Origin of the sequence: Borrelia hispanica CRI (assembly GCF_000500065.1) — a bacterium.
Lineage (GTDB): Bacteria > Spirochaetota > Spirochaetia > Borreliales > Borreliaceae > Borrelia > Borrelia hispanica.
Genome location: NZ_AYOU01000163.1, coordinates 1 through 57671, shown reverse-complemented (window position 1 = coordinate 57671; position 57671 = coordinate 1). Strand labels below are relative to the sequence as shown.

Annotated in this window: 68 protein-coding genes, 4 tRNA genes and 1 other RNA gene (1 of these 73 running past the window's edge); 61 read left to right on the top strand and 12 right to left on the bottom strand. The window is 28.7% G+C overall.

The features are described from left to right. The 3 genes from U880_RS0107225 to U880_RS0107215 all read left to right on the top strand — a co-directional run. Positions 1-216, top strand: partial view of a GDP-mannose 4,6-dehydratase gene (locus tag U880_RS0107225; RefSeq protein ID WP_024655376.1) — the 3' portion only. Its footprint begins 843 nt before the window's first position; the window shows 216 of its 1059 coding nt (coding positions 844-1059); the start codon falls outside the window, past its left edge; the stop codon is at positions 214-216. Positions 217-340: 124 nt separating this feature from the next. Next, a complete protein-coding gene (gene fbaA / locus U880_RS0107220; protein WP_024655375.1) occupies positions 341-1420 on the top strand; it encodes a class II fructose-bisphosphate aldolase in 1080 nt (359 codons plus the stop codon). Positions 1421-1678: 258 nt separating this feature from the next. Then, the gene (locus U880_RS0107215) at positions 1679-2089 is read left to right on the top strand and encodes an Hsp20/alpha crystallin family protein (RefSeq protein WP_024655374.1); all 411 of its coding nucleotides are present in this window, start codon (positions 1679-1681) and stop codon (positions 2087-2089) included. 37 nt (positions 2090-2126) lie between these two features. Here U880_RS0107215 and aspS read toward each other — a convergent pair whose 3' ends face one another. The 7 genes from aspS to U880_RS0107180 are packed head-to-tail and all read right to left on the bottom strand — an operon-like array spanning position 2127 to position 8957. Then, positions 2127-3884 (bottom strand): aspartate--tRNA ligase, encoded by a 1758-nt coding sequence (aspS, locus tag U880_RS0107210; RefSeq protein WP_024655373.1) that lies wholly within the window; start codon positions 3882-3884, stop codon positions 2127-2129. Positions 3885-3887: 3 nt separating this feature from the next. Beyond that, positions 3888-5948, bottom strand: coding sequence for a cation:proton antiporter domain-containing protein (locus U880_RS0107205; protein WP_235048051.1), 2061 nt, complete (start codon positions 5946-5948; stop codon positions 3888-3890). Positions 5949-6004: 56 nt separating this feature from the next. After that, a complete protein-coding gene (locus U880_RS0107200; RefSeq protein WP_024655371.1) occupies positions 6005-6283 on the bottom strand; it encodes an HPr family phosphocarrier protein in 279 nt (92 codons plus the stop codon). Positions 6284-6297: 14 nt separating this feature from the next. Then, positions 6298-6594 (bottom strand): HPF/RaiA family ribosome-associated protein, encoded by a 297-nt coding sequence (locus U880_RS0107195; protein ID WP_024655370.1) that lies wholly within the window; start codon positions 6592-6594, stop codon positions 6298-6300. Beyond that, positions 6584-7840 (bottom strand): RNA polymerase factor sigma-54, encoded by a 1257-nt coding sequence (gene rpoN, locus U880_RS0107190; protein ID WP_024655369.1) that lies wholly within the window; start codon positions 7838-7840, stop codon positions 6584-6586. Before rpoN ends, U880_RS0107195 begins: the two co-directional genes overlap by 11 nt. Positions 7841-7842: 2 nt before the next feature. Then, the gene (locus U880_RS0107185; RefSeq protein ID WP_024655368.1) at positions 7843-8376 is read right to left on the bottom strand and encodes a chromate transporter; all 534 of its coding nucleotides are present in this window, start codon (positions 8374-8376) and stop codon (positions 7843-7845) included. 2 nt (positions 8377-8378) lie between these two features. Then, positions 8379-8957: a chromate transporter gene (locus tag U880_RS0107180; RefSeq protein WP_024655367.1), complete on the bottom strand. Its 579-nt coding sequence runs from the start codon at positions 8955-8957 to the stop codon at positions 8379-8381. 198 nt (positions 8958-9155) lie between these two features. On the opposite strand from U880_RS0107180, the gene U880_RS0107175 reads away from it, so the two are divergent. Beyond that, positions 9156-10022 (top strand): mechanosensitive ion channel family protein, encoded by an 867-nt coding sequence (locus U880_RS0107175; RefSeq protein WP_024655366.1) that lies wholly within the window; start codon positions 9156-9158, stop codon positions 10020-10022. On the opposite strand, the gene U880_RS0107170 is transcribed toward U880_RS0107175, so the two are convergent. Next, on the bottom strand, positions 10006-11172 hold the full coding sequence (locus U880_RS0107170; protein ID WP_024655365.1) for a glycosyltransferase: 1167 nt from the start codon (positions 11170-11172) through the stop codon (positions 10006-10008). The two genes, U880_RS0107175 and U880_RS0107170, sit on opposite strands and share 17 nt — an antisense overlap. A gap of 67 nt (positions 11173-11239) precedes the next feature. Between U880_RS0107170 and holA the strand changes: the two genes are divergently transcribed. Beyond that, entirely contained in the window at positions 11240-12223 is a 984-nt protein-coding gene (gene holA / locus U880_RS0107165; protein ID WP_024655364.1) for a DNA polymerase III subunit delta, read from the top strand. 3 nt (positions 12224-12226) lie between these two features. Here the strand turns inward: holA and uvrC are convergent, their stop codons facing one another. Further along, entirely contained in the window at positions 12227-14035 is a 1809-nt protein-coding gene (gene uvrC, locus U880_RS0107160; RefSeq protein WP_024655363.1) for an excinuclease ABC subunit UvrC, read from the bottom strand. Between the two features lie 111 nt (positions 14036-14146). On the opposite strand from uvrC, the gene U880_RS0107155 reads away from it, so the two are divergent. The 4 genes from U880_RS0107155 to U880_RS0107140 all read left to right on the top strand — a co-directional run bounded on the left by U880_RS0107155 (position 14147) and on the right by U880_RS0107140 (position 17270). After that, positions 14147-15664 (top strand): LamG-like jellyroll fold domain-containing protein, encoded by a 1518-nt coding sequence (locus U880_RS0107155; protein ID WP_024655362.1) that lies wholly within the window; start codon positions 14147-14149, stop codon positions 15662-15664. After that, positions 15657-16964 (top strand): tetratricopeptide repeat protein, encoded by a 1308-nt coding sequence (locus U880_RS0107150; RefSeq protein ID WP_024655361.1) that lies wholly within the window; start codon positions 15657-15659, stop codon positions 16962-16964. The genes U880_RS0107155 and U880_RS0107150 overlap by 8 nt, the downstream gene beginning before the upstream one ends. A 65-nt stretch (positions 16965-17029) precedes the next feature. Beyond that, positions 17030-17119, top strand: a tRNA-Ser gene (locus U880_RS0107145). 65 nt (positions 17120-17184) lie between these two features. After that, positions 17185-17270 (top strand) — tRNA-Ser (locus tag U880_RS0107140). Positions 17271-17282: 12 nt separating this feature from the next. Here U880_RS0107140 and U880_RS0107135 read toward each other — a convergent pair. Then, on the bottom strand, positions 17283-18014 hold the full coding sequence (locus U880_RS0107135; RefSeq protein ID WP_024655360.1) for an RsiV family protein: 732 nt from the start codon (positions 18012-18014) through the stop codon (positions 17283-17285). Positions 18015-18140: 126 nt separating this feature from the next. On the opposite strand from U880_RS0107135, the gene U880_RS0107130 reads away from it, so the two are divergent. The 17 genes from U880_RS0107130 (at position 18141) to U880_RS0107050 (ending at position 30936) form a co-directional block, all read left to right on the top strand. Continuing rightward, positions 18141-18214 (top strand) — tRNA-Arg (locus U880_RS0107130). 14 nt (positions 18215-18228) lie between these two features. Beyond that, positions 18229-18315, top strand: a tRNA-Ser gene (locus U880_RS0107125). A gap of 2 nt (positions 18316-18317) precedes the next feature. Then, positions 18318-18416, top strand: an RNA gene (ffs, locus tag U880_RS10950) — signal recognition particle sRNA small type. A gap of 167 nt (positions 18417-18583) precedes the next feature. Next, positions 18584-20230, top strand: a complete 1647-nt coding sequence (dnaX, locus tag U880_RS0107120) for a DNA polymerase III subunit gamma/tau (protein WP_024655359.1) — start codon at positions 18584-18586, stop codon at positions 20228-20230. Positions 20231-20232: 2 nt separating this feature from the next. Then, positions 20233-20532 (top strand): YbaB/EbfC family nucleoid-associated protein, encoded by a 300-nt coding sequence (locus U880_RS0107115; protein ID WP_024655358.1) that lies wholly within the window; start codon positions 20233-20235, stop codon positions 20530-20532. A gap of 3 nt (positions 20533-20535) precedes the next feature. Beyond that, positions 20536-21120, top strand: coding sequence for a recombination mediator RecR (gene recR / locus U880_RS0107110; protein ID WP_024655357.1), 585 nt, complete (start codon positions 20536-20538; stop codon positions 21118-21120). Positions 21121-21444: 324 nt separating this feature from the next. Continuing rightward, positions 21445-21954 (top strand): nucleoside-diphosphate kinase, encoded by a 510-nt coding sequence (locus U880_RS0107105; RefSeq protein ID WP_024655356.1) that lies wholly within the window; start codon positions 21445-21447, stop codon positions 21952-21954. 9 nt (positions 21955-21963) lie between these two features. Beyond that, a complete protein-coding gene (locus U880_RS0107100; protein WP_024655355.1) occupies positions 21964-22782 on the top strand; it encodes a DNA adenine methylase in 819 nt (272 codons plus the stop codon). Positions 22783-22996: 214 nt separating this feature from the next. Beyond that, a complete protein-coding gene (locus tag U880_RS0107095) occupies positions 22997-23533 on the top strand; it encodes a hypothetical protein (RefSeq protein ID WP_024655354.1) in 537 nt (178 codons plus the stop codon). 62 nt (positions 23534-23595) lie between these two features. Beyond that, positions 23596-24225: an LptA/OstA family protein gene (locus U880_RS0107090; RefSeq protein WP_407637753.1), complete on the top strand. Its 630-nt coding sequence runs from the start codon at positions 23596-23598 to the stop codon at positions 24223-24225. Then, a complete protein-coding gene (lptB, locus tag U880_RS0107085) occupies positions 24203-24994 on the top strand; it encodes an LPS export ABC transporter ATP-binding protein (protein ID WP_024655352.1) in 792 nt (263 codons plus the stop codon). The genes U880_RS0107090 and lptB overlap by 23 nt, the downstream gene beginning before the upstream one ends. Next, positions 24991-25680: a peptidoglycan editing factor PgeF gene (gene pgeF, locus U880_RS0107080; RefSeq protein ID WP_024655351.1), complete on the top strand. Its 690-nt coding sequence runs from the start codon at positions 24991-24993 to the stop codon at positions 25678-25680. The genes lptB and pgeF overlap by 4 nt, the downstream gene beginning before the upstream one ends. Position 25681: 1 nt before the next feature. Beyond that, positions 25682-26428 (top strand): Nif3-like dinuclear metal center hexameric protein, encoded by a 747-nt coding sequence (locus tag U880_RS0107075; protein ID WP_024655350.1) that lies wholly within the window; start codon positions 25682-25684, stop codon positions 26426-26428. A 9-nt stretch (positions 26429-26437) separates the two neighbouring features. Further along, complete coding sequence (gene lspA / locus U880_RS0107070) at positions 26438-26950, top strand: signal peptidase II (RefSeq protein ID WP_024655349.1); 513 nt, start codon at positions 26438-26440, stop codon at positions 26948-26950. Between the two features lie 236 nt (positions 26951-27186). After that, on the top strand, positions 27187-28005 hold the full coding sequence (locus tag U880_RS0107060) for a YmdB family metallophosphoesterase (RefSeq protein ID WP_024655347.1): 819 nt from the start codon (positions 27187-27189) through the stop codon (positions 28003-28005). A gap of 56 nt (positions 28006-28061) precedes the next feature. Further along, positions 28062-29342, top strand: coding sequence for a UDP-N-acetylglucosamine 1-carboxyvinyltransferase (murA, locus tag U880_RS0107055; RefSeq protein ID WP_024655346.1), 1281 nt, complete (start codon positions 28062-28064; stop codon positions 29340-29342). 235 nt (positions 29343-29577) lie between these two features. Continuing rightward, on the top strand, positions 29578-30936 hold the full coding sequence (locus tag U880_RS0107050; protein ID WP_024655345.1) for an MATE family efflux transporter: 1359 nt from the start codon (positions 29578-29580) through the stop codon (positions 30934-30936). A gap of 41 nt (positions 30937-30977) precedes the next feature. Here the strand turns inward: U880_RS0107050 and U880_RS0107045 are convergent, their stop codons facing one another. After that, entirely contained in the window at positions 30978-31367 is a 390-nt protein-coding gene (locus U880_RS0107045) for a hypothetical protein (protein WP_024655344.1), read from the bottom strand. A 340-nt stretch (positions 31368-31707) separates the two neighbouring features. Here U880_RS0107045 and tuf point away from each other — a divergent pair, with 340 nt between their 5' ends. The 31 genes from tuf (at position 31708) to U880_RS0106890 (ending at position 49045) form a co-directional block, all read left to right on the top strand. Further along, the gene (tuf, locus tag U880_RS0107040; protein ID WP_024655343.1) at positions 31708-32892 is read left to right on the top strand and encodes an elongation factor Tu; all 1185 of its coding nucleotides are present in this window, start codon (positions 31708-31710) and stop codon (positions 32890-32892) included. Positions 32893-32939: 47 nt separating this feature from the next. Beyond that, complete coding sequence (gene rpsJ / locus U880_RS0107035) at positions 32940-33251, top strand: 30S ribosomal protein S10 (protein ID WP_011772424.1); 312 nt, start codon at positions 32940-32942, stop codon at positions 33249-33251. A gap of 33 nt (positions 33252-33284) precedes the next feature. Beyond that, the gene (gene rplC, locus U880_RS0107030; protein WP_024655342.1) at positions 33285-33914 is read left to right on the top strand and encodes a 50S ribosomal protein L3; all 630 of its coding nucleotides are present in this window, start codon (positions 33285-33287) and stop codon (positions 33912-33914) included. Between the two features lies 1 nt (position 33915). Then, on the top strand, positions 33916-34545 hold the full coding sequence (gene rplD, locus U880_RS0107025; protein ID WP_024655341.1) for a 50S ribosomal protein L4: 630 nt from the start codon (positions 33916-33918) through the stop codon (positions 34543-34545). Between the two features lie 21 nt (positions 34546-34566). Continuing rightward, entirely contained in the window at positions 34567-34863 is a 297-nt protein-coding gene (gene rplW / locus U880_RS0107020) for a 50S ribosomal protein L23 (protein WP_024655340.1), read from the top strand. Between the two features lie 18 nt (positions 34864-34881). Beyond that, complete coding sequence (gene rplB / locus U880_RS0107015) at positions 34882-35715, top strand: 50S ribosomal protein L2 (RefSeq protein WP_014696332.1); 834 nt, start codon at positions 34882-34884, stop codon at positions 35713-35715. Positions 35716-35724: 9 nt separating this feature from the next. After that, complete coding sequence (gene rpsS, locus U880_RS0107010) at positions 35725-36003, top strand: 30S ribosomal protein S19 (RefSeq protein ID WP_012538934.1); 279 nt, start codon at positions 35725-35727, stop codon at positions 36001-36003. Between the two features lie 6 nt (positions 36004-36009). Next, positions 36010-36372, top strand: a complete 363-nt coding sequence (gene rplV / locus U880_RS0107005; protein ID WP_024655339.1) for a 50S ribosomal protein L22 — start codon at positions 36010-36012, stop codon at positions 36370-36372. A gap of 3 nt (positions 36373-36375) precedes the next feature. Further along, positions 36376-37206, top strand: coding sequence for a 30S ribosomal protein S3 (gene rpsC / locus U880_RS0107000; RefSeq protein WP_024655338.1), 831 nt, complete (start codon positions 36376-36378; stop codon positions 37204-37206). A gap of 18 nt (positions 37207-37224) precedes the next feature. Beyond that, positions 37225-37641 carry a 50S ribosomal protein L16 gene (gene rplP, locus U880_RS0106995; protein WP_024655337.1) on the top strand — a complete coding sequence of 139 codons (417 nt, stop codon included), beginning with the start codon at positions 37225-37227 and terminating at the stop codon, positions 37639-37641. 3 nt (positions 37642-37644) lie between these two features. Continuing rightward, positions 37645-37845: a 50S ribosomal protein L29 gene (gene rpmC / locus U880_RS0106990; protein WP_024655336.1), complete on the top strand. Its 201-nt coding sequence runs from the start codon at positions 37645-37647 to the stop codon at positions 37843-37845. Between the two features lie 5 nt (positions 37846-37850). Further along, positions 37851-38105 (top strand): 30S ribosomal protein S17, encoded by a 255-nt coding sequence (gene rpsQ, locus U880_RS0106985; protein WP_012538241.1) that lies wholly within the window; start codon positions 37851-37853, stop codon positions 38103-38105. A gap of 47 nt (positions 38106-38152) precedes the next feature. Further along, on the top strand, positions 38153-38521 hold the full coding sequence (rplN, locus tag U880_RS0106980; RefSeq protein ID WP_024655335.1) for a 50S ribosomal protein L14: 369 nt from the start codon (positions 38153-38155) through the stop codon (positions 38519-38521). 10 nt (positions 38522-38531) lie between these two features. After that, complete coding sequence (gene rplX / locus U880_RS0106975) at positions 38532-38837, top strand: 50S ribosomal protein L24 (protein WP_024655334.1); 306 nt, start codon at positions 38532-38534, stop codon at positions 38835-38837. A 3-nt stretch (positions 38838-38840) separates the two neighbouring features. Beyond that, positions 38841-39389 carry a 50S ribosomal protein L5 gene (rplE, locus tag U880_RS0106970; protein WP_024655333.1) on the top strand — a complete coding sequence of 183 codons (549 nt, stop codon included), beginning with the start codon at positions 38841-38843 and terminating at the stop codon, positions 39387-39389. Between the two features lie 14 nt (positions 39390-39403). Then, the gene (locus U880_RS0106965; protein ID WP_012538245.1) at positions 39404-39589 is read left to right on the top strand and encodes a type Z 30S ribosomal protein S14; all 186 of its coding nucleotides are present in this window, start codon (positions 39404-39406) and stop codon (positions 39587-39589) included. Between the two features lie 9 nt (positions 39590-39598). Next, positions 39599-39997 carry a 30S ribosomal protein S8 gene (gene rpsH / locus U880_RS0106960; RefSeq protein ID WP_024655332.1) on the top strand — a complete coding sequence of 133 codons (399 nt, stop codon included), beginning with the start codon at positions 39599-39601 and terminating at the stop codon, positions 39995-39997. A gap of 19 nt (positions 39998-40016) precedes the next feature. Then, positions 40017-40559, top strand: coding sequence for a 50S ribosomal protein L6 (rplF, locus tag U880_RS0106955; RefSeq protein WP_024655331.1), 543 nt, complete (start codon positions 40017-40019; stop codon positions 40557-40559). A gap of 17 nt (positions 40560-40576) precedes the next feature. Next, complete coding sequence (gene rplR / locus U880_RS0106950; RefSeq protein WP_024655330.1) at positions 40577-40936, top strand: 50S ribosomal protein L18; 360 nt, start codon at positions 40577-40579, stop codon at positions 40934-40936. Positions 40937-40947: 11 nt separating this feature from the next. Continuing rightward, a complete protein-coding gene (gene rpsE / locus U880_RS0106945; RefSeq protein ID WP_152520419.1) occupies positions 40948-41442 on the top strand; it encodes a 30S ribosomal protein S5 in 495 nt (164 codons plus the stop codon). A gap of 3 nt (positions 41443-41445) precedes the next feature. Continuing rightward, entirely contained in the window at positions 41446-41757 is a 312-nt protein-coding gene (gene rpmD / locus U880_RS0106940) for a 50S ribosomal protein L30 (protein WP_024655328.1), read from the top strand. Then, positions 41750-42187, top strand: a complete 438-nt coding sequence (rplO, locus tag U880_RS0106935) for a 50S ribosomal protein L15 (RefSeq protein WP_024655327.1) — start codon at positions 41750-41752, stop codon at positions 42185-42187. Before rpmD ends, rplO begins: the two co-directional genes overlap by 8 nt. A 12-nt stretch (positions 42188-42199) precedes the next feature. Next, positions 42200-43504: a preprotein translocase subunit SecY gene (secY, locus tag U880_RS0106930; RefSeq protein ID WP_024655326.1), complete on the top strand. Its 1305-nt coding sequence runs from the start codon at positions 42200-42202 to the stop codon at positions 43502-43504. A gap of 9 nt (positions 43505-43513) precedes the next feature. Further along, complete coding sequence (gene rpmJ, locus U880_RS0106925) at positions 43514-43627, top strand: 50S ribosomal protein L36 (RefSeq protein ID WP_002557090.1); 114 nt, start codon at positions 43514-43516, stop codon at positions 43625-43627. A gap of 9 nt (positions 43628-43636) precedes the next feature. Continuing rightward, a complete protein-coding gene (gene rpsM, locus U880_RS0106920; protein WP_024655325.1) occupies positions 43637-44014 on the top strand; it encodes a 30S ribosomal protein S13 in 378 nt (125 codons plus the stop codon). Positions 44015-44044: 30 nt separating this feature from the next. Then, a complete protein-coding gene (gene rpsK / locus U880_RS0106915) occupies positions 44045-44434 on the top strand; it encodes a 30S ribosomal protein S11 (protein WP_024655324.1) in 390 nt (129 codons plus the stop codon). Between the two features lie 15 nt (positions 44435-44449). After that, entirely contained in the window at positions 44450-45481 is a 1032-nt protein-coding gene (locus tag U880_RS0106910; RefSeq protein ID WP_024655323.1) for a DNA-directed RNA polymerase subunit alpha, read from the top strand. 18 nt (positions 45482-45499) lie between these two features. Further along, entirely contained in the window at positions 45500-45871 is a 372-nt protein-coding gene (gene rplQ, locus U880_RS0106905; protein ID WP_024655322.1) for a 50S ribosomal protein L17, read from the top strand. Between the two features lie 73 nt (positions 45872-45944). Next, positions 45945-47486 carry a ribonuclease Y gene (gene rny, locus U880_RS0106900; RefSeq protein WP_024655321.1) on the top strand — a complete coding sequence of 514 codons (1542 nt, stop codon included), beginning with the start codon at positions 45945-45947 and terminating at the stop codon, positions 47484-47486. Then, the gene (locus U880_RS0106895) at positions 47476-48267 is read left to right on the top strand and encodes a TIGR00282 family metallophosphoesterase (RefSeq protein WP_024655320.1); all 792 of its coding nucleotides are present in this window, start codon (positions 47476-47478) and stop codon (positions 48265-48267) included. Before rny ends, U880_RS0106895 begins: the two co-directional genes overlap by 11 nt. Beyond that, positions 48248-49045, top strand: coding sequence for a TlyA family RNA methyltransferase (locus U880_RS0106890; protein ID WP_024655319.1), 798 nt, complete (start codon positions 48248-48250; stop codon positions 49043-49045). Before U880_RS0106895 ends, U880_RS0106890 begins: the two co-directional genes overlap by 20 nt. Here U880_RS0106890 and U880_RS0106885 read toward each other — a convergent pair. Then, complete coding sequence (locus tag U880_RS0106885; protein ID WP_200862218.1) at positions 49035-49796, bottom strand: GerMN domain-containing protein; 762 nt, start codon at positions 49794-49796, stop codon at positions 49035-49037. The two genes, U880_RS0106890 and U880_RS0106885, sit on opposite strands and share 11 nt — an antisense overlap. Positions 49797-49891: 95 nt before the next feature. Here U880_RS0106885 and der point away from each other — a divergent pair, with 95 nt between their 5' ends. The 4 genes from der to U880_RS0106865 form a co-directional block, all read left to right on the top strand. Then, positions 49892-51193, top strand: coding sequence for a ribosome biogenesis GTPase Der (gene der, locus U880_RS0106880; protein ID WP_024655317.1), 1302 nt, complete (start codon positions 49892-49894; stop codon positions 51191-51193). Beyond that, positions 51190-52443: a hypothetical protein gene (locus U880_RS0106875; RefSeq protein WP_024655316.1), complete on the top strand. Its 1254-nt coding sequence runs from the start codon at positions 51190-51192 to the stop codon at positions 52441-52443. The genes der and U880_RS0106875 overlap by 4 nt, the downstream gene beginning before the upstream one ends. 5 nt (positions 52444-52448) lie before the next feature. After that, positions 52449-53135: an HAD family hydrolase gene (locus U880_RS0106870; RefSeq protein ID WP_024655315.1), complete on the top strand. Its 687-nt coding sequence runs from the start codon at positions 52449-52451 to the stop codon at positions 53133-53135. Positions 53136-53153: 18 nt separating this feature from the next. After that, a partial coding sequence (locus U880_RS0106865; RefSeq protein WP_024655314.1) for a SpiroCoCo family coiled-coil protein occupies positions 53154-57671 on the top strand: 4518 nt, incomplete at its 3' end.

Here is a 57671-nt window from a genome sequence, read left to right as displayed (position 1 = left end):
CATGCTGTTAAGCTTATGGAATTTATTAATGAGCTTGAAATAAATCTTGAGAATAAAGCTTTTAAGAATTTCTTACCTATGCAAAAAGCAGATGTTGTAGAGAGTTGTTGTGATATTTCAAAACTTAAAAATGATTTTGCTTATGAAGCTTTGACTTCTATTAAAGACGGGATTCGGAAATTTGCAATTTGGTATAAATCGAAGATATCTAAATAATCATTTTTGTTTTGTTTTTATGAAATTGATTTTTTATAATTTTGTTTTTTAAATGTAGGGTTAATTTTTAATTTTTACAGATATAATGGAAATATATATTTAGTTTTAGTAAGGAGGTTTATAGGTGGGTGTGTTAAATAAAATTAAACCTGGAGTGGTTTATGGCAAGGATCTACATACTTTATATGAGATATGTAAAAGTGAAGGATTTGCAATTCCTGCAATTAATTGTGTAGGGACTAATTCAATTAATGCTGTCTTAGAAGCAGCTAAAGAAATTAATTCTCCTATTATGATACAGTTTTCAAATAGTGGTTCTTCTTTTGTTGCTGGTAAGGGATTAAAAGTTGAAAAGTCTCAAGGAACTTCTATACTTGGAGCTATTTCTGGTGCTATGCATGTTCATTTGTTGGCAGAGCATTATGGGATACCTGTTGTTTTACATACAGATCATTGTGCAAAAAATTTAATTCCTTGGGTTGAGGGACTCTTAGAATATGGAGAAAAATATTATAAAGAGCATAATAGGCCTTTGTTTTCTTCACATATGTTAGATTTATCTGAAGAGCCAATTAAAGAAAATATTGAAATGTCTAAGAAATTTTTAGAGAGAATGTCTAAGATAGAGATGTTTTTAGAAATTGAACTTGGAATTACTGGTGGTGAAGAAGATGGTGTTGATAATTCAGAGAGAGCACATCATGAGTTATTTTCAACTCCTGAAGATATTTATTATGGTTATTCTGAACTTATTAAGATTAGTCCTAATTTCCAAATTGCAGCAGCTTTTGGAAATGTTCATGGTGTTTATAAGCCTGGCAATGTTCAACTTACTCCTAAAGTATTACGAGATGGACAGAATTATGTGATATCAAAGATTAATTCAACTAATCCGAAACCTGTGTCTTATGTGTTTCATGGAGGTTCTGGATCAACAATAGAAGAAATTCATGAAGCACTCTCTTATGGTATTGTGAAGATGAATATTGACACAGATACTCAATGGGCTGCTTGGGAAGGTGTATTAAATTATTACAAAAAGAATGAAAATAGACTTCAAGGACAGCTTGGTGATGGTAAGGATGTTGATGTTCCAAATAAAAAATTTTATGATCCCAGAGTGTGGCTTAGAGAATCTGAGATTAGTATAAAGGAACGTGTAAAAATTGCTTGCAAGAATCTTAATAACATTAATAGAAATTAATAGGATATTAAGACAAGTAAAAATTATTGAAAAACTGAAATTTTGTCGCCTCTGTGGGCGGCTTTTATTTTTTTATTTTTGTGTATTTATTATACATAAATTAACTTCTTATCATATATAGTGTTCCATCTTGTATCATCATATATCATCATATTTGTGTTTTTTGTTTTTTATTTTGATATTTATTTAATATCTAAGTTAGATCTTTGGTACGATTTTTGCATAGGTTTTTTTAAATTGATAAAAAAGGAGATTTGTATGTGGTTAACAAATTATAAGAAAAATTTTTTGGATTTTTTGAATGATGACTTTGATTTTGTGAATTCTAGAGGTATTCAAGATGTTCCAGTTAATATTAAGGATGAGGGTGATTCATTTGTTCTTGAGGCTTATCTTCCAGGAATAAATAAGGAAGATATATCAATTTCAATTAAAAATGATTATTTGACAATCAGTTATGAAAGTAAAGATGAAAGAGAAGAGAGGGATGATAATTATTTAAGGGTAGAGAGAAGAGATATTTCTTTTTCAAGGAGTTTTAGATTGTCAGGAAATATTGAACAAAATAAGATCAAATCGGAGTTAAAAAATGGTGTTTTGCTTATTAAACTTCCAAAAAACTCAGAAGTTATTGAGAAATCTAAAGAGAAAAAAATTGTAATTGAATAAATTTTCTGCTCCCTTAATTAAGGATGCAAAAGCATCCTTAATTTTTATCATTTTCAATTTTCAAACTTAGTTCTTTGAGCTGTTCATTTGAAATTTTAGAAGGAGATTTATCAAGCGGACTTGCAGCAAATGAATTTTTTGGAAAAAGTATTACATCTTTTATTGAATTTGAATTTGTCATTAACATTAAAAGCCTGTCAATTCCAATTGCTATTCCTCCATGAATGGGAGCCCCATATTCTAATGCTTTTAGAAAAAAACCAAATCTCTCTTCAGCTATTTTATCGTTAAATCCTACTATATTAAAAATTCTTTGTTGCAGTTCTTTGGTATGTACTCTGATTGATCCTGAACCCAGTTCTGTTCCGTTTAATACAATATCATAAACTTCTCCTAAGACTTCACTTGGATTACTCTCTAGGGTGTTTATATATTTTTTTTGAGGCATTGAAAACATGTGGTGAGCTGCTTTATAACTTTGTGTATCCTCATCATATTCAAATAAAGGAAAATCATAAACCCATAAAAACTCAAACATATTCTTGTTGATAAGATTAAGTTCATTTGCAATTTTAATTCTAATTTGCCCTATGCTTTTACAAGCAGTTTCCCATAGGTCGGCTATAAAAAATATTATGTCATTATTTTTAAGTGAATAAGTTTCAATTAGAGTTTGTTTGATTGGATTTATAAACTTTGCAATGCCACCTGTAAATTCATTATTTTCTATTTTTGTAAAATAAAGAGCACGTGCTTTATAAAGTTTGGCATGTTCTTCTAATGAATTGATCTTGCTTCTTGAGAAATTGTGTGCTTGATTTTTTATAATAAGTGCTTTTATTGTTCCTTTGTTTTGTAATGTGTCTTTAAAGATGTCAAATGGAGATTGTTTTAAAGCTTTGCTCATGTCTTGTATTAATAATTCATATCTAGTATCTGGTTTGTCACTTCCATATATATTCATTGCATCTTTGTATGTAATTTTTTTGAATTTTTTTGGCAATTTAATATTTAATGAATTTTTAAAAATAGTAAAAATAAGACTTTCTATTAGTTTAAATATATTTTCTTTTTTTATAAAACTCATTTCAAGGTCAAGTTGTGTAAATTCTGGTTGTCTATCGCCTCTTGAATCCTCATCTCTGTAGCATCTAGCTATTTGAAAATATTTATCAAGCCCGGCTATCATTGCAAGTTGTTTATAAATTTGTGGTGATTGTGGTAGTGCATAAAAATGACCCTTATGTATTCTTGATGGAACAAGAAAATCTCTGGCACCTTCTGGAGTTGACTTAACAAATGTCGGTGTTTCTAATTCTAAGAAATCTTGTTTTGTTAGATGATTTCTAATGATATTTATTACTTTACTTCTTAATATTATTTTTTGTTTTTGTTCTTCTCGTCTTAAATCTAAATACCTATATTCAAGTTTGGAATTATCACTTGCATTATTATTGTCTTCAATCATAAAGGGTAATTCATTGCATTTTGAAATTATATCTATATTTTCTGCAATTATTTCAAATTCCCCAGTTTTCATTTCTTTGTTTATAAGTTCTAAAGGTCTTAAATTTAATTTTCCTTGAATTTTAATGCAGTATTCCATTTTTATTTGAGATGTTATTTTTAAAAGTTTCTCATCACTTACAAGTATTTGTGCTTCATCATATCTGTCTCTAATATTGATGAATGTGACTTTTCCATGATTCCTTATTTTTTTTACCCATCCATTTATTTCTATCTTTTTATTTATAAGTTTATTATTTATTTGATTGCATTTAATGATTTTAAACATAACCTACCCTATTAATATGTTATAAATTTCTTTGTCGGTTTTAGCTTTAAGCATTGCTTTTTTATTAGAATCAACTTTACCTACAATAGATGATAAAATGCGTGGATAATTAACATGTTCTTTTGCTGGATATAATATTAATATAAAGATATAGCTTAAATTTTTATCAATAGCATTAAAGTCAATTCCATCATGACTGATGCCGATTGCAATGTGCATTTTTTTTATTAAATTAGTTTTCAAATGAGGTATTGCAAATCCTTCTTTTAGAGCTGTGGTTATAAGTTTTTCTCTCTCCATTAGGTCTTGTAGTATTATTTCTTTGTCGATATCAATTTTTATTATACTAAGTAATTCTCTTAGTACTTCAGTTTTATTTGTTGCTTTTAAATTTAATATTATATTTTCTTTTTTGATTCTTTTATCCAAAGCAATATTACTGCGTATTTTATCGTAGTTTATTGAGTAATTTAATTTTTGTGCTTTTACAGAAACTATTTTTACTTCTTCTGTGATTTTCTCTAAATTTAAAATAGTTTCTCTTAGTAGATCTTGTATGATTATTAAATGTTTTTTTGGACATTCAAATGTGATTTTGCTTCCTTCTCTTTTAATTGAAAGTGATATATCATTTCGTCGTGCATTTATATATTGTGAGAAGTCATTTTTTATTTGTTGAGTAAAAAATCCTTCGTTTCTTAACTCGTTTTTCAAGTCCCATACAAATATTTTTGTTAAATTATCATATTTAAGTGATATTGTAATTTGAGTGTTTTGTTCTATTTTCATTTCTTTCTTTAATCCATTTTTATTTATTTGGAATAAGATATTTATTATTGGTGTTGCGATAATTGTTGGAAGGAAAACTATAATTATTATTATTCCAAATATTTTTTGGCTTATAAATTCGGAAGAGAGAGCTACATTTGCAATAATTAGTGATATTTCACCTCTTGGAACCATTCCAAAAGCTATTCTTAGTGCACCTAGTTTGTTAAATCCTAAAAAGTATGATGGAATAAAACAATATACTACCTTTGTTGCTATTGCTATCAAACTAAGCAAAGTGCCAATTATTAAAACTTCTTTTGATAATATTACGTTAATATCAGCCATCAGTCCTATTGATGTGAAGAATATTGGTATAAAAAATCTTTCAAATATTGTTAATTTATCCTGAATTACATATACAATATCTGTTTTTGACATTGCAAGCCCAAATATGTAAGCTCCAATTACAAATGACATTCCTAGATTTTGAAAAATACTTGAAATAATAAAGGTAAATGTAAGAGTTATTACAGTTGCTAAGGTTACACTATTAAAGCTTTTGAGTAATTGTGAAATTGGTTTTGATAGTAAGATCAGTATAAATGTTAAACAAAACCAAATTAATATGTTTTGAATTGTAGATCTAATTGAGATTGTAATGTCAAGATCAGATAGAGATCTCGATATTGTAATTACACTTGTGAGCATAATCATTGAGAGGACATCATCAATTATTGATGTTGATATTATTGTAACTCCTTCTGATGTACTCATTTTTTTCTTTGCTGAGAGTATGCTTGCTGCAATGCCTGCAGAAGAAGGTGTTGCAATAATTCCTATAAAAAGAGATGTGGGATTTATTAATTGCACATCAAATAAAATGGTAGATATTAGTGCAAAACTTGTAAAAGTACCAATTACTTCTGTTATACCTATTAATCCTCCACGTGGTAAAAACTTAAGAAATAATTTTAAATCTGTCTCAAGACCTGCCATAAAGAGTAGTATTATTGAAGCTATTGTTGATATTGCAAATATGTCTTCATTTATTAGATAATTTTCTCCGCTATTAATGATTCCTAATGGAAATAGTAAAGGTATTCTAATTTTACCAAGACATGTTGGACTTAAAAGTATTCCTGCTGTTATTTGTCCTATTACTTTTGGAATTCCAAATCTACTTACCAAATTACCAAGAAGACTGGCTGATATTACAATGATTGCTAGACTCATTATAAAAGAAGAAATTTTGGCATCAATGTTATGTCCCGTATCTTTCATATAGTCTACCATTCCAAATGAAAGAATAGGATTTATGGCAAATAGTATTGTGTATAAAATTTTCTTTCTCATTTTTGAATCTCTTTTTTAAAGTTGGATTGTATTAATTTTTTTAGCCTATCAATTATTTCAATTTCGTCTTTACCATTTGCAACAATTGTTATTTTTTCTTTATATAGAATGCCAAGTATCATAATTTCAACTGTAGATTTTGCATCAGCTTCTCTTCCATCCTCTGTAATTAGTTTTATATTGCAATAGGAATATTTATTTGCAAGTTCTGAAATCATACTTGATGGTCTTGCATGTAGTCCCTCTTTGTTTGTTATTTCAATTGTTGTTTGCATTTAATTTTACTTGTTTATTTTATTGTATCTTTTTTACTTTTTTCTTTGTTTGCTGTGTTTTGTAATCGTTCTATTAATCTTTCTGTTAAGGCATGTAATTCTTTTCCTTCTTCTGTAATATGTATTATTTTGCCCCAATTAAAGTGGAGGTGAGCATCTACATCAAAAATATCATTTTCTTTTTTTATTGTAATTTTAAGACTTTCTGCATGCTGTTTAATGTGTGTTCCAATTTTATCTAGTTTTTTTAAAATAAAATCTTTCATATCATCATTTAAATGATAATTGATGGCTTGTATTTTAGGTTCCATAAATTTCTCCTTCACATTTTAATTCATTTCTATATTTGTTTACAGTTCTTCTTGAAATAGTGATTCCTTTAGATTTTAGTATATCAGAAATTTGGCTATCTACCATATTTTTATTCTGTTCTAACATTCCTTTTATTATTAGTTTAATGCTTAATTTGGAAAATTCATTTGTTTTAGCACCACCTATTGAATTAAATAATTTTCTAATTGCTATTGTGCCCCAGTCAAATTTTAAATATTTATTTTTTATTGCTCGTGATACAGTTGATTTTGATAGATTGATTTTTGTAGATATATCATCTAATTTCATTGGTCTTAAGCTCTTAAATCCTCTTCTTAAAAATTCTTTTTGTAATGTATATATTGCTATTCCTATTTTAGCTAATGTTTCATCTCTATATCTTAAGGCTTCAATGAGCCATTTTGCTTGTTTGTATTTACATAAGTCTTTAGCTTCTTGTTTATTAATTTCTGTTTTAAAAATACTGACCTCTTTAATTTTGATTTTGAGTTTATTGCCTTTATTGATAACAATAATATCTGGTTCAATATATTCATTAGTATCGTCTTTGTCTTTAAATTCAAATGTTGGATTGGGATTAAGTTTAAGTCTCATTGTGTTAATGGCGTCATTTAAATCTTGTGTGCTAATATTTAATTCTTTTTTTAGTTTTTCTTGAGTATTTGTAAGTAAATCTGCTTTTTGAAGAATTTTGATTATACTTGTGTCTAATTTATGGTATTTTGCTTGTAATATTAATGATTCTATGATATTGGGTACGCAAATTCCTATTGGATCAAATTGTTGAATCAATTTGATCATTTTAGTGACCTGTGGCCATTCTTCTTTATTAAAGAAATCATAAGGATTTATTATGTATAGTCCTTTTCTATTTAGATTGTTTATTATGATTTCTCCTATATTAATTTCTTCTTCATTAAGTCTTTGAATTCGAAGTTGTAATAAGAGATGTTCTTTAAGTGAAATTTTAGGTGATGTTTTAGCCAGTGCAATTTCATATTGTGTTTTGTTATTTTCATTTTCTTTATAAAAGAATTTTTTAAACTTGTAAGTTTTTAGTGATTCAAAAAAGATTTTATTTGAATCCACTTTAATATATTCATTATTGTCGAGTTCCTCTGATATAATTTGTATTAATTCTTGCTTATCAAGACTTAACATTTTGATCGTGTTAATTTGTGTTAATTGTAATTTCTGTGTTAATTTTAAGCTTTGTTTTAGCATCTTTACATAAGAATATATAGTACTCCACTAGATATGATTAATATTGCAGGGGAAATATTTTTATAGAATAATAAAATAAGTAAGTTTAATCCTGCAAGTGCGAAACTTTTTATAAGTTTTATATTATTATAATCTATTTTGAAAAATATGTTTTCAAATAGAATTAGAATAGTTACTATCCATAGTGCGATAATTACGGGCTTTAGATGTTCAAGGTAATATTGTAAAAAGTTTATTTTATGTATTGTTGATATTATAAAGATAATAATTAATATTGGCGCGCTAATTAATGCCATTGTTGCAATTATTGCGCCTGTAATGCCAGCTACCTTGGCTCCTACATATGTTGCTATATTGGTGGCTATGGGGCCAGGAGTAATTCTAGATATTGTAATGATATTAATAAACTCTTCTTGAGTTATCCATTCTTTACGTTCAATGATTTCTTTATGAATTGTAGCAGTAATTCCGTTTCCTCCCCCAAAGTTTAAAATCCCTATTTTAAAAAATGTGATGAATAAATTTATTAAAATCAAATTTATACCTTGCTTTTGAAAAAAAATTTTTTCATTGTGTATGTTATAGAGCATATGAGTAAAAATATTAGTAGTATGTATGATAGGTCTATATGAAATTTATAAATTACATATGTTATTAATAAACATGTTCCCCATTTTATTATTGATCGATTTAGCATTTTTTTTGAGAATTCAATAATGATCATTGACATTACTATTGTTGATGATATTTTTGCACCTTCAATAAATTTTTGAAAATAAATGTTATTTGAATTTAAATTTATATAAAGAGCTATTATTGTAATTACAAATATGGATGGTAGTATTCCAGCAATAGTTAATATAAATGCACCTTTAAATCCTTTAATTTTTTTTCCAATTAAAAAGGCAAAATTTATAGCTGTTACTCCAGGGATTATACTTGATGTTGTTAATATTTCTTTAAATTCTTGTTCAGATATTAATTTTTTTTTATTTACAATTGCTTTTTTAAGTTCAGATATTATGAGTAATCCTCCACCAATTGTAATTGTTGTTATTTTAAATACAAGATAAAATAGCTTTAATAATTCATATGATGTTTCTTTTTTTTCGTTCATTAATTTCTATGTTCCAAACTTAAATGATGTTTAGGGTTTATTAAATTACATTTTATCATAATGGTTTATGAAATTATATTTAATAATGATGATTGTGTGATATTTATTGATATAGGTATTTTGTTTGTTAATTTTTTATTTTGATTGGTTATAAGGGTCTTATTTTTTTGTTATTTTTGTATTATACTACATTTGCTTATGGATAAACAATTAAAAATATCAAATGTATTGAAAAGGATATTTGTTTTGCCGGATTATGTTCATGAAATTTTTCAACTGATAATAGATTATGGATTGAGAATTGTTGTTGCTTTATTTGCATGGTGTATTTTAAGATTCATTGTTAAGAGATTAGGAACTATTTTTTTAAAGGCTTATGAGAGATCTAAATTGGAAACAAAATTAGATTCTACTGTTCTTAATTTTTTTAAATCATTTTTCAAAGTTGTAATAAATTTAGTATTAATTTTAATGATTTTGCCTTATCTTGGAGTTTCTACAGCTTCTATTTTTGCTGTATTTGGATCTCTAGGTCTTGCAGTTGGTTTTGCTGCTCAGGGTATGTTATCTAATTTTGTTAGTGGATTTGTTATATTAAATTCTAATTTTTTTAAAATAGGTGATTATGTTAATTGTGATGATGCTGAGGGGGAAGTAACGGATATTCAAATATTTTTTACTACACTCAAAACTGTGGATGGTAAGATTATTAAGATTCCAAATAGTAAATTTACAAGTACATTAGTTGTTAATTTTTCTGCAAATTTTGAAAGAAGAATTGCATTTAGTTTTCAAGTGCCTTATGGTATAAATTTTGATTTGCTTAAAACCAAAATGGAAAATTTGGCTTTTTCTTTTGATAAGGAAACATATAATGTTAGGCAACCCAGTCTGATTTTAAAAGAATATACACCTTATTACATAATTATTGAAATGAGATGTTTCATTCGAACTGAGTTTTTTTGGGATTTTCAATATTTTATGGGAGAAAAGATTAAAGATGTTTTAATTGATATGGGAGTAGAATTTCCCATTCATGTTGTGAATCTTAGTAAACTTTGCTAAGATTTTTGTGATTTTGAATAATTTGAACATAATATTCTTCAATCCTTTCTACAAAGGACGTGCTTGAGTGTATTATGGATGTTTCTTCTGTATATTTTTTTAAAGTTTGTAGTTTTTTATCGTTTTCTATTATTTCTTTCATGTATTTGTACATGTCTTCATCATTATCTATTAAAAATCCATTTTTTCCTTGATGAATTACGTCTTTGTATATAATGTCATTACTAAGTATTGCTGGTATTCCGGCAGTTAAGGCCTCAATAATTGTCATTGGATATACTTCACTTTTTGATAAACTTGCAAATACATCGGATATCTTATAATAATAGTACATTTCTTCCCATGGAATTGTTCCAACAAGTATTATTTGATTTTCAAGTCCATATTTTTTTCTAAATTGTTTTACATTTTTCTCTTCTTTTCCTTTTCCTATGAGAATAAGTTTGCAGTGTTTGTTTTCAATGAGAAGTTTTTTTAAATTTTCTATTAATGCGTATATATTTTTTTCTTTATTAATTCTTCCAACGAAGATTATGATTTTATCATTTTTTTTTATGTCATATTTACTCAGAATTTCTTGTTTTTTTTCTTGAGTTAACTCTTTGATGAATAGTTTTCTATCTATGCCATTTGGAATTAGTTTATAATCAGCATCTTTGGCAAGATGGAAATATTTATCATGTGCTTTAATTGATGGATAAATAAAATGATGAATTTGATTATAAAATTTTTTCATCATTTTGTCTGGATTAATGAAATGTTTTATGGCTCCTAAGTAATGTAAATAGTAATTCCACATTGTATGGTTTGTGTGGACAATTGGTATATTATATTCTAATGCTAATTTTTTACCTATGTTTCCCATAGTGAATTCTGAATGTGTATGAATTATTTCAGGTTGATATTCAGCTATTATTTTTTTTATTTTTGCTTTATTTGGGAATGCTATTTTAGCATCTACTGTGCGATTTAATTTAATTGAAAAGCATCTGTAAATATTTTTTTTACTGAGGTCTGATTTATAATATTGTGGGCAAAAAATATAAACGGTATGACCTTTTTGTTCAAATCCTTCTTTAATTTGTTTGATACATGTTGCTACTCCATTTTTATCTGGAAGATATGTATCTGTAAATATTGCTATTTTCATATTTTGTCCTAATAATTAAAGTATAACATAGGGGTATATTTATTTTTTTAGATTATAATATCTTTGAATGCAAGAAGTTTATCTATTATTAGGAAAAGAACAAGGGCTAAAGGAAGCTTATTTAAATGATATTTTTAGAAAGTTGAATGCTGATGACATACATATTACTAAGCTTTTTATGTCAGAATTATCATCAATAGAACTTTCTGAACGATTTTTGAGTAGTTCTTTTTTTGCAAAAAAAGAAGTTTTTATTATTTATGAGATTGAAAATTTAAAAAATAAAAAAGATTTAGAATTAATTTATAATACACTTTTGAAACCTTTAAATAAGATTATTATTTTTATTTCTGATGAAAATTCAATCAGTTTTGAACCTAAAGTTTCTGTAAATATAATTAAAAAAACTTTTTATGAATTGTCTGATAGTGATAAGTTTTCATTTGTAAAGAAAAGTTTTTTTCAACTTGGAATTAAAATTACAGATAAGGCAATAAATTTAATGCTTTTTATGTTAGATGCAGATACTAAGATTTTACAATTTTATATAAACTCTTTTTCTCTTATGATTAAAGATAAAACTATTGATGAGGATGATATCACTGCTTGGCTTAGTTTTGTGCGTCTTGAGAATGTTTTTTCTTTATTTGAGTCAATCTTAAAGAAAGATATGGAATGTGCTTTAGTTAAAGTGAAGTCCATTTTGGAACAGGGGGAAGAACTTGTTGGTATTATTATGAGCCTTGTATGGCAGTTTAAAAAATTTTTAAAAATTAAAATAGATTGTGAAAACACAAATAACATTACATCCATTTTGAAAAAGAATAAGATATTTTTTTCACTAGAGAAAACTTATAAAATAGGGCTTAGTAATTATTCAGTCTTGGATATTAAATTTATTTTTAAAATATTACATAAGTTTGATTTGTATGCTAGAGTTTATGGCAAAAATATGCATTTGAATTTGTCATATTTTATGGTAGTAATCTTGTTAAATCAGGATGATACTATTTTGGAGAGTTTTTCTTTAAAATTTAAGTGTGATTTTTAATAGTTAGATATGATTGTTTTGTTTATTATTTGAATTTTGTTCTTCTGCAAATTTTTTGATTTTATTTGCCATTGTAATATTGATTTTCATTTTTTTGGCTATTTCATCTTCATTTAGTAGTAATATGTCTTTATATGTTCCAAGAACTTTTAAAATCTTTTTTGCTTTTTGTTCTCCAATGCCTTTTATTTTGCTGTAATTTAATTTGATATTGTTGTGTAGTTTGTTGTTAAATTGATTTGCTCTTCTGTGAGCTTCATCACGAACATTTTGTAATAATTGAAGAGCGGAGTTTCTTTTTTGTAATTTTATGCCTTGCATTTTGTTTGGTAAAAATATTATTTCTTCTTTTTTTGCCAACGCACAAATAGTTATTTCTTCTTCAAGTCTTAGTCCTTTTAAAATGGAATAAGCAGCGTTAAGTTGGCCTTTGCCACCGTCAATTAGTATTAAGTCAGGCAATTTCAATTGTTCCTTGATTAATTTTGAATATCTTCTTGATATGACTTCTTTCATTGCCTTACAATCATCAATCTCTCCATTACTTAGTGAGTTAATTTTATAAACCCTATATCCATCTTTAAAAGGTTTTCCCATTTTAAACGTAACAAGTGATGCTACTGTTTTATATCCATTTATATGAGCAATATCAAAGCCTTCAATTGTTTTTGGTAATTTTTTCATTTCAAGAATGGTTTTTAGATTTTCAATAGCCCTATTTTTTTCATGGTTATATGTTTTTAATGCAATTTTTGCATTAGAAATTGCCATTTCCATTATTTTAATGTTATCTTGGGTTTCTTTATAGATGATTTCAGTTTTTGTATTTTTAAGTTCATTTATTAATTTTGTAATATTTGAAGTGTCAATTTTTTTAAAAATGTGTATTTTGTCTGGTACTATCATGTTTAGAGATGTATAATACTGTGTTATAAATTTTTCTGTTAGTTCATCCTCTTCATATATGCTTTCATCAAAATGAATATCTTTTTCTGTTAATTTACCGTCTTTATATTTAAGTATTACTATTGCATTTAAGCTATCAGTTTTGTGAATGTATAGATAGTCTGCACTAAGTTTATCCATCTTTGTAATTATTTGAGTTTGACTTATTTCAATTAATGATTTTTTAGTTTCTTTTAGTTTTATTGCTGCTTCAAAATTTTCCTTAGTAATGACTTCTTTCATTTTGATTTCAATGTCATTTAAAAGTTTTGATATGTTTCCATTTAAAATATGTTTGATTTGCTCTATTTCTTTTCTATATTCTTCTTCAAGATCTTCTCTATAACATACTCCTAGACACTGACCCATATGGAAATAAAGACAAGGGTTTTTTGATTTTTTTTTGCATTTTTTGGTTTTAAATGTTTTGTTAATAAGATCTAATACTAAATCTAAATTTTTAACATTAACATACGGTCCAAAATATTCACTTCCATCATTGATTATCTTTCTAGTTTTAAAAATTCTTGGATATTTTTCACAAGTGATTCTTATCATAGGATATCCCTTATCATCTTTTAATTTGATATTATAAGTTGGTTTGTATTTTTTGATTAAGTTGCACTCTAATAGTAGCGCTTCATATTCGCTGTTTGTGGTAATTATTTCTATATTTGTTACGTTATTCATTAATATCTTGGTTTTATGGCTAGTTCGTTTTGAAAAATAATTTTTTACCCTTGACCTTAAATTTTTAGCTTTTCCAATATATAATATTTTGTTGTCTTTAGAGTACATTTTATAGCAACCGCTTGTTTTTGGAAATTTTTCTATTTGTTTATATAAATCGCTTAAGTATTTTCTCATTTTTATTGTCTATTATTGCTTTTAAATAATCATTATTGTTTTTGTGATATAATATTATATCATATTTAAACATTATGTATTTTTGATTTTTTTTATTGATAAAGGTCTGTAATGAGATTGATTTTTATATTTTCTCTATTTTGCTTGTATGTGTTTAGCGCTTTTTCTCAAGAGCTTAAGTTAATTCTTGATTATAAGGATGGATTTAAGTTTATTCAGGAAGCCCATAATGTTAATTTTGCAAGAGATAATAGAGGTATTCTTGGGATTTGTTTGGATAGGTATAAGGGCATTTTGGATTATAACAATATTGATTTTCGATTGGAGATAGAAAAGGATAATTTATTAAAAGATGCTGCTTTAAATTATTTTGTTGATTCAAATAATGCAAAAATTTCAAATTCTTTTCACAATATTTCAGGAAATTCTTTAATTTTTTATTCAAGTCGCAATACTGTTAAACTTAAACCGTTAACAAGGAAGGCTTTTTTTTATTCAGGTAATGTGATTGCTGATTTTACTATTCAGTTTTGGGTATATCGTTCTACTTCTGTTACTGGAGAAGTTATTGTAAGTTGGAATGGATATAAAAATATTAAAGGTGTTTGGGTAGATCAAGCAATTCGATTAGAAAGTGAGGGTGGCACTTTTGTTTGGAATTTTAATAATGTGTTTTTAAATGATAATGGTGAGCCTGTTAAAATTAAGCTTAAGAGTGATGATGATTTTGTTCCTAAAGAGTGGCATTTGCATACAGTGAGATATAGACAAAAAGATGGGTTGTTGGAATATTTGATAGATTCCAAACCTCAAGCTATAGAATATGTTACTTTTGATAAGAGAGAAGGTTCTGGATATTTATTAAATATTGGTAATTTTATTGATTTTGCATTGGGACAATATTTTACAGGAGCTATTGAAAATTTTGAAATTTATAAAAGTTTTGAGGAAGTACGTAGTGCTTTCTTCTCAAGGGATAAAGGATATATCATTACAAAACCAATTGAATTATCTAAGGATTATTCTCAAATTTTGTCTATTGAATTTGATAGTTTAAAGCCAAAAGATACAGATATTTTTTATTATTATAGGTTGGATAATAAGGTTTTTTATGAGATAGATAAAAATGGAGAGATAAAAAGGAATTTAACAGGAGATTGGATTCCTTTTGATTCTAAGAATGGATTACCCAAATTTGATATATCAAAATATATTCAATTTAAGGTTGAGTTTTATCCAAGTGGAAATCCTATAGAAAGCCCATCTCTTTATAGCATGGTTGTGACGTATATACCTGAATCTGCACCTTTTCCTCCTTTAATTACAAAAGCTGTTCCAGGATCAGGTGAAATATTGATTGAATGGTTTCCTGTTATTAGTAGTAATATTGGTGGCTATTATATTTATATTGGTGTTAGTCCTGGGAATTATCATGGTAATGCAGGAAATATTTTAAAATCTCCAATTGATGTTGGTAATCAAACTTCTTTTAAAATTACAGGACTTGAAAATGGGAGGCTTTATTATATTAGTGTTGCTTCTTATAATCTAGATAAAAGTGTGAATGAAGAGTCTTTTTCAAAAGAAATTTCTGTTAGACCTATGGAGTTTTTTAAACAATATGAATAGTATTAATTTTGAAAAAGCTTTGGAGCTTTATAAAAAGGGTGATTTTAAGAATGCACTTTTGAATTTGGATGTTTTTGATGATAGTTTTGATTCTTTGTCTCTTAAATCTTTACTTTATTTTAGGTTAAAGGATTATAAAGCACTTTTATATGTATTGGATACTTACCCTGTTTTAAGCGAATATAGTTTTTTAATTAAGCTTTTATATGATGGTGAATTTAAAAGCGATGAATGTAATTTAAGTTATTTTCAAAATTATAATCTTGGTGTTTTTTATTTTGGACTTAAAAATTATGAGAAATCTTTAAATTGTTTTTTAACATCTATTAAGCAATATCCTAATTTAATCCAGGCATTTAATAATGCTGCTGTTTTGCTTGAAATGTTAGGTAATAGAGATGATGCTTTAGATATGCTTATTAAATCTACAGGTATAGATAAAGATAATGCCCTTATTAGATTGAATACTTGGTTTTTAAATAATACTTGTGCATTTAGGAGTATTAGGCCATTTAAACTAGATGGTAGTTTTTTAAATGTTAATCTTTCGCTTATTGTGAATTATTTAATGTATTATTTATATTTTATGGGAGAGATTGGTAGTGCAATTAAGCTTTCTGAGAAATTTTTAACAGATTCAAATTACTCTAAATATATTTGGCATAATAGGGCAACTATTTTGCATAAAATAGGGAATATGACACAGGCTACCAAGTCTTATGTAAAATCTATTTTAAGTTTTCCTAATGTTTATACTATATATAATATGCATATTGCGACAATAGAACTTTTAAATTTTGATTCTAAGAAAGCTATTGATAGAATGTTGTCCGATTATCCTGATATGGAATTGGTTTATTTTTATGCATTTTTATTTTTTTTAAGGAATCGTGAACTTGAAGATGCTTATTTTTATATGAAAAAACTTTGTGTAATGAATACTAATACTTATTCTAGATTTTTAAACTTACTTGAGTTTAGAGAAGATATTTTAATTGAAGAGTTATTGAATGAATGTGCAATGATTTTAAAGGGTGAGTGGGTATTAGAATATTTGTTTTTTGTTGATAATTCTTTAGATTTACGAGAGCCTGTTTTTGTATTTGATTATTATACTAGACTTTGTCCATATATTTGGAAAGTTAAGGATGAGCATATTGAACTTAGAGCTAGTAATAATGAGATTGAGATTACTAAAGAAATTTTATCAGATGAATTTACTCAAGCTCAGTTGAGTGTTACAATGAAGGAAATTAAGGATTTAATTGAAGCTTATAAGGATTTTAAGATCAATTATTAGACTTAATAGTTTCTTTTGTTGACAATTGCAATGGCTCTAATATACTATGTATTAATATGGGTTAAGGAGAGATGCCAGAGTGGTCGAATGGGGCTTCCTGCTAAGAAGTTGTCCTTTTAAAAAGGGGACCATGGGTTCGAATCCCATTCTCTCCGTAGAAATTTTTATTAGAGCTTGTCTTTATAAAGATTTCTTTACTTTATGAATATAATAATCTCTAGGAGAGGTGGCAGAGTGGTTTAATGCTACGGTCTTGAAAACCGTCGTAGGTGTAGCCTACCGTGAGTTCGAATCTCACCCTCTCCGTTGTGTTTTTTGTTATGAACAAATTGGACAGTCGGTTTTTTTCTTTTTAGTAATATCACCTTCAGAATTATTGTTTATTGGAAATGTAAATTCAATTTTTCCATCTGAGTGTGGACCTATTATTAATGGATTATAGAAAATTACAACTTCATTGTTTTTAAAATAGTATTGATATTGTTTAAAAATTTTTTCAAATTCTATTTCAAATGAGGATTTATTGTCATAATGAGTTGCAATTTTTTGAAATTTTGTTTTTACTTCTTCTCTTAATACTTGTATCAAAGAATCCAATTGGTCTTTTGAAATGATGTCTGCAAGTTCTATTTTTTCTTTTCCTCTTAAATTAATAGAATGATATGTTGTAAGGACATTTGCATCATATTTATCCGCTTGAGATTGATTATATAGAATGGATGTTATGTTGAGATTTGGGTTTTTAAATATTTCAAAATCAGAATAATAGAAAGATTCAAGGGGCTCTTTTTTTTCTTTTATTGTTTTGAAAAATTCGATTTTATCATTTTTCCATTTTTTTATAAATTCTTCAAACCCAAATTCTATTCCTTCTATAGTGGGAATTTGAGCATCAATATGAAAAATAATGTTATCTTCATTGTTGATATCTTCTTTGATAATTTTTGTTTCGATATTGATTTCAGCACTCTCTGTTTTTTTGTCGTGTTTGGTGCATGCTATTGTTATTAAAAAAATTATTGTTATGATAATTGAAAATTTAGATGTCATTTATTGCTCCTTTCTTATAAATGAATTATTATTAACTTTTAAGAGTATTTTTGATTATTTGTTATAAATTTATTTTTATTGTAATAAATAATAATTTTTATTACAATTGAAGTTAAATGTTTGTTTGTGCCCATAGCTCAGCTGGATAGAGCATCAGATTGCGGTTCTGAAGGTCAGAGGTTCAAGTCCCCTTGGGCACGAAAGTATTAGTTTTGGAGAGATGGCCGAGTGGCTGAAGGCGCACGCTTGGAAAGCGTGTATACATGAGAGTGTATCATGGGTTCGAATCCCATTTTCTCCGGTTCCTAGGATCCGCACTATTGAGTGTTACCTAATCCCGTCAGGACTGGAAGGTAGCAGCGGTAAGTGATTACTCAATGAGTGCGTGTAATCTTAGGATAAATTTATTTTGTTTAAATAGGTAAGTATGTTTTTATAAAATAATACTTAAATAGGTATTATTGTTATATTATATATATATTGTCATTATATAAAATAAATTTTTTTGTTTTTTAATTTAGGTTTAATTTAAGGTTTAAGTAAAATTATTGTTATGTATGGGGGATGGAATGATATCTGCAAGGGGTACTGCCATTAAGAGGCGTCCCAGAGATTTTACTTCTCTTGAAGGACAAGATTTTGTAGTTGAAACCTTAAAACATTCAATAGAAAATAATAAGATAGCAAATGCTTATATATTTTCAGGACCACGAGGAGTTGGTAAAACTTCTTCTGCACGAGCTTTTTCTCGATGTTTAAATTGTCAAGCAGGCCCAACAATTATGCCTTGTGGTACATGTTTTAATTGTAAATCTATTGATAACGATAATAGTCTTGATGTTATTGAGATTGATGGTGCTTCAAATACGTCTGTTCAAGATGTTAGGCAAATTAAAGAAGAAATAATGTTTCCTCCTGCCAATTCTAGGTATAGAGTTTACATCATTGATGAAGTTCATATGCTTTCAAATTCTGCTTTTAATGCTCTTTTGAAAACCATAGAAGAACCCCCAAATTATATTGTTTTTATTTTTGCAACAACAGAGGTACACAAACTTCCAGATACGATAAAAAGCAGATGTCAACATTTTAATTTTAGGCTTTTGCCTTTAGATAAAATTTATGAAATGTTAAAATGTGTTTGTTTAGAAGATGACATTAAGTATGAGGATGAAGCTTTAAAGTGGATTGCTTATAAGAGTGGAGGTAGCGTAAGAGATGCCTATACTCTCTTTGATCAAATTGTGTCATTGAGTAATTCTGATATAAAATTTGATCAAATCAGATCTAAGATGGGATTAACCAGTGACGAGTTCTTGGAAAAATTAGCATTAAGCATTCTTAATGATGATTTAAAAGAATTACTTAGTATTTTAGATACTGTGTTTTTAACAGGGATTTCATGTGAGCAATTTCTGCTTGATGCAATTGAATTTTTTAGAGAAATATTATTTTTGAAATTGGACATCAAAAATATTATGTTTATTGGTGTTAAATTTGAAAGTTTGAAAGAATCTTTATTAAATTTTGATTTAAAACATATTGAGAGAAGTATTAGTGTATTACTTGAAACTTATAGAGATTTGCAATTTTCGATAAATCCTAAATATGAAATTGAGATTAATTTTATTAAGATACTTAGACTTAAAAATTATATACCCAATCATCTTTTAATTAAGAAAATTCAGGATATTGAAACTAAAGCACTAAATGAAATTAATTGTGATATAGATAAAATAGATTGTGATGTCAATTTAAAATCAGAGCTAAGTGATGTGCCTTTTATAGAACCAGATAATGCTATTAAAGAAGAGATACCATTGAAAGTTAAGATTCAAAAGTCTGATATTCATTGTGATTCTGAAGATGATGATATTGATAAAATTTTTATAGAAACAAAGGATAATTTTGATAAGGTAGATGATAATGATAGAATTAAAGAAACTTTTATTTATTTAGTATCTAAGTATGTTCAAACTTTAGTGTATTCTGGAGAGGTTTTAATTGATGGTGGGGTGCTTTATTATAAAATTTTTAGTGGATTTGAATATAATCAACTACAGGCTTATCAGAATGAAATAAGGGCAGAATTTTGTAAAGAGTTTCCTAGATTAAATGTTATATTTCAGAAACAATTTAAGGATAATGATGATGAGTTTGATAATGAGGTGCTGAGAGTCAAAAACATTTTTGGAGCAAGTGAGGTAAAGGAGTAAATATGGCAGTAAATCCATTAGATTTTTTGAAAAATATGTCAAATTTTAAAGATAATATTGATAATATTAAAAAAGAAATATCGCAAATTGTTGTTTGTGGTAGGGCAGGAAGTGATGTTGTTATTGTTGAAATGAATGGTGAATTTGTTGTGAAAAAAATTGAGATTAAAGAAGATTTTTTTAATGATTTGGATAATGAAGCACTTGAACATATGATAAAATCTGCTTTTAATGATGCTGTTTTTAAAGTGAAAGAAGAAATAAAATCAAAAACAATGGGTTCTATTCCATTTGGGATTTAAAGTTTGATTATACAAGATTTAATTGAATTGGTTTCTAAACTTCCAGGTATAGGAAAAAAAACAGCAACACGAATGGTTTATGATATTTTGTATACCGGTGAAAATTTTTCAAGAGCGCTAGGCCAAATTTTAATTAGACTTCATTCTGAGATACAAAAATGTAAAAATTGTTACAATTTTGCTGAAGAAGAATTTTGTGATATTTGTACGAATTTAAATAGAAATAAAGGTGTAATTTGTGTTGTAGAAATGCCTCAAGATCTGGAAGTTATTGAGGCTACTAAGGAATATGATGGATTTTATTTTGTGCTTCATGGCCATCTTGATCCTTTAAGAAATATTGGACCAGATGAATTAAATCTTGATAAATTAAAGACTTATATTGAATTGTTAAAAGCAGAAGAAGTAATTATTGCTACTGAATTTAGTATTGAAGGAGATGTAACTGCAAATTATATTAGTCACCTTTTAAAGGACTTAGATATTAATGTTACAAGAATAGCATCTGGTCTTCCTGCTGGGGGTAGTATTAGTAATGCAGATAAAGTGACTACTCTTAGGGCATTACGTTCGAGACTTAAAATGTGATTTGTTCTTAAGTCATTTTTGCAAAATAGTTTATTTTTATAGCTTTTTAAATAATGCATTTGAATGCTTTTTTGTGTTTGTAGTTAGTTTAGAATTTTAATTTATAACTAATAGTTAAAATTGTTTATATAAGTTAATATAAATAGTGTGTTTTTAAATTACTTGAACTTATAATAAAGTGCTCATGAGATATATTTAGTTTTGATTTTGATTGCACAAAATTAGCATTTTAAAATAGGTTGTTTTTGAATACATATTCATGAATTAAATAAATTATATCTTATTATTAATTTGCATTGTATTAAAAACATTGGGAGGTTGTTTATGTCTACATTAATACAAAAAACTTTATGTATTGTTAAACCTGATGGGGTTAGAAGAGGTTTAATTGGTAATGTTGTTTCTAGATTTGAGAGGGTAGGACTAAAAATTGTGGCAGCTAAAATGGTTTTGGTTGATCGCAAGATGGCCGAAGAACATTATTTGTATGATGATATTGCTGAAAGGCATGGCGAGTCTGTTTGGAAGTCTTTAATTGATTTCTTAATGAGTTCTCCGGTTTTTGCATTTGTTATTGAGGGTGTTGAATCTGTGGAAGTTGTTAGAAAATTTTGTGGCTCTACAGAGCCTAAGATGTCTGTACCTGGGACAATAAGAGGTGATTTTTCTTATCATAGTTTTAATTATGCAAATGAAAAAAATTTTGCAGTTTATAATGTGATTCATTCTTCTGCAAGTATTATTGATGCAAATCGTGAAATACCTATCTGGTTTACCAAAGATGAAATTTTTACTTATAAAAGAGATGATGAGTTTGAACATTATTATTGTTAGCTGTTGATTATGAGTGTTGTGATACGGCCTATATTGAAATGGGCTGGTGGTAAGAAAAATTTATTGAACCCTATTTTAAATAATATTCCTCTTTCTTTTAATAATTATATTGAACCTTTTATAGGTGGAGGGGCATTGTTTTTTGCATTGAATTTAAAAAATTCAATTATTAATGATATAAATTTTCATTTGATTAATTTTTATATGGAAGTTGCCCATAATTTAAATAATTTTTTATTAAGAATCGAAAAGTATAATAATGCTCCTTTGACTAAGGAGTATTATGTTGATATAAGGAATAGTTTTAATAATGCAAATTTAACTAATTTGGAAAAGGCGTGTATTTTTCTTTATTTAAATAAAACTTGTTATAATGGTCTTTACAGAGAAAATGGTAGTGGACAATTTAATACTCCTTTTGGTAAATATAAAAAGATTAATCTTTATGAAATTGAAAATTTACGATTAGCTTCTAAACTTTTGCGAGAAGTTAGAGTTTTAAGTTTAGATTTTTTTTGTTTGCTTAATTTTATTAAAAAAGATGATTTTGTTTATCTTGATCCACCCTATATACCCTATTCAAAAACAAGTAATTTTACGAGCTATAATAAATATGGATTTGATTTTTCAATGCATGAGAGACTATTACGTTTTTGTGACAAGATAGATAAGAAAGGAGCTAAATTTTTGCTTTCAAATTCTAATACTACATCTAGTCTTGAGCTTTATAAAAATTACAATATTATTTTTGTTGATTCTAAAAGATTGATTAATGCAAATCCAATTGGACGTGGGAACATAAGAGAAATTTTAGTGAAAAATTTTTAGTAGTATTGCATAATTATTATAGTACTTGTTAATAGCCATAAGGCCCTTTACAAGAAAAGTAGGGATTTTATATGTTGTGTCTGTATTGTGAAATTCTTAGGTGTAAGTTTTATTAATAGTGATTATCTCAATTTAATGAATAAGAGATATATTGAGTGTTTGGAATTTGAGATAATTTGGAGATATTTTTGTATAAATTTATTTAGGGACTTGTATGATAGGATATGCTTTGTTTTATTTGTTGTCACTTTTACTGTTATTTAATTGTACCTTTAATTATGAGGAATATTCTAATAGGACAGGTGCTGCTAAAGAAGCCCCTACAATACAAATATTAAAAATTAGCTATCATAACATTGTGGGCGGGAAGAAACAAACCATATTGGAAGCTTTAAGTTTTAATTATTTTAATTATTATAAACTTTATAAAGTTGAAAATGGAAGATTTTTGTATCATGCCTTGGAAAATCGAATTTCGGGTAAGTTTAGTAATTTAGAAGGTTCTCATGTTACTAAAGATTTAGATATGAAAGATTCTGTGGAATTGAAGATAGAAGATATGAATAATTACTATCTAATTAATACCAATAGACTTTTATGGCGAGATAATGAGAAAAAGTTATTTTCTCCTCCAAATGAGTTAGTATTTATTAGATTTGATGAGAGTAATATAACAGGAAAGGGTTTTTCGTATTTTTTCAAGAGTAATAATTTTTATTTTTATTCTGGTATTGAAGGGCTTGTGAAGTGAAAAGTTTAATTCTTTGTTTAATTTGTATTTCTTTATTTGGTTATGCACAGAGTAATAACGGTTTGGATGACTCTTCAAAATTAAAAGAAAAAGACAATTCAAAAAAAAAGAGTGAGTTTACTTTTAGAGCTGATTTTTCTCATGGTATTTTGTCTCCTCTTTATAGAAGGATTATTTTAAAGGGAAATCCTGAGGTGATTTCTTCTGATTTTAAGCTTAGAGCTGATGAGATTGAAATTTATGGGGAGGGGAGTTCTTATATTGAGGCTCGTGGTAATGTTTATTATGAAGATTATACTAATAAAATGAATGTGAAATCACAATTTTTATTTGTTAATAGAAAATTAGATAATTTTTATCTTCAAAAAGGTGTTGAACTTGAGGATTTAGAAAATGAACTTGTTGTTAAGGCTGAAAGGATTGAAGGTAGTCGTAAGACAAGTGTTTATATTATGCAGTATTCTGTTAAGATATATAAAGGTGACATTTTTGCACGAGCTGAGAATGGAATTTATAATAAGGAAGAAAAAGAAATTGTTCTTGAGGGTGTTCCCGTTATTTATCAAGATGATAATTATTATTCTGCTTCAAGGATAGTTTTAAATACGGAAACAAAAAAATATAATCTTGAGGGTGATGTTGAAGGTAAATTTACTCAAGTGGAGGAAGATGTTCCTCCACAGGAAAAATAGAATAGAATCAATTAAAGAAAAACTTAGTCTTAACGCAGTTACTGATATTGTTCTTAAGGCAGATAATATTGTTAAGAAGTATGGCGAGAAAGTAGCTGTTAATGGCGTGACTATTGATGTTCATCGGGGTGAGGTTGTAGGTTTGCTTGGGCCAAATGGTGCAGGAAAAACCACCACATTTTATACTATTGTAGGTTTTATTAAAGCCAATGATGGGCGTGTTTTAATCAATAATCATGATGTTTCTAAACTTAATATGTATGAGCGGGCACGATTGGGGATTGTGTATTTGCCCCAAGAGCCATCTATTTTTAGGGAACTTACAGTTGAAGATAATATTTTAGTTGCTCTTGAGAGACGAGAAGATTTATCTCAAGCCGAACGTAAAATTGAACTTGTAAATCTTCTTAAAGATTTTGAAATTAAACGAATACAATATCAAAAGGCTTATACACTTTCAGGTGGAGAGAGAAGACGAACTGAGATAGCTAGAGCTTTAGCTGTAAGTCCATATTTTTTGTTGCTTGATGAACCTTTTGCAGGTATTGATCCTATAGCTATTGGAGATATAAAAGATATAATCAGGATTTTAAAGAGTAAGAATATTGGTGTTTTAATTACGGATCATAATGTAAGAGATGCTTTTGATATAATAGATAGAGCTTATATTATTTATCAAGGACAAGTGCTTGATTCGGGGAATGTTGATTATATTATAAATAGTGAGAAGGCTAAAAAACTTTATCTTGGTGAAGAGTTTAGATTATGAAGGTATTGGAGAGAGAACTTTATTATGAATTTGAGGTAGATTCTAGTGTGAAGTTGATTTATACTAAAAAACCTTTTGATTTAGAGATAAAAAATATTAGTAGTGATAATTTAAGTTTTATTCCAAAGGATAAAGAAATAAAATATTTAAAGCAATTACATACCAATATTGTTTATGAAGTTACTGATGGTTTTGTTAATTTTCAAAAGGGAGATGGACTTGTGTCCTCTTCTTGTAATGTTGCTCTTCTTGCTTATTATGCGGATTGTCTTCCTATATATATATTTGACAAATCAAAAAAATATATAGGACTTGCTCATAGTGGGTATAAGGGTAGTTTTCAGCTTATTATTTTAAAAATGTTATTTAAATTTCAAGATATGGGTTCAAATTTTGAAGATTTGAGAATTATATTTGGACCTTATAACAGAGGATGTTGTTATGAAGTTTCATCAGAATTTGTGTCAAAAATAAATTTAAAATTTAGTGAAAAATTGTTGGATATGTCTTTTTGTAAAAAGGATGATAAAATATATTTTGATAATGTTAATTTTAATTTAGGTTTAATTTCTAATTTTAATTTAAAAGTTGAGGATTCAGGTCTTTGTACTTATTGCAATTGTAATCTTTATTCTCATAGAAAATTTAGAGGTAAAAGGAGTTATGCTGTAATTTGGAGAACTTAGTTTGACTGTTAAAGAATTATCATTTCATTTGGATGAAATATTTAAAGTCAATGATCATAAGGATATTGATAAAAGTCTTAATGGACTTCAAGTTGGTAATTTGGAGCTTGAGGTTAAAAAGGTTGCTTTGGCTGTTGATGCAAGTATGGCAACTTTAAGAGAAGTAAAGGGTTATGATTTTTTAATAACTCATCATGGTATTTTTTGGTCAAAATCAGAGAAAATTATTGCTGGTATTTATGATAAAGTGAAATGGCTTATTAATAATGATTTATCGCTTTATTGTGTTCATTTACCAATGGATGCTCATACTATTTATTCTCATAGCAAAGTATTGTCTGATTTTCTTGGATTTCATAATCCTATTCCCTTTGCAAATTATAAAGGTATTAACTTGGGTATTATTTCTATTGCTGGGTTTGGTTTTTCTGAAATTTTAAAAAGGATTGAAGCCCATAATAAACATATTCTTTTTTATAAGAAATTTAAAGAGACCGTATCAAGAGTGGCTATTGTTAGTGGTTCTGGATATTCTTTTTTTGAAGAAGCATTAGAATATGATATTGATTTGTTTATAACTGGAGATACTTCTCATCAGATATATTCTTTGGCTGAAGAGAGGAGTGTAAATTTGATATTTGCTGGTCATTATTTTACCGAAACGTTTGGTTTGTTAAAATTAATGGAATATTTAAGAAATCAACGAGGATTAGAAGTTGATTTTATTTTACAAGATACCAATTTATAAGGATTTAATATGAATATAAATAGAAACAGATTAGTTAGTAATTTGATCTTTATCTCTATTTTAGTTTTTTTTGATCAGTGGTCTAAATATTTAGTTGTTACTTATGTTAAGCTTGGAACCGAATATCTATCTTTTTTTGGAGATCTTTTTAAGATAATACATGTAAGAAATACCGGTGTTTTATTTTCATTAGGTTCTAATATTGATTCTAGCTTAAAAAATTTATTTTTTCTTATAATTCCTATTATTATTTTAGTTTTTGTTTTTTCTTTTTCATTAAGAGAAAATAACAAAGTATCGAGGTTTGCTCTTATTTTGATTTTATCTGGTGGTATTGGAAATATTATTGATAGGCTTTTTAGGCCTTTGGGTGTTGTGGATTTTTTGGATGTGAAGTTTTTTGGTATTTTTGGACTTCAGAGATGGCCAACCTTTAATTTTGCAGATAGTTATGTTGTTGTTGGGATGACCATGTTTATAATTTATGATTTATTTACTAAAGATAAAAGTATTAATTTATGAATTTTTTATATTTTTTTTTATGTTCATTAATTAATTTATCTTTAATGTTTTTTATTTTTTTTCTTGAGTTTTTGTTTGTTTCAAGGTTAACTATTATAGTTTCTCCTATTTTTCAGTGTGTTTTAATTATTGTGATGGTTTTTATTGCAATTTTAATAAGTTATTTTTTATCAAGTGTTATTTTTAAGAATATTATTTCTAAGTTTTTTGATATGGATAAGTAGGAGAAAAATTTTGTGAGTTTGCGGATTTTGGTTTCTGGAGAGATTGTAGGTAAGCCTGGCGTTTTTGTGATAAAAAATTTTTTACATTCTTTTAAACAAGAAAAGAAAATTGATTTTGTTATATCTGGTAATAATTTTACTACAGGATTTAGGGGATTATGTAAAAGACATGCATTTTTGTTAAAGAAGTATGGTGTTGATGTTTTAACTTTAGGAGAGAATGCGTTTGTAAGGGCTGGTCTTAGTGATGAACTTGATAGGTATAATTTTATTTTAAAACCTTTAAATTGCCCTGCTAGATTGAAAGGTTATTCTTACTTTATTTATAATATAAATGGAACTAAACTTGCTGTGCTTAGGCTTGTGGGACAGACAGGAATTACAAAATATAATTTTAATAATCCTTTTCTTACTTTTGATTATTTTTATGAAAGAATTAAGTCGATTACTGATAATATAATCGTGCTTTTTGATTCTAATACCACAGCCGAAGTTAATGCTATGTTTTTTTATCTCAAGTCTAGAGTCAGTGCTTGTTTGGGTATTGGTAAGAGAATATTAACAGCAGATCTTAGAATTTTTGATAATACTGCAGTTATTACCGATCTTGGTAGAGTTGGAAGTTTAGATAGTGTTATTGGATATTCTGCTGTATTTGAGATAGATAAATTTTTAAAAGGTTTTTTAAATAATAAATTTACTGAATCGTGGAATGGGCTTGGTTTTAATGGCATTATAATTGATATTGATGATGGTAAAGCTGTTTTTGTTGAGGCTATAAGGGAATATATTGATTTTGACAGTAGTATTGCAAATAGTACTGATATTTAATGTTACTTTGATTTTTAAGTGTTTTTTATATAAATTTATTTGGTTGGGAGGTAATAATGTATAGCTATCTTGTAGAGGGTGGTTTTAAAATAGGTGGAAAAATAACGGCGAGTGGCAATAAAAACGCGGCTTTACCTTGCATGATAGCAGCATTGCTTACAGATGAAGAAGTGATTTTGGAGAATATTCCAAATATTAGAGATGTAGAAGTTATTTTAAAAATTTTAGAAGACATAGGAGTTGATGTTATAAGGGATGGTAATATCCTTAAAATTAAGGCTTTAAGTGTTGTGAAAACAGAAATAGATTCTTCTTTGACGGATTTAATTCGAGCTTCAATTTTATTTGTAGGACCTATGCTTGCTAGGTGTGGGCGAATTGATATTGCTCCTCCGGGTGGAGATGTTATTGGAAAAAGACGTCTTGATACTCATTTTTATGGTCTTGGTAAGCTTGGTGCTAGGTTGATAGAGAATGAACGTATTGTTTTAGAGGTAGATAGTTTAATTGGGGCTGAAATGTTTTTGGATGAGGCATCAGTTACAGCTACTGAGAATATTATTATGGCTTCTGTTCTTGCTTTTGGAGAAACTGTGATAATGAATGCTGCATGTGAACCACATGTGCAAGATTTGTGTAATATGTTGAATTTGATGGGAGCTGACATTTCTGGAATTGGCTCTAATTTGCTTAAAATAAGAGGTGTTAAGAAATTAAGAGGAGCTAAATTTAGGATAGGTGCTGATTTTATGCAGGTAGGTTCGTTAATTAGTCTTGCTGCATTAACAGGAGGTGAGCTTGAAATTAATAAGGCTGATCCTGGTAATTTTATTTTAATAAAGCATGTATATTCAAAACTTGGTATTGATTTTGAATATGACAATGAAAATATATATGTTAAAGAAAAACAGTATTTAAAAGTAAGGTTGGATTTTGGAGGACATATTCCTAAGATTGATGATGGTCCATGGCCATCTTTCCCAACAGATCTTATGAGTATTATGATAGTAACTGCAACTCAAGTTCAAGGGACTGTGCTTATTTTTGAGAAAATGTTTGAATCAAGGATGTTTTTTGTAGATAAACTTATTAAAATGGGAGCTCAAATTGTTCTTTGTGATCCTCATCGTGTGGTAGTTACAGGAAAAACTGTTCTTAAGGGAAGTGATGTATCTTCTCCTGATGTTAGAGCGGGTATGTCTTTGCTTATTGCAGCTCTTTGTGCTGAGGGGAAGAGTCGTATTCATAATATTTATCAAATTGAGAGGGGATATGAAGATGTTGTTTCTAAGTTGAGCTTTCTTGGTGCAAAAATTAAAAGAGTGAGAGATGAATAAAAATTTTATTTTTATATTTAAGTTTTGCCTAATAAATTGATTTTATCTTTTAAATAATTTTTAGTTATCATTATAATATTAAATTACTTTTAACAATTTTTGTGTTTGGCTTTTGTATGAAAAAATTTTTTGTGGGTTATATAATTTCTTTTATTAATTTTATAAGGTAAGATACAAATATTTAATTTTATAAAATTAATAATTTGCCAGTATAATAGGATGAAAGGTATTTTTTATGTCAACAAGTAAAACAAAAATTAGAAAATTAATATTAGAAGGTAATTTGTATTTAGTATTTCTGTTTATAAGTTTTCCTATTATGGTAACCAATCTTCTTCAATCTTGTTATGAACTTGTAGATATGTTTTATGTTGGAAAACTTGGTGCTATGCCTCTTGCAGCATTGTCTCTTACTGGTCCTATTAATTTTCTTATTATGGTTTTTGCCATGGGGATGGCTACAGGAAGTGTGTCATTAATGTCTAGATCTATTGGAGAGAAAACCTTTTCTAAATTTGCAAAATATGCTGGGCAGTTAATTTTTTTAAATTTTGTATTTTCTTTATTTGTTGCAATTTTAATTTTTATATTTATAGATTCTATTTTAGAACTTATAGGTGTAAGGGGTGAACTTAAAGAACTTACAAGGTCATATTTTTATGTTATAGTTTATGCAATACCCGTGATGTTTTTAAGTATTTCCGTTGTGTATATATTAAATTCTCAAGGAGAAACCGTTGTTGCGATGTTTTTAATTTTAGTCGCAAATATTATTAATTTTTTTCTTGATCCAATTTTGATGTTTACTTTGGGTTTAGGTATTGCTGGTGCTGCTTGGTCTACGCTTCTATCGAAATTAATTACAGTTTTGTCCTATCTTTTTTTTACCTATAGGTTAAATTGTGGACTTAAAGTGCATTTTAAAGATATTATTCCAGATATTAATGTAATAAAAAAAATTATTAGTCTGGGATTGCCGGTAGCTTTTGGTCAAGTTATGGCCTCCTTATCTTTTTTGATTTTTAATCATATTGTAATTCAAATTAGTTCTAAATTTTTGGCTGCTTATGGCATGGTAAATAATATTATTTCTTTTTTACTGCTTCCTGGAATGAGTATTGGTACTGGAATTATTTCAATTGTTGGACAAAATCTTGGTGCAAAAAATATAATGAGAGTAGGAGATATTTTAAAAAAAGGGTTTTTTGTTACTTTAGTAATAATGCTTACCGTTGCATCGTTTATCATGTCTTTTAAAGATGTTATAATATCGCTTTTTACATTTGATTTAGAAGTTATTAGATATGCCAATGATTATTTATTATTGGCAGTTATTGGAACTGTTGGATTTGGTTTGCAACAAGTTTTTTTAGGTGTATTAGTAGGTTCAGGGCTGACAAAGCTGGTTATGATTGTTGTTTGTATTCGTCTCTGGATTATCCGTTTACCGACTGTGTTTATATTGCAATATTTTGGAATTTTGGAAGATTCATTAGGTTATGCTTTTATAATTTCAAACTATTTGGCTTTAATTATTTTGTTATTTTTAACTTTCACTAGATATGGACATAGATGTAATAAGAGTAATATGTGAAGTTGTATTGTGGTTTTTGTTAAAAAGTAATTTTTTTAAGATTAATCTTCTTTTATAAAGATATAAAATATATTTTTTTGTTGCTTGTTGACATTGATGTTTAATTTAAATGTTTTTTCCTCTCCTGCTTTGATACCTTCTTGAATTATGTGACCGGTTTTATTGCCTTTTTTAAAGATTGCTAGTGAGTTTTGCTTTATATCTATTTTTTTATTGTTTTTAAGAGTGATAATTAATTTGTTTTTTTTATTAGTATTAAATCTTACAATTTTAATTTTTTCTGTGTTTTTCTTTATATTAACAATATAAGTAATTTCTCTACCTGTTTCTTTTGATTTGACATCATTATTTTTGATGCATGAGATATTTATAAAAAAAATGAATATTATGCTATTCTTTAATAGTTTGTATTTTACATGAAATCGTAACATAGGGTTGTATTATCTTAACCTTTAATATTAATCTTAGATATATTTTGCATTCTAATAATTTAGTTATATCATTAATTGTCCAATTTTGTTTTATGGGCTAATATTAATATATTATATATTGACTATATTTTGAATAATGTGTACACTAATGGAGTTGTTAAGAATTCTTTTAGAAAAACACGGCAATCGGGTCAATTTCTAAGAAAATATGTTTTTTTAATAATGGTTTTATTTTATATAATGTTATTATCCTTTAGTAAAGGAACAAATTGGAATTCTTAAGTTAAGAATTTTGAAGAATAGATGAAGATTTAGAGTGCAAATTTTTGGGAGGTGATTCATGGCTAAGGAAATTTTTCAAAGAACAAAGCCACATATGAATGTTGGTACAATAGGGCATGTTGACCATGGTAAGACAACATTAACAGCAGCTATTAGTATTTATTGTTCAAAGGTAAATAAGGATGCTAAAGCTCTTAAGTATGAGGATATTGATAATGCGCCTGAAGAGAAGGCAAGAGGAATAACAATTAATGCTAGACATATTGAATATGAAACTGCAAATCGACATTATGCTCATGTTGATTGTCCTGGGCATGCTGATTATATTAAAAACATGATTACAGGTGCAGCTCAGATGGATGCTGCAATATTATTGGTTGCTGCTGATAGTGGTGCAGAACCTCAAACAAAAGAGCATTTGCTTCTTGCACAAAGAATGGGAATAAAGAAAATAATAGTGTTTTTAAACAAATTGGATTTAGCAGATCCTGAACTTGTGGAGCTTGTTGAAGTTGAGGTTTTAGAACTTGTTGAGAAATATGGATTTCCTGGTGATACACCAATAGTAAAAGGTTCAGCTTTTGGAGCTATGTCAAATCCTGATGATCCTGAGGCTACAAAATGCATAAAAGAACTTCTTGAAACTATGGATAATTATTTTGATCTTCCAGAAAGAGATATTGATAAGCCATTTTTACTTGCTATTGAAGATGTTTTCTCTATTTCTGGACGTGGTACAGTTGCTACTGGTCGTATTGAGAGAGGTGTTATTAAGGTTGGGCAAGAAGTTGAGATTGTTGGAATTAGAGAAACCAGAAAGACAACCGTTACTGGTGTTGAAATGTTTCAAAAGATTCTTGAACAAGGTGAAGCAGGAGATAATGTTGGTCTTTTATTAAGAGGTGTTGACAAAAAAGATATTGAGAGAGGTCAAGTTATTGCTGCTCTTGGTACGATTACTCCTCACAAGAAATTTAAGGCTTCTATATATTGTTTAACTAAAGAAGAAGGTGGAAGACATAAGCCGTTCTTTTCAGGATATCGACCTCAATTTTTCTTTAGAACAACGGATGTTACAGGTATGGTTAGTCTAGAAGGTAAAGAGATGGTTATGCCTGGAGATAATGTTGATATTGTTGTTGAGCTTATATCTTCAATAGCGATGGATAAAAATGTTGAATTTGCTGTTAGAGAGGGCGGTAGAACAGTTGCTTCAGGAAGGATTCTGGAAATATTGGAATAGTGTAGGGTTTAGAGATTTTTGTTGTCTCTAAAGTTTAGGAGAATAAATTGATTACTAAAGATAAGATACGGGTAAGGCTTTTTAGTTTTGATGTTAAGATATTAGATCAGAGTGCTGAGTCTATTGTTAGGGCTGTTCAAAAGTCTAAGGCACAGATTAAAGGTCCAATTCCTTTGCCGACAAAAATAAAGAAGTATACTGTTTTGCGTTCTCCTCATGTTAATAAAAAATCAAGAGAACAGTTTGAAATGAGAACCCATAAGAGGCTTATTGATATTTTAGAGCCTACTTCTGCTTTGATGGACTCTTTGATGAAATTGGAGCTTCCTGCAGGAGTGGAGGTTGATATTAAACAGTAATAGATTTTTAAGTTATGAATTTGAGGTGTTTTAATGTTCGGATTGATTGGAAAAAAAGTTGGCATGACGCAGGTCTTTCAAAGCAATGGAATTGTGATACCTGTGACGGTGATAGAGTTTGAACCCAATTATGTTATAGGCAAAAAAACAGTGGAGAGAGATGGGTATGATGCTCTTATAATGGGTTCTGTCGATCTTAAGGGTTCTAAAATTTCAAGGCCTATAAAAGGTCAATATAAAAAATTAGAAAATATTGAACCTAAAAGATATGTGATAGAATTTAAAGGGCTTAAAGGTTATGATGCTGGTGATGAGGTTGGTCTTGATGCTTTTAGGGAGATTAAATATGTAGATATTACTGGTACTACCAAGGGCAAAGGTTTTCAGGGAGCTATGAAGAGACATAATTTTAGTGGTGGTCCATCTTCTCATGGTTCTAAATTTCATAGGCATCTTGGTGGTACAGGTCAGGCTACTACACCTGCTAGAACTTTTAAGGGAACTAAAATGGCTGGTAGAATGGGTGGCGCACAACAAACTATTCAGAATCTTGAAATTATTTTTATTGATGAGGAAAAAAGAGCCATTTTGGTTAAAGGAGCTGTGCCAGGAGTTAAGGGTTCTTTTGTTATTGTTAAAAAGGCAAAAAAAGTAGGTATTTAGTATGGAAAGAAAAGTTTTTTCTAAAGATGGACAAGAACTTAGAACTATAGATTTAGATGATGGAGTTTTCAATATAGATATTAGTTATGGTTCTATATATAATGCTATTAATAATGAACTAGCTAATCTTAGAGTTGGAACAGCTTCAACTAAGACTAGAGCTGAGGTTAGAGGTAGTTCAAAAAAGCCTTGGAAACAAAAAGGTACGGGACGTGCTAGAGTTGGAACTAAAAGGAATCCAGTTTGGGTTGGTGGAGGTATAGCTTTGGGGCCAAAGCCAAGGGATTATAGTTATAAGCTTCCAAAAAAAGTTAAACGACTTGCTTTTAAATCTGTTTTAAGTCTATGTGCATCTGTGGATGATAGACTTAAAGTTGTTGAAAATTTTACTATTGAGTCAGGAAAGACAAAAGAGCTTGCTTTAATAATAAAGAATTTTATAAAAAATAATGGAAAAACAGTGATTTTATTGGGTAATGATGATCAGATGCTTAAGAGAGCAGGAAAGAATATAAGAGATTTAAAGATTCTATCTTTTAATAGACTTAGGGTTGTTGATTTATTTTATACTAAAAATTTAATAGCTCTTGAATCTGCTATTAATGGGCTTAATGAGCTTTATGTTAAATAAAATGGATAGTAAGGATGATTTATGAAAGCTTATGATATAATAATTTCGCCTATGCTTACTGAGAAGACTAATATTCAAAGAGAAAATATGAATGTTTATGCTTTTAAAGTTAAAAAACAGGCAAATAAGAAGGAAATTGGTGCTGCAATTAAAGAGCTTTTTAATGTTACTCCAATATCATGTAATTTGCTTAATGTTAAGAGCAAGGTTAAAACAGTTGTCTCAAGAAAAGGTTATCCTATTGGCAAAGGGAAAACTTCTTCATGGAAAAAAGCGTATGTTTATCTTAAAAAAGAAGATAAGATAGATATTTTTTAGTGGTTTTGGAGAAAAAATATGGGGATTAAGACTTATAGGCCAAAAACTTCGTCTTTGCGTTATAAGACAACTTTGTCTTTTGATGAGTTAAGTAAGGGTAATGACCCTTTGAAGTCTTTAACTAAAGGGAAGGTATCTAGGGCTGGGAGAGATTCTTCTGGAAGAATTAGTGTTAGGAGAAGAGGTGGAGGACATAAGAGACGTTATAGAGAAATTGATTTTGCCAGAAGAGATAAATTTGGCATACCTGCTAGAGTTGCAGCTATTGAGTACGACCCAAATAGAAGCCCTAATATAGCTTTGCTTGTATATAGAGATGGAGACAAAAGGTATATTATTGCTCCAAAAGGAGTTAAGGTTGGCGATATTTTAGAGAGTGGTCCAAATGCCCCAATAAAGATTGGTAATGCATTGCCACTTGAAAATATTCCTGTTGGTAAGATGGTTCACAACATTGAGCTTAATATTGGAAAGGGTGGACAGCTTGTAAGAGGTGCTGGTGGATATGCTATGATTATTGCTTCTGATGGAGATTATGTAACAGTTAAACTTCCATCAGGTGAAATGAGAATGATTTTTAAGAAGTGCATGGCGACTCTTGGAGAAGTTGGTAATGAAGATTATATGAATGTTTCTATTGGTAAGGCTGGTAAGAGTAGGTGGCTTGGTAGAAGACCTAAGGTTAGAGGTGTTGCCATGAATCCTATAGATCATCCACATGGAGGTGGAGAAGGTAAAACTTCTGGTGGTCGACATCCTGTATCTCCTTGGGGTCAGCCAGCTAAGGGATATAAGACTCGAAAAAAGAATAAGTATTCAGATAAATTTATCGTCAAAAGAAGAAATAATTAGGAGTGTGTAGTGGCAAGATCTATTAAAAAAGGACCTTTTATAGAAAAGAGTCTTTATCAGAAAGTTTTAGCTTCTTCTGGTAAAGAGAAAAGGGTTGTAATTAAAACCTATTCTAGGGCCTCAACAATAATTCCTGAAATGGTAAGTCTTACTATATCTGTTTACAATGGGAAATCTTTTATTCCTGTGTATATTACTGAGGATCTTGTTGGGCATAAGCTTGGAGAATTTTCACCTACAAGAATTTTTAGAGGGCATGCTAAATCAGATAAGAAGGGGAGGAAATAGAGGTTTATGTTTGTAAATAAAAAATATACTGCTAAGGGCAAAAATTTGCCATCTTCTCCGAAAAAGGTGAGACCTATAGCTGATAATATACGAGGCAAACCTTATAACGAAGCTGTTGCAATATTGTGCTCTATGCCTAATAAAGGAGCTAAACTTTTGGGAAAAGTAGTTAAATCGGCAGCGTCAAATGCTATGTATCATAATAGAAATCTTTCTGAAGATATGATATTTGTAAAAACAGTTATGGTGGATGATGGGAGAAAGCGTAGAAGCGTTTGGCCTAGAGCTAGAGGTAGAGCAGATAGGCTTATTAATAGAAGTTGTCATATTTTTGTTGAAGTTTATGAAAAGATGTATGGTGGAGAATAGGATATGGGTCAAAAAGTACATCCTTACAGTTTAAGAATTAAAATTAATAGGGATTGGAAATCAAAGTGGTATTTTGATAAGAAATTATATTCTGAAATTCTTCACGAGGATTTCTTGATAAGACGAGAAATTATGAAATTTCTTAAAGGAATTAAATTTGATATTTCTGATATAGAAATAATTAGAAATAATCTTCAAAGAGTGACGGTAGTAATTTCTACTCCAAGACCCGGTTCTGTTATTGGTGTTAAAGGTGCTAATCTTGAAAAAATTGGTCAGTTGTTAACTAGAAAGGTATCTAAAAAAATTAATATTAAAATAAAAGAGATTAAGAAGCCAGAGTTTGATGCACAAATTGTTGCTAATGGCATAGCAAAACAATTGGAAAATAGAGCTTCTTATAGGAAACTTTTAAAATCTTCACTTTTGTCTTCTATTTCTAAAGGTATCCAAGGTGTAAAAATTAAAGTTTCAGGTAGACTTGGTGGGGCTGAGATTGCTAGAAGTTTTGAAGTTAAAGAAGGACGAATTCCTTTGCATACTCTTAGAGCGAATATAGATTATGGTTTTGCCGAGGCTTATACAACTTATGGTGTTATTGGTGTTAAAGTTTGGTTGTTTAAGGGAGAAATTTTGGGAAAACAGCTCAATTCAGATGCGGGACAAGTAATTAATAGGAAACCTTCAAAAGATAAGGTTGAGCGTTTTGATAAGGGTAAAATCGATGATAAGAGTAGAAAGGTTGTAAATGACGATAAATTTTCTAAAGAGAAATTAGAAATTGGATCTAGATCTAAGAATGATTTTAAAAAGAAAAATGATTCTGATGTCTAGGATTTTAAGGAGCGTTAAATGTTAAGTCCTAGAAAGGTTAAATATAGGAAAAAACAAAGGGGAAGACTTTCTGGAGAGGCTCAGAAGGGTAACAAAATATCTTTTGGGGAATATGGGCTAGTTTCTCTTGAGGCAGATTTTATTACTGCAAGGCAAATTGAAGCAGCTCGTGTTGCTATGACTCGTAGGGTTAAGAGGGGAGGTAAGGTTTGGATTAGAATATTTCCAGATATACCTTATACTAAAAAGCCAGCTGAAACTAGGATGGGTAAAGGTAAGGGAGGAGTTGATCATTGGAATGCTCCTGTAAAACTTGGTACCGTTATGTTTGAAATGTCTGGGGTACCTAAAGAACTTGCTGAATCAGCTATGATGCTTGCTAGTTCTAAACTTCCAGTTAAGACTACATTTGTGGTAAGACGAGATTTGAGGTGAGTTATGTTGAAAAATTTAAAAGATCTTACTCTTGAAGATATGAAAGCTAAAAGATTAACTTTAAAGAAGGAATATATGGATTTAAGATTTAAGACTGTGGTTGGGCATGTTGAGAATCCTTTAAAAAAAAGAGAGCTGAGGCGAGATATTGCAAGGCTTAATACAATAGTTCATGAATATGAAATAGGTATTAGGAAGGTTTAAGTGTTATGGCAAGGGAAAATAAGAAAGAACTGATTGGAAAGGTTGTTAGTGATAAGATGAGTAAGACAGTAGTTGTTGAGATTGTTCAAAGGAAAATGCATCCTATCTATCATAAATACTTAAAAGTTAGCAGAAGAGTTAAGGCGCATGATGAGAGAGAAGAGTCGAAACTTGGTGATAAAGTGAAAATTGTTGAATCCCGACCTATTAGTAAAGAGAAAAGATGGAGACTTATTGAAATTTTGGAGAGATCAAAATAATTTCGATTATTTTTATATTAGAAATACAGAGATAGAGGAGATTAATAATGGTACAGATGCAGACATATTTAACTGTTGCTGATAATACAGGTGGTAAAATAGCACAATGCATAAAAGTTCTTGGTGGTAGCAAGAAGCGATATGCTAAGGTTGGAGACATAATAGTTATTGCTGTAAAACAAGCAATTCCCAACTCTCCTGTTAAGAAAGGAGATGTGCATAAAGCTGTAATTATTAGAACGTCTAAAGAGATAAGACGTAAGAATGGAACTTATGTTCGATTTGATGACAATGCGTGTGTTATACTTGATGCTAATTTGAATCCAAGAGGTAAGAGAGTTTTTGGACCTGTTGCAAGAGAGCTAAGGGATGCTAATTTTATGAAAGTTGTCTCTTTGGCTTCAGAGGTAATATAAGGGGCTATTTATGAAAACAAAGTTGAGAGTTGGTGATAAAGTAAAGATCCTTTGTGGTAAAGATCGAGGTAAAGTCGGTGAAATTGCTAGCATAGATAGAAAAAAGTTTAAAGTTACTGTTAAGTCTTGTAATATGATCAAGAAGGTTATAAAGGCAAGAACGCCTCAGGAGAAAGGAAAGATAGTTGATAAGGAAGCACCTATGGATATTTCAAATGTGATGTTATTTTCTAATGGTGTGATTTCGAGATTAGGAATTAAATTTGAGAATAATGAGAAAAAGAGATACCTTAAAAAAAATGGGGAGAATGTTTAGATTATGAGTTATATTCCTGAGTTGAAGAGGCGTTATAGAGATAATATTGTAAAAGAACTTGTTAGTGAATTTCAATATAAATCTATTATGCAAGCTCCAAAAATAGAAAAAATTGTTGTTTCTATGGGTGTAGGTGATGCTGTTAAGAATAAAAAGCTTTTAGATTCAGCTGTTATGGAACTTAGTCAGATTACCGGACAGAAAGCTGTAAGGACAAAGGCTAAAAAGGCTATTTCTGGATTTAAGATTAGGCAAGGTCAAGAAATAGGTGCTAAAGTTACACTTCGTGGTAACATGATGTATGAATTTTTATATAAGCTGGTTAATTTAGCATTGCCTCGTGTTAAAGATTTTAGAGGTATAGATGGTAATGCTTTTGATGGGAATGGTAATTGTTCTTTTGGAATAGCAGAGCAAATAATATTTTCTGAGATAGATTATGATAAAATAGAGAGGATATCTGGGTTGAATGTTACAATAGTAACCACGGCTTTAAACGATAAGGAAGGTAAAGCTTTGCTTGCTAAGTTTGGTATGCCATTTAGTAATTAAAGGAGTTTTTATTTATGGCTAAAAAATCAATGATAGTTAAGGCCTTACGAAAGCCAAAATATAAAACGAGACAAAAAAATAGGTGTAAGTTATGTGGGCGTCCTAAGGGCTATATGAGAGATTTTAGTATGTGTCGTATATGTTTTAGGAATCATGCATCTGCAGGATTAATTCCTGGTGTCTCAAAGTCAAGTTGGTAAGGAGAATTTATGGCTGTTACACATTCAGTGGGAGATATGTTAACTAAGATAAGAAATGCGAGCAGAGTGAAACATGAGTCTGTAGATTTAAAGATGTCTAAAATAAATAGATCTATATTAGATATTCTTAAGGAAGAAGGATATATTAAAAATTATAATATTTTTGATAAAAAGGGTATTTCTTTTATTAAGGCAATATTGAACTATGATGGTAAAAGAAATCCGGCTATAAATAGAATAGATGCTATTTCAACTCCTGGGAGAAAAGTGTATTCTTCATATAAAAATATGCCAAGAATCAAAAATGGATATGGCATATTAATAGTGTCGTCTTCAAAAGGTGTTATTACTGGTAAGCAAGCCAAAGATAATAAAGTAGGTGGTGAGCTAATCTGCTCAGTTTGGTAAGGTTAAGAGGTAGGTAAATATGTCACGTATTGGTAAACTTCCTATAAAGATTGCTGATTCTGTTAAAGTTGATATTAAGGATAATTTTATAACAGTTGAAGGCAAGAGGGGTAAATTAAGTCAAGAGATAAAGAGTAGCATTCGAGTTAAAATTGAGGACAACAATATTATTGTTGAGAGAGCTTTGAATGATAAACAGACAAGAGCTTTTCATGGACTTTATAGAAGCTTGATTTTTAATATGGTTAAGGGAGTATCAGATGGATTTTCAAAATCTCTTACTATTAATGGTATAGGATATCGGGTTGAACAACAAGGTAATAGTTTGTTTTTTAATTTGGGATACTCAACTCAGTTTGAATATGTAATTCCTGAAGGAATTAATATTCGCCTTGATGGTAATACTAAAATTGCTGTTGAAGGTATAGATAAATGTAGGGTTGGCCAAGTTGCTGCAGAGATTAGAAGCTTAAAAGTTCCAGAGCCTTATAAAGGTAAGGGAATTAAATATGATAGCGAAGTAATCAGACGAAAAGTAGGAAAATCAGGAGTAAAGAAATAGGTTTTAGGTGAGTTTTTATGAAAAAAGTGAAAGAAGCTGAAAAAAGAAATATAAAGCGTAAAAAAAGAATAAGAGATAGAATTGGATTTGGTGTCTCAGATAGACCTAGAGTTACAATTTTTAAGTCTAATAAATATTTTTATGCTCAAGTCATTGATGATATAGTAGGTCATACTCTTGCAAGTGTTTCTACTATTGAAAAGGAGCTTAGTTTGAACAAAAATCTTAGTGATGTAAAGAAACTAGGTGAAGTTCTTGCAAAAAGACTAAAAGATAAAAATATCAGTAAGCTTATATTTGATAGAAATGGTTATAAATATCATGGGCTTATTGCAGGTTTTGCAACTGCTTTGCGTGAAGCTGGTATTGATGTTTAGGGGGAATTATAGTGGAATCTCAAGTTCATAAAAAGCAAATAGAGAAATTAATATCACTAAATAGAGTTACTAAAGTTGTAAAGGGTGGGAGAAGATTTTCTTTTTCTGCATTTATGGTTGTTGGTGATGGTGAGGGTAAGGTTGGCTGGGGTTTTGGCAAGGCTAATGATGCTAGTGATGCAATAAAGAAAAGTTTAACAAATGCTAGAAAAAATTTAAAAGCCATTCCTATTAAAAAAGGTACTCTTCCTAATATGGTCATTGGAAATTTTAAGAAGGCTAAGGTTTTAATTAAGCCTGCAACTCAAGGTACTGGTATTATTGCAGGTGGGCCTGTTCGTGCTGTCATGGAAGCTTTGGGAGTACATGATATTTTAAGTAAATCTCTTGGTTCAAATAATTCTATGAATGTAGTAAAAGCAACTTTTAAAGCATTTGAGTTAGTGTTAGATGCTAGGAAAATAGCTCATATAAGAGGTAAGACTTTAAGAACGTTATGGAGTTAGTGTATGATTAAGAGAAAATTGCGACTTCAGCTTAAGAAAATTAGATTTAAAGCTGCAAGGTCTAGATTGAAAAATAAGGCTTTTATTAAAAGAATGGAACATAATAGAGAAGTTATTGCTAAGAGCGATATTAAGATAGAAGTTGAACTTAGGAGAAGTCTTATTGGAAAATTGGATAATAAAGTGAGGACATTAAAGGCTTTAGGTCTAAAGAGAATAGGAGATAAAAGAATTCATATTTTAAATAAATCTCTTCAGGGAATGCTTAATAGTGTAATTAGCATGGTTTTTATAAGTGAGGTGACAGATGATTAAGCTAAAGAGACCTTTGGGGGCTAATAAATCTAAAAAAATTGTTGGTAGGGGTCCAGGATCTGGTCTTGGTAAAACTTCTGGTAGAGGACAAAAAGGACAAAAAGCTAGAAATAGTTCGCCAAGAATTGGCTTTGAAGGAGGGCAAACTCCTCTTTATAGAAGACTGCCAAGGAGAGGCTTTTCTAATCATGATTATAAGATAAGGTATGAGATTGTAGGACTTGGTGATATAGATAGAAAGTTTGAGGCTGGTGATTTAGTAAATTATGATACTTTATTGCAAAAAGGGCTTGTAAATAAAAAGAAAAAAAATATCAAGATTTTAGCTAATGGTGAGCTTACTAAAAAGGTAGATTTTGAAATTTCTCGTATTTCAAAATCTGCTGAAGAGTTGGCAACAAAAATTGGCTGCAGTATAAAATTGATCTAGAATGGTAATGAAATGAAAGGTTTGTTTTTAAATTTATTGACGATTAAAGATTTAAGGAGCAAATTTTTATTTACTCTATTTATTCTATTTATTTTTAGAGTGGGTTCATATTTGCCAATTCCAGGAATAGATCCTGTGGCTCTTAGAAGTTATTTTAAATCTCAGTCGGATTTTTCAATTACTAATTATTTTGATTTTTTCTCAGGTGGTGCTTTTAGTAATTTTTCCATATTTATGCTTAGCATAGGTCCTTATATTTCAGCATCAATTATTATTCAACTTCTTGTTTATTCTTTCCCTTCTTTAAAAAAAATGCAAGAAGGGGATAATGGACGGAAGAAAATAAAAAAATATACGAAATATTTAACTATTGTTGCAGCAATGGCTCAAGGATATGCTACTAGTCTTTATGCTAAGAGTATTCCAGGGGCATTGAATATACCTTTTTATAGATATATTTTTGTTGCTATTTTAACAGTTACTACTGGTACTTTTGTTCTTTTATGGCTTGGAGAACAAATTAATCAGAGAGGAATTGGAAATGGTGTGTCTTTAATAATATTCTCAGGGATAGTAGTGAGATTGCAGGCAGCTTTATTTAATTTATTTCAAAGTATGAGAGATCCATCTCAAAATATCAATCCTGTTTTTGTAATATTAGTGTTAAGTATTTTTATTTTGGTTGTTATATTAATCATATATGAATACAAGGCACAAAGACGGATTTCTATTCATTATGCTAGGGCAAATTCAAAAAATACTGTTAGTTCGTATTTGCCAATTAAGCTTAATCCTTCAGGTGTTTTGCCTGTTATTTTTGCATCTGTGCTTATTACTTTACCTTTGCAAATTTTAAGTGGATTTGCTGGTACTTCTGTTCTCTCGAGACAAATTTTATCTTATTTAAGGCCTAATGGAATTTATTATACGTTATTGAACGTATGTTTAATAATAGGTTTTACATATTTTTATTCAAAAATACAATTAAGTCCAAAAGATATAAGTAATAATATTCTAAAGAATGGTGGTACTATTCCGGGTATCAAGGCAGATGAGATGGAAGCTTATTTGGATAAAATTATGAATAGAACATTATTCTCAGGCTCTATTTTTTTATCCATGATTGCAATTATTCCTTTTTTAGTGCAAAATATTTTTAGATTTCCTTATGATGTCTCAAGAATTATGGGTAGTTCTTCGTTGCTTATCATGGTAGGAGTAGCTCTTGATACATTAATTCAGATTGATGCATATTTAAAGACTCAAGGATTGTCACGTGGAACTGGTAAGAAATATGCATTTTTACAGAAAATTTAGGAGTGATTTATGAAAGTTAGGGTTAGTGTCAAGCCAATTTGTGAAAAATGTAAAGTAATAAAGAGGAAAGGTGTTTTAAGAATTATTTGTGATAATCTTAAACATAAGCAAAGACAAAAATAAGGGGAAAAAATGGCTAGAATAGCAGGAATAGATTTGCCAAATAATAAGCAACTTCAAATTGCTCTTACTTCTATCTATGGAATAGGAAGAGCTAGAGCTTTAGAAATTTGCAAAAAAACAGGTATTTTGCCAGAAAAGAGAGCTAAAGATTTAGATAATGAAGAAGTTAATAAGCTTAGAAAGGTAATTGAGAGTGACTATGTTGTTGAAGGGAAGCTTAGAAGTGAATTAGCTATGTCTATTAAAAGGCTTATGGATATTGCATGTTATAGAGGACTTCGACATAGAAAAGGGTTACCCTTAAGAGGTCAGAGAACCAAAACTAATGCAAGAACTAGGAAAGGAAAGAGAAAAACTGTGGCTAATAAAAAGATAGCTGCTAAATAAAGTTGTTTTATTGATAGAGGAGGGAGAAGTTTGAGTGCGAAAGTATCAACTAATAAAAGAAAGGTAAAAAGAAGTATTGGTGAGGGTAATGTTTATATACAGGCTACTTTTAATAATACAATTGTAACTGTGTCAGACATAAAAGGAAATACTTTGGCTTGGGCAAGTGCAGGCGGAATGGGCTTTAAAGGTGCTAAAAAGTCAACCCCTTATGCTGCTCAAATGACCGCAGAGGCAGCTTTAGGAAAGGTAAAGGATTTTGGTATTAATTATGTTCATGTTTTTGTTAAAGGTCCAGGAATTGGTAGAGAATCTGCCATACGAGCTGTTGGATCATCAGGTATCATTGTTAAGTCAATCTCAGATGTTACTCCAATACCACATAATGGGTGTAGACCCAAAAAAACCAGACGAGTTTAGTTAGAGGAGCTATTAATGTCTTTAGGAAAGCTTTTAAAAGATTTTACTATACCTGATAGGATTGAATTTGTAAGGGGAGAGGATGATGGCTCTTATGGAAAATTTATAATATATCCTTTTGAGAAAGGTTTTGGTGTGACTATTGGAAATACTTTAAGACGTGTGCTATTGTCTTCTATTGAGGGATATGCTATTTCGGCTATGAGAATTCAATCTAATCAGAAAGAGTCTTTAAAGATTGTTTCAAGTGAATTTGATTTAATCCCTGGGGTTATGGAAGATACTCTTGAAGTAATTGCTAATATTAAAAATGTTCATTTAAAGTTGGATGAGGGAGTTACAAATACAACAATAAGTCTTTCTGTTAATGGAAAAGATAATAATGTTTTCAAAGCAGGTCATCTTGAGAGAGAAGGTGTTGAAGTTTTTAATAAAGATTTAGTTATTGCCACACTTTCAAGTGATGCAAATTTAGATTTTGAATTTCAAGTTAATTATGGAAGAGGATATGTTTCTTCTGAACAAAATGCAAAATATTTAGAAGAAGTTAATACTATTGCTCTTGATTCTATATTCTCTCCAATAGAAAAAGTAACATATTCTGTTGAAGATACTAGAGTTGGACAGAGATCTGATTATGATAAACTTGTTATGGAAATTTGGACAACAGGTGTAATTAGTGCTAAGGATGCAATTAAAAAGGCAGCTTCTGTTGTAAGAGAATTTTTACTTCCATTAGTTAATTTTGAAGATAAAGTGATTCATTCTGTTGATTATGCTGAATTTAGAGATTCTGACATACTTAGTATGAATGTTGAAAAATTAAATTTGTCTGTTAGATCTCTTAACTGTTTAATTAAGGAAAATGTCAAGACTTTAGGGGAACTTATTAGCAAGAGTCCTGTAGAACTTTCAAAAGCAAGAAATTTTGGAAAAAAGAGTTTAGAAGAGATAGTTGAAAAGCTTAATGCTTATGGGTTATTTTTGGGAATGTCTAAGGTAGAAGCTCTTAAAGTATTAGGTAAACACGATAAAATATCTCATTAAAAGGGAGATCATTTTTATATGAAGACTAAGGTAGGATTTAATAGATTAGATAGAAAATCAAGTCATAGAAAGGCGCTTTTAAAGAATATGGTAATTTCTCTTTTTAGGCATGAAAGGATAACTTCTACTAAGGCAAAATTAAGTGAGGTTAGAAGATTTGCTGAAAAGTTAATTACGAGAGCCAAAGTTGATAGCGTGCATAATAGGAGAGAAATATCAAAATTTATACATGATAAGTATATCCTTAATAAATTATTTACTAAAATTTCCCCTATCTTTAAAGAAAGAAAGGGTGGTTATACTAGGGTTATTAAGCTAGGACAAAGGTATGGAGATGCAGCTGAAATGGCAATTCTGGAACTAGTTGATAAAACCTTAGAAGAAAAGTAATATTCTTTACATATTAAGTTAATCCTTTTAAAGGGTTTATACTTATTTGTTTGGTGGAATAGGGGGTAATTGTATGTCATATATTACTTTTTCTTCTATTCTTGCTGGTGTCCTAGGTATTATATTAGGTTTTATAATAAGAATTATTTTAGGTAGATTTTCTTTATTAAATTTAGATAAAAAACTAAAGAAGGTACAAGAAGAAGCAATCTTAGAAATAGAAAATGAAAGAAAACGAGTTATTTCACATGCAAAAGCTCAGATGCTTAAAGATAAAAACCAGCAAGATAGGGAAATAAGAGAGAGAAAAAATGAGGTTTTTAATTTAGAGAAAAGGTTATTACAGAGGGAAGAAACCTTAGATAAAAGAATAGCAGCCCTTGATAAACAACAAAGTAGAATTGATTTTAAACTTAAAGAATTTGAACAGAAAGAGAAAATAATACGTGAGAAAGAATTATCTCTTGTTAAAAAAATTGAAAATATTGCTGGTCTTACAAAAGATGAAGCAAGAAAGATTGTAATTGAAAAGGTTGAGAATGAATCTAAAAGAGATGCTCAAATCATTATTAATAAGTCTGAACAAGAGGCTCAGCTCTTAGCAGATAAAGTGGCCAAAGATATATTAGTATCTACTATGCAACGCATAGTAACAGAAGTTAGTTCTGAGTTTACAGTAACTTCTGTTGAACTTCCTAATGATGAGATGAAAGGTAGAATCATTGGTAAAGAAGGACGTAATATTAGGGTTCTTGAAACATTAATAGGTGCAGATATTATTATTGATGATACTCCAGAGGCTGTTGTGATATCTTGTTTTGATCCAGTAAGAAAAGAAGTAGCAAAAAGAACTCTTGAGAGGCTTATTTCAGATGGAAGAATTCATCCTGCTAGAATTGAGGAGATTGTTTATAGTGTTACTAATGAGATTAACAATATTATTCTTGAAGAAGGTGAAAGGGCAGTATTTGATTTAAATATACATGGATTTGATAAAAGATTGATTAGAGGGCTTGGGAGGCTTTATTTTAGAAGTAGCTATGGTCAAAATGTTTTAAGTCATTCAAAAGAAACAGCTATAATTGGAGAAATTTTAGCTAAAGAGATGAAATTAGATCCTGTTGTTGTTAAAAGGGCATGTCTTTTACATGATATTGGAAAAGGAATGGAAAGTATTTCTGAGAATAGTGAGGGACATGCTATTACAGGTGCTGAACTTGCTCAGAGCTGTGGTGAGAGTGATATTGTTGTTAATGCTATTGCTGCACACCATAATGAAATAAAACCTGAGAGCTTTGAGGCTATAGTTGTTCAAATAGCTGATGCTATTTCTGCATCGCGTCCTGGCGCAAGACGTGAGAGTTTAAATAATTATATAACAAGACTTAAGAGACTTGAAGAGATTGCTTATGGATTTGCGGGTGTTCAAAAGTGTTATGCAATTCAGGCGGGTCGTGAAGTTAGAATCATTGTTGACAATTTGTTGGTTAATGATGAGAAAGCTACTATGCTTGCAAGAGATATTGCAAAGAAGATAGAAGTTGAAATGCGATATCCTGGAAAGATCAAAGTTACTATTATTCGTGAGACCCGGGTTATTGAATATGCAAGATAGTGATGTTATTAGGACTTTAATAGTTGGAGATATTGTAGGAAATGGAGGACTTAAGAGGATTTTCTTTCATCTTAAGAGTCTTAAGGATAAGTATAATATAGATTTAACAATTGTTAATGGAGAGAATTCTTCTGGTGGTTTTGGAATTACTCCAGAGATAGCCGAAAATCTTTTTAAAACAGGTGTAAATGTGATTACTACGGGTAATCACATTTATGCTGATCAGAGTATAAGAGAATATTTAAATAAACAGGAATATATATTAAGACCAAATAATTTTTCAGATTTACTTGAAGGACATGGTCATTGTATTTTGAATGTCAAGGGTGAAAAAGTTGCTGTTATAAATATTCAAGGATTTTTAGGAATGACTTTTATTGTGAAAAATCCTTTTGAAAATGTAAAAAAAGTTATAAATATGATTAAGAATAAAGTTAAGACGATTTTTGTTGATTTTCATGCTGAGAGTAATTATGAAAAAGAAAGTTTTGGATATTTTTTAAATGGATTGGTAACGGGAGTTGTTGGTACTCATACACATATAATGACTTGCGATGAGAGAATCTTGGATAAGGGTACTGCTTATATTACTGATCTTGGTATGACTGGTAGTTTCAACTCTGTCATAGGCTTTAATCCTGAAATTTCTCTTAAAGGATTACTTGAATATATTTCTTTAAGAACAGAAACTGTTGAGGAAGATGTGATTATACAGGGAGTTGTTATTACTTCTCATTTATACACAGGACGTGCTTTGAAAATTGAGAGAATACAAAAATAGTTTGCTCAATGTTCTTTGTAGGAATTATCCAAGTTTCACAAGAGATGAATTGAGAATCTTAATTGTAACAGGTAGAGTGTATGTTAATTCTCACAAGGAAAAAAATCCTAAAGTTTTAATATTAAAAAATAGTAAGATAGAGCTGGTTGAGAGAAAATCTAAACAGTTTGTTTCAAGAGGGGGAGATAAACTTTTTGAGGCTTTAGAGATATTTAAGATTGTGGTTAAAGATAAAATTTGTGTTGATGTTGGTGCTTCAACCGGTGGTTTTACGGATTGTCTTTTGCAGGAAGGGGCAAAATTAATTTATGCAGTTGATGTTGGATTGAATCAACTTTCTTATAAATTAAGAATTGATCCAAGAGTTAAAGTTTTTGAGAGAACTAATATTTTTGATATTAAGAAATTTGACATTCAACCTAATTTGGCCGTTATTGATGTGTCTTTTAGATCTGTAATCAGCATATGTGCAAATTTAATTGATAAACTTTCTGATAAACTTATTATTGCGCTTGTTAAGCCTCAATTTGAGCTTAAAGATTTAGATTTAAATATCAAAGATTTTAATGGTATAGTTGAACATAGATATTTAAATGAGATATTAAATAAGGTGATTAAAAAGTTTTATGATAATTATTTACAAATTAAAGGCATATTAAAACTTACAACTAAAGGTCGCAAGGGGAATCAGGAATTTATGTTTTTAGTTTCTAGAAATAGTGGAGTAAATTTGATGCAATCATTGGCATTTCTTGATGATATTGATTTTAATATTTAGCAAGTTTTGTATTATCTAGTATTCCTGAGAAGTTTAAATTTAAATCTTCAATGATTATTGGATTGTTTTCAATGTTTAAAGTTATTCCTTTGATACCTTGAATTTCAAGACATGTTGAAATAATTTGTTTTACTTGGTTAATTATTCCTTCTATTCCAAAGCTATTTTCATAAAATTCCTTTGATAAATTAATATGAGCAATACCCTCATTAATACTTAAATTTAATATTTTGGTGTTAATAGGAATTAGACTTAGAAAATTATTTTTAAGTTCATATTCATTTGGTCCATTCAATAGTGCTTTTAATGTTTTTTCAAGAATATTTTTATCGTAATGAATATTTCTTTTGACACCTTGTTTTAAAAAATGTCCTTCAGAAGTGACTTTAATGAAGTATAGTTTAACTTCTTTTTGATTTTGTAAATGTTTGTGTTCTTGTTCTTGGAGCTCTTCTTTGATTTTTTTTATTTCGGGCGGTTTTATTAAAAATTTTTCATTATTAAGCATTTTTATATTTTCACTTTTTGTATTGTCTATCTTTACTTCTACTTCCTTAGGTTTTGTCTTGAGCAGTTCAAAATTGTTGTTAATTTGTTCATTGTTGAATATGTTGTTAAGTAGTGAGCTTTTGATTATTAGCAATAAGCATATTGCCGTTAAAAATATGGCAAACAATATTAAAAATATATCTACTTGACTGAAGTTGCTTGTTTTGCGCCTACTGTTCTTTTTTTTTCTTATCAATTGAATATCCGCTTGTAATTGGCATAAAACTATAATATTTGCTATTATAATATAAATATCCACATAAAGGAAGAGGTAGATTGGCTTTGATTGGTTCTAAAATTCAAAATTATAGCAGTGTTCTTATTGTTGGCAGACCAAATGTTGGAAAGTCTACTTTGTTTAATAAGCTTTTAAGTTCAAATAGAAGTATTACGAATGAAGTTTATGGGGTTACTAGAGATTTAGTAAGAGAAATCTGTAAAGTAAATTCTTATAAGTTTTATTTGATTGATGCTGGTGGATTTACGCTTTTAAAGGATGAACTTAGTCAGGTTGTGGTTAATAAAGTTATAGGCTTGCTTGATAGTGTGGATTTAATTTTACTTGTTTTAGATGTGAATGAGATATTGTTAGAAGATTATGAACTTATTGATAGATTGAGGAAATATAGTGATAAAGTAGTTTTAATATTAAATAAAGTGGATAGTAGTCATAAGGAAATTTTAGCTTATGAATTTCAAAAATTGGGTTTTAGGAAGAGTTTTTTAGTTAGTGCAACTCATGGAAAGGGAATTAATGATTTAAGGATTTTTTTAAAAGATTCAGTAGGTAAATTGTCAGATGATGAGCATATTGATGTTAAAATTGGTATTATAGGTAAGCCAAATTCAGGAAAGTCTACTCTTATTAATTTTTTGGCAGGAGATGAGGTTTCTATTGTGTCTTCTGTGGCTGGCACCACAAGAGATTTTATTAAAGCAAAGTTTCAGAGGAATTCTAAGACATTTGAACTTATTGACACGGCTGGAATAAGAAGACGTGCAAGAGTAAATGAAATTATTGAACATTATTCTGTAAGTAGGGCTTTAAGAGTAATTGATATGGTGGATGTTGTCTTTTTATTAGTTGATGTTAATGAAGATTTAACATCTCAAGATAAAAAAATTGCTCATTATGCAGCTAAGCGAGGTAAAGGAATTATTATTGTATTTACCAAATGGGATCTTGTAAAATATAGAAGCGGTTATTTTGAGGCTGTAAAGAATCGTGTTAAATTTTTCTTTCCAGTTTTAAATTTTTCTCCTGTATTAAAAATATCTGTGCATAATAGGATGGGGGTAGATAACCTTTTTAAGGAGACAATTAAATTAAAAGAGCAACTTGATCTTAAAATAAATACTTCTGATTTAAATAAGATGTTAAATTTGTGGGTTAAGGATTATCATTTGAATTCTTCATATAAAGTTAAATATATAACTCAGGTTAGTGTTAATCCTATTAAGTTTATTTTATTTGCAAATAAGATAACCAATTTCCCAAATTCTTATTATAATTATTTAGTAAATAATATTCGTAAAATTGGTTACTATAATGTTCCAATTTTAATAGAACTTAGAGAGAAAACAAGAGAACTAAAGTGAGATATATATTTTTATTTTTAATGGTTGGTAATCTAAGTCTTTTTGCATTTGAAAATTTTTTCTATGATTTTAGTGTTAGATCAAGTTATTCAAATTATTTTAGTTCAAGTAATAATGCTATTAAGATAGAGACAACAAAATATCATATTGTAGATAATTATTATATTGAAGTGTCAAATTCAATAGTGGGAGATTATGTTTACTATTCTTTTTTTAATCGAAAAAATGGTATATCGTATATTTTTCCAGGTTCTTATGTAATTAAAGTTGGGAAACATGGCATTGAACAAGTGAAAATATTTTTTCTCAATAGATCAGATACTTTTATTAGAATAAAAGCAGGGAATGTGTATTCCAATGCTGATTTTTATTTAATTAATACTTTGATTCATAAAGATATTAAATTGCCTTTTAAAATTAGTGATATTGCTACTGGTTCTTTTATAGAAGTAGTTAGATATATTGGTAATTTTATTGATTTTGAGCTTTTTAATCCTAAATATCTTGAAGTTTATGATAATGTTTCTAATATGGTTGATAATCTGAAGTCATTTTTAAAAATTTCTCCTTTAATGTTTGAAGTACATGATGGGGCGATGAATGAGTTTGGAGAGATGGTATATATTAAAACGGGTGAACCTCAAAGAGAGCCTATAGGGTTTAATTGTTCTGGATTTAGCAAGTGGGTTGCAGATTCAATTTATAAGGTAAAAACGGAAAAACTGTTGAAAATAAAGGATCTGAAAGTTAGGCATATTGGGGTTAGAGGTAATGGTTTTACACAATATCATGAATTTAGTAGGGATCCTTTTTTTGGGCTTGATTGGACGCGTAATATTGCATATAAGCTTCATAATGTTGATGTTGATTTGGATTTATCTAAGATTAAGGAATTTGATGTAAATAATATTGGGTTTTTAAAGTATATTGAAGATCGTGGATATAAGGTTGATAATTTAGAGTTTATTTTATATTATTTAGCTGTAAAAGATCCCGGTCATATATATTTAGGATCTGTTAATACGACAATTGATGGATTTCCAGGAAAGATTTTTCATAAACATATTGTGGTGTTGTTTCCTTTTATTGATCAAAATTCGATTTTTAGAGTATCTTTAATGGAAATTAATGATGAAACTTCAATTAAGTCATTGAAGGATAGATATCCAAATTCGTATGTTCATTTAGTTAAAGTTAAAGTTCCTAAGCATATATCTGTAGTCTCAATACCAAGAAGGATAAAGAATTAAATATTATGATAAAAGCTGTAGTATTTGATCTTGATGGAACTCTTTATCCTGAGATTAGTATTAATTTAATAATGTTTCCTGAATTTTTAAAGAATATTAGATTTTTTTTGGCTTTTAAAAAGATAAGAAAAGAAATAAGAGTTTTACAGAGAGGGAAAAGTGTTCCTTCAAGTAGAGATGAATTGGTGTCTAGGCAAGTTAGTATGCTTGCTAGTCATTTAGGTTTTAATGAGAATAGATGTGAATTTTTATTGAATAAAATATATTATGGGACATCTTTTAGTGATAAATTTAGAAATATTAAACCGTATTCTGGTGTTCATGATTTGATTTATTTTCTTAAATCTAATGGAATAAAATTAGGAGTAATGTCAGATTTTCCTATTGCAACTCGTGTAAGTAACTTATTAAATATTGATGATAGTTTTTGGGATATTCTCTATTCATCAGAAGATACTGGTTATTTAAAACCAAATAAGGTAGCTTTTTTAAGAATTTTAGATGAACTGGGTGTAGATAATAAGCATGTTTTATATGTTGGAAATTCTTATGAATATGATATTTTAGGAGCTAGTAGCTTGTGTATGAAAACAGCTTATCTTTCTAAGAAAAAATTACTTAAAGATATGAAGTGTGATTTTATTTTTAGTAATTATAAAGACTTGCAAAGATATATACTTTTAAATATATAAGTATGGGTAAAATATTTTATGATAGATTTTGTAACCCTTTTGGTTAATCTTTTAACGGTTTTCTTAATTTTATTTATTTACAGGCAGTATGATAGACGTTCAAGAGCTTTAGATAAAATTAAAAAATTTGTTGATATTGCTAAAGATAATCTTGAAGATTTTATTGATGAGAAGACAAAAGAGATCAATAATCTTGCTGTTGATATGGAAGCATATCAACGTTCTAGTATAGAAATTATAAAAAAGATAGATGAAGTTCAACAAAAAATTAAAAATAAGAGTGATGATTTTGCAGAAGTTGAAAAAAAAATTGCTTATCATGATTCTATGCTTAAAGATTTAGATGATATGGCTCTTAAAGTGCAGGATAATATACAGCGACTTCAAGTAGATGGTAAAGTGGTAGATAAACTTGCAAAGACTTTGAAAAATTTTAATACTCAGATTGATTCTGTTGATTCTAAATTAAATACTATTTTTGAAAAATTTGCTAAAACAAATAAGGAAAATCTTGAATCTATCAAGATTGAGAGTTGGGAAAAATTTGATAATACTATTAAAGACTTTAGTGTTAGAATGGATAATCTTGATAAAAATCTTATGTCTTATCAAGAATCTTTATTAATGGTTGAGGAAAAAAAGAGAGACATTTTGGATAAAGGTAATGAAAAACTTGAAAATGAGTTTAAGGACTTTTTGCTTAAAATTGAATCTAACATAGATAATTATAACAGAGGAATGGAAAAATCTTTTGATATTTACGAGTCTAAGTATAAATCGATTGAAAATTCTCTTGATCTTATTATAGAGCAGGCTAAAACTAAAATTAATGATAAGGAAGATTTTATTTTAACTAAGTTAAATGAAGAGTTGCAGCGGAAGTTTAATGAAGTTTTTTTATATGTTGATGGTCGTTCTAATCAGATAAAAGATGAACTTGAAGGTAAATTGGTATTAGTAGACAATGAGGTATTGTCTTTAAGTTCTGTTTTTAAGGACAATACTTATTCTAGATTGAATTCTCTTGAAGAAACTATCAGACAAGAAATGAGGCAATATGAAGAGCAATTTGCAGATATTTTAGAGCAATTTAGAGTTCAAATTGAGTCTAATGTGGGTGATATTTATAGGGAATATGATAGTAAAATAAATCAATTTGACAAAGAGATAAGAGAGAGAATAGATTATAGCTTGGAAGATGCCAATTCTAAAATAGAGAGTGTTCAGAGTGGGGTTAAGAGCTTGCTTGATGATCTTGAAGATGATTCTAATAAGATATATTTTGAATTTAAGAAAAAAGTTAAAGGGGATATTGATAGTTTTAATGAAGATGTGTTTTCAAAAATGAATAACATTGGAAGTGATTTAGATTTAAAACTTTTAAATATTAATACAAATATTCAAGATGAAGTTTCCAAGTTAGATAATGTTTTGTATTTAAAACTTAAAGAGTTGAATGAAAAATTTGTTAATGAATATTCAGATTTAAATGAAAATGTTAATTCGAAGTATGCAATACTTTTGGAATCTTTAAATTTAAAAAGTAATGAATTGGAAATTCAGTTGGAGAGTAAATATAAAGGTATTGCAGATAAATTTGAGCGTAGTATTAATGATTTTACTGTTGAATGTGATGAAAGATTTAATAATATTGCTGAAAAATCAGATTATGATTATCAAAATTTTGAAACTACTAGTAAAAGGGTCAATGAAGGTATAAATTCGCTGAATGTTTTGTTAGAGCAAAACTTTGAGACTTTAAAAAGAAATTTTGAATCTAAATTAAATGGTATCAATTCTGATATTGATAATGAGGTTTTGAACTTAAAAAATCACTATGGAGAAGAGATAGGTAACTTTGTAAGGGCAATGGAAGCTAATAAATTGCAATATGAAAATTTGCAAAAAGAAGTGGAATTGAATTTAAAAGAGGTGAAATCTAATTTAAATTCAGCTAATGAAGAATTTTTAAATTTAATTGAAACTCAAAGAATTAAGGGAACAGAGCTTAGTGAGAATATTTTTAATGAACTATCAGAACATATTCAGAAAAAAGCAATGGATATGCATACTAATTGGAAAGATGAGCTTATTATTTTAAATAAATCTTTGCTTGATATTAAGATCTCAAGTGAAGAATTATTATCATCAGCTTCTTCTAAAATCGACTCTTTTGAAAAAGATGTTAATGAGAGACTTGAATATGTTATATCTAAAACAGAGACTTTTGAGGGTTCAGTATTAGATAGATATAGAGAATTAAAAGAGATGTCAAGTAAAAATAGTGAAGAAGTTTTATTGGGAATTAAAGAATTTATTGATAATCAAGCCGAAATAATTCATGACAAAGTTATTATGATGCTTAATGGGTTTAATGATGACTTCTCTAATAGAGAGGAAGTGATTAAACGCAAGATAGAGGAACTTAATTATAGTCTTAAGGACTTTAAGATTGAATGTGAAGATGTTTTAAACAATTTAAGATCAGATCTTGATGAATTTATTGAAACAAGAGTTCAAAAGATTGCTGCAATTAAGATGGATAATCAAAAACAAATAGATGATTTTTTAACTCAAATATCGGAAGATATCTTGAGTAAAAAAGATATGCTTGATAATGAAATAGATGGCAAGCTTAATACTTGGCAAGATAAATTGAGTGAAATATCAGTTAATATTGAAAATGTACTCTCTTCAGGAAAAATGGATATAAGTTCTATTGATTCAGAAATGGCTTTAAAAATTAATGATCTAAAGACTACTTTTGAGGGACTTGAGAGTTATTATCTTGAAAAAATAGATGAATTTAGAAATCAAGGAAATGTATATGCAGATGAGCTTTTACAAAATATTATGAGTCATTTTGATACGGATGCTAAAGAACTTGAAGAGAGTTTGTCTAAAAAATTTGCTATTGTTTTAGATAAGTCAGAAGAGTTTGTTAAAGAAGTTGATAGTTTACTTAAAGACAAAAGGACAGACATTGCTTCATTCCAAGCAAATATTGATATTACTATTGATTCTCTTAATTCAAGATTTAATGATCTAAATAGAGAGATTAATGAAAAATATAGTAAAGTCATATCTGATTCTAGAGGGTATTCAGAGACTCTTGCTAGTAAATTAGAAAATGAAATAGGGTATGAAATAGAAAATGTAAATAGAAGGTTAACAGATAAAATAGATGTTCTCAGTAAAAATATGGATGAAAATATAGAAAAATTTAAAGAATCTTTTGATGTATCTAGGTATCAAGTTGCAAACTTTGAAATTAGAATTAAGGATATAGTAGAAAAAGAAGAAGTAAGGATTGGTGAATTTCTTAGAGAAATTGAGTATCAATATAAAATGAGACGCGAAGAGGCAATTGACTATAGAAAAGTCATGGATAATGATATTATTCAATTAAAAGAAAGGTTTATAGGCGTAATAAATGAGCTTAAGAATAATATTGAGGATAAGTCTGAATTTTTAAATGAGCTTTATAAAGAGAGATTTAAAATTGTTGAGAATAATTTTGATGAGAGATATTCAACATTTTTTATTGAGAGTGAAGGGGCTATTTCAAAAATTAGAGATGAGATATATAAGATTCTTACAGATAATGATGATCGTTTAAGAGCCAAAATTGCTGAAATGGATCGTAATTTTGAAATAGTAGATGCAAGATCAAAAGAAATTTTAGAGTTTGAAGAAGATTTAAGAAAAAAAATAGAAGAGAATAATAATAGCATTTATGAGCAATTTGATATTGTGAAATTTGATATTGAAAAAGAAATGAAAATTCAATTTGATGCATATATGATGAAAGTTACCTCTGCAATTAATGATGAAATTGAAAAGTATGAGTATGGAATTAATGAAAAATTAGATGTTCTTAAATCTATTGAAGATAACTGTGAAATTATAGAAAAAAATTTAAAAGAGAAAATGGATAAATATAATAATGATTGCGACAAAGTTTTTGATTTAAAGTATGCTGAACTTGAAGACAAGTATAATGAGAAACATTCACTTATAGAGAGAAAGATAGATGATAAGGCTAATGAGGTTGAAGAGTTAATATCAAATAAATATGCTGAGCTTGAAGGCAAATATAATGAGAAACATTCACTTATAGAGAGAAAGATAGATGATAAGACTAATGTGGTTGAAGAGTTAATATCAAATAAATATACTGAACTTGAAGACAAATATAATGAGAAACATTTACTTATAGAGAGAAAGATAGATGATAAGACTAATGTGGTTGAAGAGTTAATATCAAATAAATATACTGAACTTGAAGACAAATATAATGAGAAACATTTACTTATAGAGAGAAAGATAGATGATAAGACTAATGTGGTTGAAGAGTTAATATCAAATAAATATACTGAACTTGAAGACAAATATAATGAGAAACATTTACTTATAGAGAGAAAGATAGATGATAAGGCTAATGAGGTTGAAGAGTTAATATCAAATAAATATACTGAACTTGAAGACAAATATAATGAGAAACATTTACTTATAGAGAGAAAGATAGATGATAAG

Excerpts from the sequence above, each read along its gene's own strand:
- U880_RS0107215 (WP_024655374.1), top strand. The coding sequence starts at position 1,679 with ATGTGGTTAACAAATTATAAGAAAAATTTTTTGGATTTTTTGAATGAT.
- aspS (WP_024655373.1), bottom strand. The coding sequence starts at position 3,884 with ATGTTTAAAATCATTAAATGCAATCAAATAAATAATAAACTTATAAAT.
- U880_RS0107205 (WP_235048051.1), bottom strand. The coding sequence starts at position 5,948 with ATGGTAGACTATATGAAAGATACGGGACATAACATTGATGCCAAAATT.
- U880_RS0107200 (WP_024655371.1), bottom strand. The coding sequence starts at position 6,283 with ATGCAAACAACAATTGAAATAACAAACAAAGAGGGACTACATGCAAGA.
- U880_RS0107195 (WP_024655370.1), bottom strand. The coding sequence starts at position 6,594 with ATGGAACCTAAAATACAAGCCATCAATTATCATTTAAATGATGATATG.
- rpoN (WP_024655369.1), bottom strand. The coding sequence starts at position 7,840 with ATGCTAAAACAAAGCTTAAAATTAACACAGAAATTACAATTAACACAA.
- U880_RS0107180 (WP_024655367.1), bottom strand. The coding sequence starts at position 8,957 with ATGAACGAAAAAAAAGAAACATCATATGAATTATTAAAGCTATTTTAT.
- U880_RS0107175 (WP_024655366.1), top strand. The coding sequence starts at position 9,156 with ATGGATAAACAATTAAAAATATCAAATGTATTGAAAAGGATATTTGTT.
- U880_RS0107170 (WP_024655365.1), bottom strand. The coding sequence starts at position 11,172 with ATGAAAATAGCAATATTTACAGATACATATCTTCCAGATAAAAATGGA.
- holA (WP_024655364.1), top strand. The coding sequence starts at position 11,240 with ATGCAAGAAGTTTATCTATTATTAGGAAAAGAACAAGGGCTAAAGGAA.
- uvrC (WP_024655363.1), bottom strand. The coding sequence starts at position 14,035 with ATGAGAAAATACTTAAGCGATTTATATAAACAAATAGAAAAATTTCCA.
- U880_RS0107155 (WP_024655362.1), top strand. The coding sequence starts at position 14,147 with ATGAGATTGATTTTTATATTTTCTCTATTTTGCTTGTATGTGTTTAGC.
- U880_RS0107150 (WP_024655361.1), top strand. The coding sequence starts at position 15,657 with ATGAATAGTATTAATTTTGAAAAAGCTTTGGAGCTTTATAAAAAGGGT.
- U880_RS0107135 (WP_024655360.1), bottom strand. The coding sequence starts at position 18,014 with ATGACATCTAAATTTTCAATTATCATAACAATAATTTTTTTAATAACA.
- dnaX (WP_024655359.1), top strand. The coding sequence starts at position 18,584 with ATGATATCTGCAAGGGGTACTGCCATTAAGAGGCGTCCCAGAGATTTT.
- U880_RS0107115 (WP_024655358.1), top strand. The coding sequence starts at position 20,233 with ATGGCAGTAAATCCATTAGATTTTTTGAAAAATATGTCAAATTTTAAA.
- U880_RS0107105 (WP_024655356.1), top strand. The coding sequence starts at position 21,445 with ATGTCTACATTAATACAAAAAACTTTATGTATTGTTAAACCTGATGGG.
- U880_RS0107100 (WP_024655355.1), top strand. The coding sequence starts at position 21,964 with ATGAGTGTTGTGATACGGCCTATATTGAAATGGGCTGGTGGTAAGAAA.
- U880_RS0107095 (WP_024655354.1), top strand. The coding sequence starts at position 22,997 with ATGATAGGATATGCTTTGTTTTATTTGTTGTCACTTTTACTGTTATTT.
- lptB (WP_024655352.1), top strand. The coding sequence starts at position 24,203 with ATGTTCCTCCACAGGAAAAATAGAATAGAATCAATTAAAGAAAAACTT.
- pgeF (WP_024655351.1), top strand. The coding sequence starts at position 24,991 with ATGAAGGTATTGGAGAGAGAACTTTATTATGAATTTGAGGTAGATTCT.
- lspA (WP_024655349.1), top strand. The coding sequence starts at position 26,438 with ATGAATATAAATAGAAACAGATTAGTTAGTAATTTGATCTTTATCTCT.
- murA (WP_024655346.1), top strand. The coding sequence starts at position 28,062 with ATGTATAGCTATCTTGTAGAGGGTGGTTTTAAAATAGGTGGAAAAATA.
- U880_RS0107050 (WP_024655345.1), top strand. The coding sequence starts at position 29,578 with ATGTCAACAAGTAAAACAAAAATTAGAAAATTAATATTAGAAGGTAAT.
- U880_RS0107045 (WP_024655344.1), bottom strand. The coding sequence starts at position 31,367 with ATGTTACGATTTCATGTAAAATACAAACTATTAAAGAATAGCATAATA.
- tuf (WP_024655343.1), top strand. The coding sequence starts at position 31,708 with ATGGCTAAGGAAATTTTTCAAAGAACAAAGCCACATATGAATGTTGGT.
- rplC (WP_024655342.1), top strand. The coding sequence starts at position 33,285 with ATGTTCGGATTGATTGGAAAAAAAGTTGGCATGACGCAGGTCTTTCAA.
- rplD (WP_024655341.1), top strand. The coding sequence starts at position 33,916 with ATGGAAAGAAAAGTTTTTTCTAAAGATGGACAAGAACTTAGAACTATA.
- rplW (WP_024655340.1), top strand. The coding sequence starts at position 34,567 with ATGAAAGCTTATGATATAATAATTTCGCCTATGCTTACTGAGAAGACT.
- rplB (WP_014696332.1), top strand. The coding sequence starts at position 34,882 with ATGGGGATTAAGACTTATAGGCCAAAAACTTCGTCTTTGCGTTATAAG.
- rplV (WP_024655339.1), top strand. The coding sequence starts at position 36,010 with ATGTTTGTAAATAAAAAATATACTGCTAAGGGCAAAAATTTGCCATCT.
- rpsC (WP_024655338.1), top strand. The coding sequence starts at position 36,376 with ATGGGTCAAAAAGTACATCCTTACAGTTTAAGAATTAAAATTAATAGG.
- rplP (WP_024655337.1), top strand. The coding sequence starts at position 37,225 with ATGTTAAGTCCTAGAAAGGTTAAATATAGGAAAAAACAAAGGGGAAGA.
- rpmC (WP_024655336.1), top strand. The coding sequence starts at position 37,645 with ATGTTGAAAAATTTAAAAGATCTTACTCTTGAAGATATGAAAGCTAAA.
- rpsQ (WP_012538241.1), top strand. The coding sequence starts at position 37,851 with ATGGCAAGGGAAAATAAGAAAGAACTGATTGGAAAGGTTGTTAGTGAT.
- rplN (WP_024655335.1), top strand. The coding sequence starts at position 38,153 with ATGGTACAGATGCAGACATATTTAACTGTTGCTGATAATACAGGTGGT.
- rplX (WP_024655334.1), top strand. The coding sequence starts at position 38,532 with ATGAAAACAAAGTTGAGAGTTGGTGATAAAGTAAAGATCCTTTGTGGT.
- rplE (WP_024655333.1), top strand. The coding sequence starts at position 38,841 with ATGAGTTATATTCCTGAGTTGAAGAGGCGTTATAGAGATAATATTGTA.
- U880_RS0106965 (WP_012538245.1), top strand. The coding sequence starts at position 39,404 with ATGGCTAAAAAATCAATGATAGTTAAGGCCTTACGAAAGCCAAAATAT.
- rpsH (WP_024655332.1), top strand. The coding sequence starts at position 39,599 with ATGGCTGTTACACATTCAGTGGGAGATATGTTAACTAAGATAAGAAAT.
- rplF (WP_024655331.1), top strand. The coding sequence starts at position 40,017 with ATGTCACGTATTGGTAAACTTCCTATAAAGATTGCTGATTCTGTTAAA.
- rplR (WP_024655330.1), top strand. The coding sequence starts at position 40,577 with ATGAAAAAAGTGAAAGAAGCTGAAAAAAGAAATATAAAGCGTAAAAAA.
- rpmD (WP_024655328.1), top strand. The coding sequence starts at position 41,446 with ATGATTAAGAGAAAATTGCGACTTCAGCTTAAGAAAATTAGATTTAAA.
- rplO (WP_024655327.1), top strand. The coding sequence starts at position 41,750 with ATGATTAAGCTAAAGAGACCTTTGGGGGCTAATAAATCTAAAAAAATT.
- secY (WP_024655326.1), top strand. The coding sequence starts at position 42,200 with ATGAAAGGTTTGTTTTTAAATTTATTGACGATTAAAGATTTAAGGAGC.
- rpmJ (WP_002557090.1), top strand. The coding sequence starts at position 43,514 with ATGAAAGTTAGGGTTAGTGTCAAGCCAATTTGTGAAAAATGTAAAGTA.
- rpsM (WP_024655325.1), top strand. The coding sequence starts at position 43,637 with ATGGCTAGAATAGCAGGAATAGATTTGCCAAATAATAAGCAACTTCAA.
- U880_RS0106910 (WP_024655323.1), top strand. The coding sequence starts at position 44,450 with ATGTCTTTAGGAAAGCTTTTAAAAGATTTTACTATACCTGATAGGATT.
- rplQ (WP_024655322.1), top strand. The coding sequence starts at position 45,500 with ATGAAGACTAAGGTAGGATTTAATAGATTAGATAGAAAATCAAGTCAT.
- rny (WP_024655321.1), top strand. The coding sequence starts at position 45,945 with ATGTCATATATTACTTTTTCTTCTATTCTTGCTGGTGTCCTAGGTATT.
- U880_RS0106895 (WP_024655320.1), top strand. The coding sequence starts at position 47,476 with ATGCAAGATAGTGATGTTATTAGGACTTTAATAGTTGGAGATATTGTA.
- U880_RS0106870 (WP_024655315.1), top strand. The coding sequence starts at position 52,449 with ATGATAAAAGCTGTAGTATTTGATCTTGATGGAACTCTTTATCCTGAG.